53 protein-coding genes and 1 tRNA gene (1 of these 54 running past the window's edge) are annotated in these 56,510 nt (G+C 62.1%); 17 read left to right on the forward strand and 37 right to left on the reverse strand.

Translation table 11 applies throughout. The annotated features are described in order from the left end of the window. The 9 genes from ACHHRT_RS00005 to ACHHRT_RS00045 form a co-directional block, all read right to left on the reverse strand. Window positions 1-281 (reverse strand): hypothetical protein (locus ACHHRT_RS00005; protein WP_395496608.1); only part of this gene is annotated, 281 nt, incomplete at its 3' end. A 354-nt stretch (window positions 282-635) separates the two neighbouring features. Further along, window positions 636-1,007 carry a hypothetical protein gene (locus tag ACHHRT_RS00010; RefSeq protein WP_395496609.1) on the reverse strand — a complete coding sequence of 124 codons (372 nt, stop codon included), beginning with the start codon at window positions 1,005-1,007 and terminating at the stop codon, window positions 636-638. 4 nt (window positions 1,008-1,011) lie between these two features. Then, entirely contained in the window at window positions 1,012-1,353 is a 342-nt protein-coding gene (locus tag ACHHRT_RS00015) for an HNH endonuclease (protein ID WP_395496610.1), read from the reverse strand. Beyond that, a complete protein-coding gene (locus tag ACHHRT_RS00020; RefSeq protein ID WP_395496611.1) occupies window positions 1,350-2,600 on the reverse strand; it encodes an ATP-binding protein in 1,251 nt (416 codons plus the stop codon). The genes ACHHRT_RS00015 and ACHHRT_RS00020 overlap by 4 nt, the downstream gene beginning before the upstream one ends. Window positions 2,601-2,712: 112 nt before the next feature. Continuing rightward, on the reverse strand, window positions 2,713-2,838 hold the full coding sequence (locus ACHHRT_RS00025) for a hypothetical protein (protein WP_395496612.1): 126 nt from the start codon (window positions 2,836-2,838) through the stop codon (window positions 2,713-2,715). Between the two features lie 36 nt (window positions 2,839-2,874). Further along, complete coding sequence (locus ACHHRT_RS00030; protein WP_395496613.1) at window positions 2,875-3,324, reverse strand: type II toxin-antitoxin system YhaV family toxin; 450 nt, start codon at window positions 3,322-3,324, stop codon at window positions 2,875-2,877. Next, the gene (locus tag ACHHRT_RS00035) at window positions 3,324-3,644 is read right to left on the reverse strand and encodes a type II toxin-antitoxin system PrlF family antitoxin (protein ID WP_395496614.1); all 321 of its coding nucleotides are present in this window, start codon (window positions 3,642-3,644) and stop codon (window positions 3,324-3,326) included. The genes ACHHRT_RS00030 and ACHHRT_RS00035 overlap by 1 nt, the downstream gene beginning before the upstream one ends. Before the next feature lie 66 nt (window positions 3,645-3,710). Further along, the gene (locus tag ACHHRT_RS00040; protein ID WP_395496615.1) at window positions 3,711-8,927 is read right to left on the reverse strand and encodes a RecQ family ATP-dependent DNA helicase; all 5,217 of its coding nucleotides are present in this window, start codon (window positions 8,925-8,927) and stop codon (window positions 3,711-3,713) included. A gap of 254 nt (window positions 8,928-9,181) precedes the next feature. Then, entirely contained in the window at window positions 9,182-10,132 is a 951-nt protein-coding gene (locus tag ACHHRT_RS00045) for a radical SAM protein (RefSeq protein ID WP_395496616.1), read from the reverse strand. A 279-nt stretch (window positions 10,133-10,411) separates the two neighbouring features. On the opposite strand from ACHHRT_RS00045, the gene ACHHRT_RS00050 reads away from it, so the two are divergent. Continuing rightward, window positions 10,412-11,122, forward strand: a complete 711-nt coding sequence (locus ACHHRT_RS00050; RefSeq protein ID WP_395496617.1) for a PEP-CTERM sorting domain-containing protein — start codon at window positions 10,412-10,414, stop codon at window positions 11,120-11,122. 62 nt (window positions 11,123-11,184) lie between these two features. Here the strand turns inward: ACHHRT_RS00050 and ACHHRT_RS00055 are convergent. Next, window positions 11,185-11,260 (reverse strand) — tRNA-Thr (locus ACHHRT_RS00055). A gap of 92 nt (window positions 11,261-11,352) precedes the next feature. After that, window positions 11,353-11,763, reverse strand: a complete 411-nt coding sequence (locus ACHHRT_RS00060) for a response regulator (protein ID WP_395496618.1) — start codon at window positions 11,761-11,763, stop codon at window positions 11,353-11,355. Between the two features lie 113 nt (window positions 11,764-11,876). Here ACHHRT_RS00060 and ACHHRT_RS00065 point away from each other — a divergent pair, with 113 nt between their 5' ends. After that, on the forward strand, window positions 11,877-13,241 hold the full coding sequence (locus ACHHRT_RS00065) for a sigma-54-dependent transcriptional regulator (protein ID WP_395496619.1): 1,365 nt from the start codon (window positions 11,877-11,879) through the stop codon (window positions 13,239-13,241). Here the strand turns inward: ACHHRT_RS00065 and ACHHRT_RS00070 are convergent. The 3 genes from ACHHRT_RS00070 to recN are packed head-to-tail and all read right to left on the reverse strand — an operon-like array spanning window position 13,236 to window position 17,817. Then, on the reverse strand, window positions 13,236-15,053 hold the full coding sequence (locus tag ACHHRT_RS00070) for an ABC transporter ATP-binding protein (protein WP_395496620.1): 1,818 nt from the start codon (window positions 15,051-15,053) through the stop codon (window positions 13,236-13,238). The genes ACHHRT_RS00065 and ACHHRT_RS00070 overlap by 6 nt on opposite strands. 17 nt (window positions 15,054-15,070) lie before the next feature. Then, window positions 15,071-16,117, reverse strand: coding sequence for a thiamine biosynthesis protein (locus ACHHRT_RS00075; RefSeq protein WP_395496621.1), 1,047 nt, complete (start codon window positions 16,115-16,117; stop codon window positions 15,071-15,073). Next, a complete protein-coding gene (gene recN, locus ACHHRT_RS00080; RefSeq protein ID WP_395496622.1) occupies window positions 16,114-17,817 on the reverse strand; it encodes a DNA repair protein RecN in 1,704 nt (567 codons plus the stop codon). Before recN ends, ACHHRT_RS00075 begins: the two co-directional genes overlap by 4 nt. A 165-nt stretch (window positions 17,818-17,982) precedes the next feature. On the opposite strand from recN, the gene ACHHRT_RS00085 reads away from it, so the two are divergent. The 5 genes from ACHHRT_RS00085 (at window position 17,983) to ACHHRT_RS00105 (ending at window position 25,946) form a co-directional block, all read left to right on the forward strand. Next, window positions 17,983-19,440: a beta-barrel assembly-enhancing protease gene (locus ACHHRT_RS00085; RefSeq protein ID WP_395496623.1), complete on the forward strand. Its 1,458-nt coding sequence runs from the start codon at window positions 17,983-17,985 to the stop codon at window positions 19,438-19,440. Between the two features lie 9 nt (window positions 19,441-19,449). Then, complete coding sequence (locus ACHHRT_RS00090) at window positions 19,450-21,687, forward strand: hypothetical protein (RefSeq protein ID WP_395496624.1); 2,238 nt, start codon at window positions 19,450-19,452, stop codon at window positions 21,685-21,687. A 3-nt stretch (window positions 21,688-21,690) separates the two neighbouring features. Continuing rightward, window positions 21,691-23,028, forward strand: a complete 1,338-nt coding sequence (locus ACHHRT_RS00095; RefSeq protein ID WP_395496625.1) for a replication-associated recombination protein A — start codon at window positions 21,691-21,693, stop codon at window positions 23,026-23,028. Between the two features lie 191 nt (window positions 23,029-23,219). Continuing rightward, window positions 23,220-25,058 (forward strand): putative bifunctional diguanylate cyclase/phosphodiesterase, encoded by a 1,839-nt coding sequence (locus ACHHRT_RS00100; RefSeq protein WP_395496626.1) that lies wholly within the window; start codon window positions 23,220-23,222, stop codon window positions 25,056-25,058. A gap of 9 nt (window positions 25,059-25,067) precedes the next feature. Continuing rightward, window positions 25,068-25,946, forward strand: coding sequence for an HDOD domain-containing protein (locus ACHHRT_RS00105; protein ID WP_395496627.1), 879 nt, complete (start codon window positions 25,068-25,070; stop codon window positions 25,944-25,946). Window positions 25,947-26,060: 114 nt separating this feature from the next. Here ACHHRT_RS00105 and ACHHRT_RS00110 read toward each other — a convergent pair whose 3' ends face one another. Then, complete coding sequence (locus tag ACHHRT_RS00110) at window positions 26,061-26,984, reverse strand: manganese-dependent inorganic pyrophosphatase (protein ID WP_395496628.1); 924 nt, start codon at window positions 26,982-26,984, stop codon at window positions 26,061-26,063. Between the two features lie 404 nt (window positions 26,985-27,388). On the opposite strand from ACHHRT_RS00110, the gene ACHHRT_RS00115 reads away from it, so the two are divergent. Continuing rightward, window positions 27,389-27,589, forward strand: coding sequence for a cold-shock protein (locus ACHHRT_RS00115; protein WP_395496629.1), 201 nt, complete (start codon window positions 27,389-27,391; stop codon window positions 27,587-27,589). Window positions 27,590-27,726: 137 nt separating this feature from the next. Continuing rightward, window positions 27,727-29,010, forward strand: a complete 1,284-nt coding sequence (locus tag ACHHRT_RS00120; RefSeq protein ID WP_395496630.1) for a class II fructose-bisphosphate aldolase — start codon at window positions 27,727-27,729, stop codon at window positions 29,008-29,010. A 47-nt stretch (window positions 29,011-29,057) separates the two neighbouring features. Here ACHHRT_RS00120 and tatA read toward each other — a convergent pair whose 3' ends face one another. Further along, complete coding sequence (gene tatA, locus ACHHRT_RS00125; RefSeq protein ID WP_395496631.1) at window positions 29,058-29,294, reverse strand: twin-arginine translocase TatA/TatE family subunit; 237 nt, start codon at window positions 29,292-29,294, stop codon at window positions 29,058-29,060. Window positions 29,295-29,522: 228 nt separating this feature from the next. Here tatA and ACHHRT_RS00130 point away from each other — a divergent pair, with 228 nt between their 5' ends. Genes ACHHRT_RS00130 through ACHHRT_RS00140 form a run of 3 tightly spaced genes read left to right on the forward strand, consistent with a single transcriptional unit; the run spans window position 29,523 to window position 32,072 of the window. Next, a complete protein-coding gene (locus ACHHRT_RS00130; protein ID WP_395496632.1) occupies window positions 29,523-30,473 on the forward strand; it encodes a metal ABC transporter solute-binding protein, Zn/Mn family in 951 nt (316 codons plus the stop codon). Continuing rightward, window positions 30,470-31,237, forward strand: a complete 768-nt coding sequence (locus tag ACHHRT_RS00135; protein WP_395496633.1) for a metal ABC transporter ATP-binding protein — start codon at window positions 30,470-30,472, stop codon at window positions 31,235-31,237. The genes ACHHRT_RS00130 and ACHHRT_RS00135 overlap by 4 nt, the downstream gene beginning before the upstream one ends. After that, on the forward strand, window positions 31,230-32,072 hold the full coding sequence (locus tag ACHHRT_RS00140; RefSeq protein ID WP_395496634.1) for a metal ABC transporter permease: 843 nt from the start codon (window positions 31,230-31,232) through the stop codon (window positions 32,070-32,072). The genes ACHHRT_RS00135 and ACHHRT_RS00140 overlap by 8 nt, the downstream gene beginning before the upstream one ends. A 17-nt stretch (window positions 32,073-32,089) precedes the next feature. Here ACHHRT_RS00140 and ACHHRT_RS00145 read toward each other — a convergent pair whose 3' ends face one another. Genes ACHHRT_RS00145 through rsfS form a run of 5 tightly spaced genes read right to left on the reverse strand, consistent with a single transcriptional unit; the run spans window position 32,090 to window position 37,624 of the window. Next, window positions 32,090-33,412, reverse strand: a complete 1,323-nt coding sequence (locus tag ACHHRT_RS00145; RefSeq protein WP_395496635.1) for an amidohydrolase family protein — start codon at window positions 33,410-33,412, stop codon at window positions 32,090-32,092. After that, a complete protein-coding gene (locus ACHHRT_RS00150) occupies window positions 33,405-34,238 on the reverse strand; it encodes a purine-nucleoside phosphorylase (protein ID WP_395496636.1) in 834 nt (277 codons plus the stop codon). Before ACHHRT_RS00150 ends, ACHHRT_RS00145 begins: the two co-directional genes overlap by 8 nt. After that, entirely contained in the window at window positions 34,228-35,616 is a 1,389-nt protein-coding gene (thrC, locus tag ACHHRT_RS00155) for a threonine synthase (RefSeq protein WP_395496637.1), read from the reverse strand. Before thrC ends, ACHHRT_RS00150 begins: the two co-directional genes overlap by 11 nt. Before the next feature lie 33 nt (window positions 35,617-35,649). Next, a complete protein-coding gene (gene gpmI, locus ACHHRT_RS00160) occupies window positions 35,650-37,239 on the reverse strand; it encodes a 2,3-bisphosphoglycerate-independent phosphoglycerate mutase (RefSeq protein WP_395496638.1) in 1,590 nt (529 codons plus the stop codon). Then, a complete protein-coding gene (gene rsfS / locus ACHHRT_RS00165) occupies window positions 37,229-37,624 on the reverse strand; it encodes a ribosome silencing factor (protein WP_395496639.1) in 396 nt (131 codons plus the stop codon). Before rsfS ends, gpmI begins: the two co-directional genes overlap by 11 nt. Window positions 37,625-37,875: 251 nt before the next feature. Between rsfS and secD the strand changes: the two genes are divergently transcribed. The 5 genes from secD to ACHHRT_RS00190 are packed head-to-tail and all read left to right on the forward strand — an operon-like array spanning window position 37,876 to window position 43,163. Next, the gene (gene secD, locus ACHHRT_RS00170) at window positions 37,876-40,485 is read left to right on the forward strand and encodes a protein translocase subunit SecD (RefSeq protein WP_395496640.1); all 2,610 of its coding nucleotides are present in this window, start codon (window positions 37,876-37,878) and stop codon (window positions 40,483-40,485) included. Window positions 40,486-40,515: 30 nt separating this feature from the next. Continuing rightward, entirely contained in the window at window positions 40,516-41,265 is a 750-nt protein-coding gene (locus ACHHRT_RS00175) for a YkgJ family cysteine cluster protein (RefSeq protein ID WP_395496641.1), read from the forward strand. Window positions 41,266-41,299: 34 nt separating this feature from the next. Continuing rightward, entirely contained in the window at window positions 41,300-42,127 is an 828-nt protein-coding gene (locus ACHHRT_RS00180; protein WP_395496642.1) for a phosphoribosylformylglycinamidine synthase subunit PurQ, read from the forward strand. Window positions 42,128-42,136: 9 nt separating this feature from the next. After that, the gene (tatC, locus tag ACHHRT_RS00185; protein WP_395496643.1) at window positions 42,137-42,838 is read left to right on the forward strand and encodes a twin-arginine translocase subunit TatC; all 702 of its coding nucleotides are present in this window, start codon (window positions 42,137-42,139) and stop codon (window positions 42,836-42,838) included. A gap of 28 nt (window positions 42,839-42,866) precedes the next feature. Next, window positions 42,867-43,163, forward strand: coding sequence for an FtsB family cell division protein (locus ACHHRT_RS00190; RefSeq protein WP_395496644.1), 297 nt, complete (start codon window positions 42,867-42,869; stop codon window positions 43,161-43,163). On the opposite strand, the gene ACHHRT_RS00195 is transcribed toward ACHHRT_RS00190, so the two are convergent. The 16 genes from ACHHRT_RS00195 to ACHHRT_RS00275 form a co-directional block, all read right to left on the reverse strand. Further along, window positions 43,153-43,344, reverse strand: coding sequence for a hypothetical protein (locus ACHHRT_RS00195; protein ID WP_395496645.1), 192 nt, complete (start codon window positions 43,342-43,344; stop codon window positions 43,153-43,155). The genes ACHHRT_RS00190 and ACHHRT_RS00195 overlap by 11 nt on opposite strands. Window positions 43,345-43,373: 29 nt before the next feature. Continuing rightward, window positions 43,374-43,856, reverse strand: coding sequence for a SixA phosphatase family protein (locus tag ACHHRT_RS00200; protein WP_395496646.1), 483 nt, complete (start codon window positions 43,854-43,856; stop codon window positions 43,374-43,376). Between the two features lie 31 nt (window positions 43,857-43,887). Next, window positions 43,888-45,261, reverse strand: a complete 1,374-nt coding sequence (locus ACHHRT_RS00205; protein ID WP_395496647.1) for a M48 family metalloprotease — start codon at window positions 45,259-45,261, stop codon at window positions 43,888-43,890. Window positions 45,262-45,352: 91 nt separating this feature from the next. Beyond that, entirely contained in the window at window positions 45,353-46,564 is a 1,212-nt protein-coding gene (gene tyrS, locus ACHHRT_RS00210) for a tyrosine--tRNA ligase (RefSeq protein ID WP_395497025.1), read from the reverse strand. A gap of 25 nt (window positions 46,565-46,589) precedes the next feature. Further along, complete coding sequence (rny, locus tag ACHHRT_RS00215) at window positions 46,590-48,143, reverse strand: ribonuclease Y (protein WP_395496648.1); 1,554 nt, start codon at window positions 48,141-48,143, stop codon at window positions 46,590-46,592. Window positions 48,144-48,869: 726 nt separating this feature from the next. Beyond that, window positions 48,870-49,163, reverse strand: a complete 294-nt coding sequence (locus ACHHRT_RS00225) for a cell division protein ZapA (RefSeq protein WP_395496649.1) — start codon at window positions 49,161-49,163, stop codon at window positions 48,870-48,872. Window positions 49,164-49,225: 62 nt separating this feature from the next. Beyond that, window positions 49,226-49,501 (reverse strand): cell division protein ZapB, encoded by a 276-nt coding sequence (locus ACHHRT_RS00230; RefSeq protein ID WP_395496650.1) that lies wholly within the window; start codon window positions 49,499-49,501, stop codon window positions 49,226-49,228. A gap of 100 nt (window positions 49,502-49,601) precedes the next feature. After that, window positions 49,602-50,618 (reverse strand): sugar phosphate nucleotidyltransferase, encoded by a 1,017-nt coding sequence (locus ACHHRT_RS00235; RefSeq protein WP_395496651.1) that lies wholly within the window; start codon window positions 50,616-50,618, stop codon window positions 49,602-49,604. A gap of 153 nt (window positions 50,619-50,771) precedes the next feature. Beyond that, window positions 50,772-51,785, reverse strand: a complete 1,014-nt coding sequence (locus tag ACHHRT_RS00240) for a hypothetical protein (protein ID WP_395496652.1) — start codon at window positions 51,783-51,785, stop codon at window positions 50,772-50,774. Further along, the gene (locus ACHHRT_RS00245) at window positions 51,776-52,453 is read right to left on the reverse strand and encodes an ABC transporter ATP-binding protein (RefSeq protein WP_395496653.1); all 678 of its coding nucleotides are present in this window, start codon (window positions 52,451-52,453) and stop codon (window positions 51,776-51,778) included. The genes ACHHRT_RS00240 and ACHHRT_RS00245 overlap by 10 nt, the downstream gene beginning before the upstream one ends. Before the next feature lie 8 nt (window positions 52,454-52,461). Further along, window positions 52,462-53,649, reverse strand: coding sequence for an ABC transporter permease (locus tag ACHHRT_RS00250; protein ID WP_395496654.1), 1,188 nt, complete (start codon window positions 53,647-53,649; stop codon window positions 52,462-52,464). Further along, window positions 53,646-53,915: a hypothetical protein gene (locus ACHHRT_RS00255; protein WP_395496655.1), complete on the reverse strand. Its 270-nt coding sequence runs from the start codon at window positions 53,913-53,915 to the stop codon at window positions 53,646-53,648. The genes ACHHRT_RS00250 and ACHHRT_RS00255 overlap by 4 nt, the downstream gene beginning before the upstream one ends. A 47-nt stretch (window positions 53,916-53,962) precedes the next feature. Further along, the gene (locus ACHHRT_RS00260) at window positions 53,963-54,466 is read right to left on the reverse strand and encodes a nitrous oxide reductase accessory protein NosL (protein WP_395496656.1); all 504 of its coding nucleotides are present in this window, start codon (window positions 54,464-54,466) and stop codon (window positions 53,963-53,965) included. Window positions 54,467-54,480: 14 nt separating this feature from the next. Continuing rightward, window positions 54,481-55,011: a peroxiredoxin family protein gene (locus ACHHRT_RS00265; protein WP_395496657.1), complete on the reverse strand. Its 531-nt coding sequence runs from the start codon at window positions 55,009-55,011 to the stop codon at window positions 54,481-54,483. 17 nt (window positions 55,012-55,028) lie between these two features. Then, window positions 55,029-55,406 carry a response regulator gene (locus tag ACHHRT_RS00270; protein ID WP_395496658.1) on the reverse strand — a complete coding sequence of 126 codons (378 nt, stop codon included), beginning with the start codon at window positions 55,404-55,406 and terminating at the stop codon, window positions 55,029-55,031. Continuing rightward, window positions 55,399-56,510, reverse strand: partial view of an ATP-binding protein gene (locus tag ACHHRT_RS00275; RefSeq protein ID WP_395496659.1) — the 3' portion only. It continues 472 nt past the right edge of the window; the window shows 1,112 of its 1,584 coding nt (coding positions 473-1,584); its start codon lies beyond the right edge, outside the window; it ends in the stop codon at window positions 55,399-55,401. The genes ACHHRT_RS00270 and ACHHRT_RS00275 overlap by 8 nt, the downstream gene beginning before the upstream one ends.

A 56,510-nucleotide genomic window follows, 5' to 3' on the forward strand; every position in this document is an offset into this window, starting at 1 on the left:
GGAAAACGAGCCACGATACCGGCCACAATCATGCTCTGGGTTTTGCCGCCACCCATTGACTCCGACAGCTTGTAGATGCCGCTGGCCGAACCAACCCCCGCCAGGCGGGCAAAAGCCTGGGAAAGGAGCATCTCCATGCCCGAAGTAAGGACGTTGGAATCAAGAAATTCCCGCGCTTCGGCTTCGGTGAGCCGTGGCAGATCGGCAAGATTGACGACAAAGTCTGCGGTGCCATCAAGAACGGCTTGCCGTGGGATACAGGCCTGGAAGAGGTTTTTCATGGCAAATCCTGGTTACTATTTGCTGGTCTAAAGCACCAAAGAATAACAGTTAAAATCCGGCCAGCAAGGAAAGGGTTGGCGAGATCAGAGATCGTGCAAAAGTAACACAGTCGCTGGATACCGTCATTACCAATTCGTCTCTGGTGTATACTCTCTACAACGCCATTTAGTCTTGGACAGCACCTTTTAACCGAACACCTACCACCTGTTTTTACTTGGTTTATCCACACGCTGAACGGTCTTCATCCAACCGACAGTTTATTCTTGGCCGGTTCCTTCGCCGGTCACCCTACCACACCTACCCTGTCAGCCAGTGTCAGGGTAACGCTATTTTTCTTCATCCAACTGTTTTTTTCAACGTCGCCCTGGCTCAAGCACGGCCAGTTCATGCGGCTCCAGAATCACCTTCAAGCGATCAAAAGAACATATGCTTCCATCGGCTTCCTGGCGTTCAACGGCCATAATCTGGCTGCTGTTGGAGCCGACGCTAGTCGGGGTGGTATGTTCAAGCAGCAGGTAATCGCCGTCCCGGATGGTTTTTTTGCCGCCTTTCATGGAGTTTCCCTCCGTTTTAGCGATGAAGTGGCGAGTCGGGTTCAGCTTACCTCGGACGGGGCCACGGATGCGGTATTCCTCGGCATCGGCTCGGCTGGCCCTGAAGTAGCCGCAGGCGATCCGCAGCTTGGGAAAATAAGGCAGTGCAGCGTGGCGGCAATCCATCAGCATCGGACTACAACCGCCATTCCTGGCGGTGGGCGGCGAAGTTTTCCAGGGCTGGGCGCAGGTCCGGGTCGGCGGGGGGAATAATGGGGCGGCCACTCAAGGCGGTGAGGAAGCCGGGGGCGTTGGGGGCGGCGGCCACCCGCTCCGGCACGATGATGGCAAAAGCATCGGTAACCCCCATCATGCCATGATCGAACGCCCAATGACAGAGCTTGCACAGGGCCAGGCCGTTGCGGATATCATCGTTGTGGCTTTTTCGCCAGGGGATAATATGGGCGGCGTCCACCACCGTATGCCCCTCGGGGGGTGGTATGTCGGCGGCAAACCAGGGCGGCAAACCAGGTTTCATCCTAACTGAGCGTTCCACGGGATCGCCAGGGTATGGCGGTCGAGTTGATAGGTTTCGTGGCCGGCGTGGACCAGGATGGCCGGAGCCACTTTATCGGTTCCGTAGGTTTCCCGGAAGGCCCGCAGGCCGCGGGTATCGTTCAGGCCGGGGTGGCTTTTGACTTTGAATTCCAGGGGGAACAGCCGGCCGTCCCGTTCCAGGATCAGGTCCACCTCGGCGCCCCCCGCCGTGCGCCAGCGGTAAAGTTGGGGCGGAGTCGGAAGTTGCTGGGCCATGCGATGGATCGTATTGACCTGCCAGGTTTCGAACAGCGGTCCCAGCAGCGGGCTGACGGCCAGGGCCTGGGGGGAGGAGATTCTTTGCAGATAGCAGGCCAGGCCGGTGTCCCGCCAGTAGCCTTTGCGTTTGCCGCTGACCCTTTTGATCGTGTTGCCGTGGTAGGGAAAGATCTCCAGCCATTGAAAAGTGTGAGTCAACAGGTCCAGCCAGCGCCGGGAACTGGCCGGGGTGATTCCCACCTCCCGGCCCAGTTGGGAGGCGTTGATCTCCCGGGCGCTCAGGGCGGCGCTCAGCCCCAGAAAGCGATCAAAGGCGGCCAGTTCCCGGATGTTTTCCAGCAACCGGACATCCCGCTCGACATAGGTCTGAATATAGGATCTAAAATAACCGGGGACCAGGGAATCGGGCAGTTCCAGCAGGCCCGGCAGGGAGCCGCGCCAGAGGGTGGTCATCAGGTCGGGCAATTCGCGGCGGGAAGAAGATTCGGCGGTCAACGCCGCCGCCAGACTTTCCGGATGGCTGAGATAGTGTTCCAGCCAGGCGCTTTCCGGCTTGCCGGCCAGTTCAAAGGGGGTCATCCCTTCAAGATTTATAATCCCCACCCGGCCGGCCAGGCTTTCCGCCACCGACCGCAACATGGCCAGGTTCTGTGAACCGGACAGGAAATAACGGCCCGGTTGCTTCTCCTGGTCCACCCGGCGCTTAAGGGCCGGCAGCAGCTCCGGAGCGAACTGCACTTCATCGAGAATCAGGGGGGGCGGGTTGCTGTCCAGGAAGAGATCGGGGTCCCGGCGAGCGCCGTACAAATCCTGAACCGGGTCGAAAACAAAGGAGCGGATCTCGGGTAAAAGATGCCGGAGCATGGTGCTTTTGCCGACCTGGCGGGCGCCGGTGACGAGCACCACCTTGAAATAGCGACGGTAATCGCTGAAAACCGTCTCCAGGTGGCGAGCAAGGTATTGGGGCATGATAGCGGCACTCCAGACGAATATTGTTGGTTTTGCCTGGAATTATATCAATGCTATTATCAAATTGCAAGGGAAACGCCCTGGCACGTGGTGCAGGCCGGAATCGGCGACATCACAACTCTTCGTACACCAGCTCCGGCAGCACCAGCTCCCAGCTTTCGCAACGGATACGGTCAAGGTACTTGGGTTCGCTCTCCTTGCGCTGCCGGACCATGATCGCCGCCACCCGGGCCGCCACCAGGCGCCCGGCGCAGTCGTATCAATTCGGCGGCCCCTACTTCCAATCGCTCTTGCTTGCCGTCATCAAGGCTTCCCAGTCATCCGGAGGATTGCCGCGTTGCAGCATTTTCTGGAAGACGGCGTAAGGATCGGTTTTGCTGCCCGAAGAACGGAGGGTGTGCTGGTCGTTGACCCAGGCAAAAATGATGATCCTGGCGATGGAATCAAAGCGGAAAAACAAGCGGAAGCGTCGGCCGATTTTGGCCCGGCGCCAATGCCGGAAGGACGGTCCCAAAGTGTTGCCCTGACGATATTTCTCGTGGCCGGGATCACCGGGGATTGCGTCCATGATCAAGTGAGCCAGGGTGTTGAACAGCCGCACGTTGGCGTTGGAAGTAAACCCGGCGGGGTCATTATCCTTGGCGCGGACGACAGCGGCCTCAAGTTTCCGCAACTGCTCAACCAGGCAGGTGTGAAATAGCAGGTTCCAGCCGTGGCGCTGCATCACAGGTTCACATCGCCCGTGATCTCTTCCTCCAAGTCGACGGGACGCCCGGTGGCTGCGAGCAGGGAGCGGGCCAGATCGTCAGGCAGCGCGGCAAGGTTTTTGCCGGCCCGGATCTCCTTCTCCAGCAAGGAGAGAAAGCCGGCGATGGCCGGATCCTCATGGGGATCGGCTTCAGCCCGGCTGACCACCACCCGGGAACCGACCAGATCAAAGGCGACTTTGCCGCCGAAATCCACCCCCAGCGCCTGTCGGATCGGTTTAGGTAAGGTAATCTGCCCCTTGGCGGTAATGGTGGCGACTTGGTGAATGGCTGGCATGGCGTTACTCCTTCGTTTGTTTTGCAAAAAAAGTAAGGGATATTCCTTTCGTTGTCAAGTTAAACATCACAACTCTTCGTACACCAGCTCCGGCAGCACCAGTTCCCAGCTTTCGCAACGGATACGGTCAAGGTACTTGGGTTCGCTCTCCTTGCGCTGCCGGACCATGATCGCCGCCACCCGGGCTGTTACCAGGCGCATGTTGGGTGGCGGGGTAAAGGCCCGGGAAAGTCGGCCGACCGGGTTGTTCCGGCGGTCGAAGAGCTGCCGGCAATCCTTTTCCTCCCGGAGCTGAATGGGGTCGCCGGGAACCAGGGCGGCGATACTCTTATGGACCGGATGGCGGGCGGGATAGCTGCCGGCGAAGCCGAGGTCAACCTCCCGCAGGGTGAGCCGCCGATATTGCCGGTTCAGTTCCGGACCGGCCGACGGCAGCTCCGGCGGGGTCCGGCGGATTATGCTGAAAGAATCGGGGAGGTTGTCCAGCAGGTGATTGCCGCTGTCGCAGCGGGCCAGAACCAGATTTCTTTGCGCCCTGGTCATCGCCACATAATAGAGGCGACGGGGGGCATCGCGATCTTCGTTGCGGCCCGCCCTCTCCCAGCCGCCGTCCAGCACCGCCACGTTGGCGAACTCCAGCCCCTTGGCCCGGTGGGCCGTCAGCAGCAGCAAACCGTGCTGGCGGCGGCGAAGATCCCGCCCCCATTCGACCAGCCATTCCACAAAATGATCAGTTGGCAGCTCGGAACCGTGGGTTTCCAGATCATATTCCTCCACCGCTTCCCGCAGTAGTTCCCACCAGGGTCCACAGTGATTGGTCGCCAGCCACTCTCCCATCTCGCCGGCGGTTACCAGCTTGCTTTTCCGGCCGCGCAACCAGGCGATCAGGGCTTGGGTTTCCCGCAGGCGCCAGAGGTGACAGCTCTCCTCGGCGGCCATCTGAACGGGGATATCATGCAGTTCGCAGAAACAGCGCACCGGCTCCAGGAACTTCCACTCCCGGGCGATCACCGCGGTTTGGGCCCAATTCCAGTCTGGGTCGAGGGCGGCCAGGCGTTGCAGTTCGGTCATCACCGCCAGGGCCTGCTCGGCCGGATTGCGGCCGGCCGGCAGCACCTGGACCCGACCGCCGCCGACCGGGTCCAGGTGCTGCCAAATCCCGCCGGCCGGCTGGGTACGCCTGGCCCGATTAATGGTGATGGGGTGCTTTTCCTTCATCCGCCGGGCGGCGGCCTGGATGAGCAGATTGGCGGCAGTGATGATATGGGAGGTGGAGCGATAATTTTCGGTAAGATAGACCGGTTTGGCCGCATAATCCTCGCTAAAGCGGCGGATAAACTCCACCGAGGCACCGTCGAAGGCGTAGATGTTCTGGTCGTCGTCGCCCACCGCAAAGAGGCTGAGCCGACGATCCTCATCCTGGATAGTGCGGCCGGCCAGGGCGGAGATCAGCTCATACTGCTCCGGCCCGATATCCTGATATTCATCCACCAGGATCCAGCGAAAGCCGGCCAGCAGCCGGTCCCGCTGCTCCCCGGCCTCTTCCGGGGGCAGGTTCGCGCCCTGGAGCAGGGCCACCGCCTGCTGCAGGATGGCCTTGAATTCCTCGGCGGCGATGGTTCCCCCCCGGTCGGCAAAACTGGCGCCGGTAAGCCGCATGGCCAGGGCGTGGCAGGTGAGCACGGTCACCCCCCTGGCGTCGTTGCCGATCAGCTCGCCAAGTCGACGGCGGATCTCCACCGCGGCATGGCGGTTGTAGGCCAGCGCCAGGATTCCGCGGGGGTTTTCCCGTTTGACCCGGACCAGGTAGGCGATGCGATGGACCAGCACCCGGGTTTTGCCCGAACCGGGGCCGGCCAGCACCAGAACATTGGTCTGTTCCCGGTCATCGGCGACGATGCGCTGCTGAACCGGGTTATGGAGCTGTTCAACAATGGCCTGCCAGGATTCCGGGGTGGTCTGCCGCAACAGTTCCTGTTCCCGGTCGGGCAGCCAGCGCTGCAGGAACTCCTCGCGGCGCAGACTGAAGTAGTCCATGGCCAGCCGCAGAGCATCAAGCATGGCCTTGAGGCCGAGCTGGGCGTACTCCACCATGACATGGATCTGCACCACCTTCTCATCATAATGCAGCTTCAGGGGCATGAAATCAGCTTTAGCGAATCCGCGCCGGACCGGCTCGAGGCGGATGGTCATCGCCGGGCGGAACACCGCCATCCCTTTATTGAGCCTGATCACCTCCTGCTCGTGCAGCCAGAGGAGCGCCCGGTCCAGCAGGCGGGGAGGATCCTTGGCCTCGGCCCTGATCACGATGTTGCCGGTAAGTGAGGCCAGGAGCTTGCCCAGGGTGGTTTCCGCCAAAAGATCGGTGCCCCGGGCGCCCGGCGGCAAACCGGCAAGCAGATGCTCCAGCAGCAGGCTGGCCGCCTGTTGCCGCAGCCGGGCGGTTTTTTCCAGGTCCGGCCATTCTCGCTGCAGGGTGACCTGGATCGCTTCCATATCCAGCCGCTGCACCCGGAGACTGCCGATGCCGCCGCCTTCATGGCGACCATCGGTTGCCAGACCGCGGAGCAGGCGCCAGAGTTTTTCCGGCAGAGCGTACTTATGGCCGGCATCTTTCAGGCGCTGGGTGGCATGGCGAAGATGGAGAACCGAGGAGTCGCCCTTGCCCATTTCCGCTGCCGCCAGTTGCATCTCCTCGATCAGGGCAAGCTCCAGAGCCACCGCTTCAGCCAGTCGGTTTTTTGAGGATTGCGCCACTCCGGCATGGACAAAGGCGGTCAGAACCGTCTCATTGCCGGCGATCCCCAGTTGCTCCAGATCGTGGAGGGCATGGCGCACCCCCTCGGAGCTCAGGCCGGAGACTCCCATTAGTTCGTCGGTGGAAATCCCCTCGTCCGGGTCCGCATCCACCAGAACTTCCACCAGGGCCAGCAATTTTTTCCGGTACTCGTCATTAAGCGGCTTTTTAGCCAGCTTTTGCGCCGCCTCCCCCACCGAGCCGACCCGCAGCGAAGAGGGGAAAATCTGGACGAAATTCTCCTCGCGGGAAAGCAATACTGCTTCCTCAAGCCAGGCCACGGCGGTGCGGACCCGGGTGTCGTCGGTGGCGGAATCCCGCCCGAAAAGGCCCTCTTCATCCTCGGCCAGGATCTCCCCGGCGGTGGCCACCACCTCTTCGCCGGACCTTTTTTTGCTGTCCAGCCGCCGCAGTGAACGTAAAATCGCGTGAATCTCCTGGCGGGTAAGCCGCGAACGGGCGGACATCCCGAACTGTTTTTCAACATCCTCCTGCGAGTAGAGCAGGACGCAGCGGGCCTGCCGGCGGTCGCGGCCGGCCCGGCCCGCTTCCTGGAGATAATTTTCCAGGGAACCGGGAATGTCGGCATGGATCACCAGCCTGACATCCGGCTTATCGATCCCCATGCCGAAGGCGTTGGTGGCACAAATAACCTGCAGTTCTCCGCGGATAAAACGCTCCTGGACATTTTTCCTGGATTCAGGGGGCAGGCCGGCATGGAAATGTTCCGCCGCCACCTCTTTTTCGCGGAGAAAGGAGGCCACATCCTCACTTTGCCGGCGGGTGGCACAATAGACAATGGCCCCGCCGGGGGTGTCGGGGGGTAGATCGGCCAGCAGAATCTGGTGGATATGGGCGAGTTTTTCCCCCGGCGTGGTGGGCACCACCGCAAAGTCGAGGTTGGTGCGATTGGCGCCCCCGTCATAAAGGGCAAGCTCGATCCCTACTTTGTCGCGGAAGTGGCCCAGGATGTCCCTCACCACATCGGGCTTGGCCGTGGCGGTAAGACAGAGCACCGGAGGAATCGGCCGGCCTTTGGCCTGTTCCCGGCCCCTGGCCTGCTCTTTGATAAACCGCCCCACATAACGATAATCGGGGCGGAAATCCTGTCCCCATTTAGAGAGGCAGTGGGCCTCATCCAACACCCAGCCGCCGATCTCGCGCTGGTCGAAAATTTTGCGAAACGCCCGGTTGCGCAGCTGTTCCGGCGAAACGATCAGGATTCCCACATCGCCCAATCGCACCCGGCCCAGCACCTCGGCCCGCTCCGGCATGGAGAGCAGACCGTTTAAGGCGGCACAGGAGGTAATACCCCGCGCCTCGAGACCGGCAACCTGGTCGGCCATCAGGGCCACCAAGGGTGAAATCACCAGGGTCAGGGAACCGGATTTGTCATAACGCGAGAGGGCGGGGATCTGGTAGCACAGCGATTTTCCGGCCCCGGTGGGCAAAATACCCAGCTGGTGCTCGCCCCGCATGGCCGCCTCAACGATCACCTGCTGTAAGGGGAAGCCATCGGCATTCTTGGGTTCCGGACGGAAGTCCGAAAAACCAAACCAGCGGGCCAGCTCTTTTTTGGCATCATGGCGCTCGCGGCACCAGGAGCAATGTAAGCGATCAAGGGGGCCACAAGGCAAGCGACCACGGGGTGCCGCAGGTTGCGGTAAGCGGGGCGGCGATGCGTACGCCAGTACGTGAGCCGACCCGATCGCCGCAAGATGCGGTGCCCCGTGGTCGCTTACGGGGCAATCGGGATCATCGCAGGCGGTGTCCCGCAACTGACGCACCAGGGCGCCGGTTTCCGGAAACTGATGCCGGACCCAGGGCGGCAGCACCGAATTGCCGCCCGCCACCGACAACCAGGCCAGGGTGTAGGCCAGGGGCCAGCCCGGCTTGTCGGGTGCGGTCAGAATTTTTCGGCTGGCGGGGAGGCAGGCCTTGTCGGACAGATAATCGGCAATCAGCGCCCTGGCCTCGGAATCGGCCGGCCGGGGATTCTGCCGCAGGGTCGCAAACAGGGCATTGAATCCGGCTGCAAACTCGCCGGTGCCCGTCAACCAGTGCCAGGCCGCCAGGAGCTCCGGAGCCGATTTGCGGAGAGTCTGAAATGTTCTCCACTGATCCCGGAACAGGTCAATGGTCAGTCGCGCGTCCAACTCCGGATCATTAAGCCTTCCCCGCCGCAACTGTCCATCCTGATAATGTTTTACCAGGTGATGGTAGGGATTGCGGGGAAAGGCCAGGGGGTTGAGGCGCAGGGTATCCACCACCGGCAGCTTAAGGAGCTTGAGATTGGGGGCGGCGGCGAGGAGACAAGGAAGATCGAAAGCGATCAGGTTGTGGCCCAACAGAAAGGTGGCGCCGGCGGCGAACCCGTCGAGATCGGCCAGAGCCCGGGGCAAATTATCTCCGCGAAAAACAAAGGCTTCGGCCGTATCACCCCGTACCGCGGCAAAACTATTAATCCGCCCGCTCTTTTTCCCCACTTCAAGATCAATGGATAAGCAGCGCGGGGCAAAACTCCGACCTCTATCAACATCATCAAGCGGGGGGTATTTATGCCCCTCTGGATACGCTGCCGTGTGAGGTTTTGCCCGCCCATGATCCATGCGAGATTGGTGATCCCCGTGAAAATGGCTGGATTAACCCCGGGTTCGGGGCAGCCTGTGATTTATGTGATGTAATTACTCATAACAAAAGATAATTACAAGTAAAGTCGGCCCCATATTTTCCCTTGTGTTTACTCCTGCAACAACCGACGCAGCAGGCGGGTGGCGGCGCGCTCGTCGAAGCGGTGGAGGCCGGCGGCGCGGGCCAGCTCCAGGGCTTCTGCATATTCAGCTTGGTCCAGGGGGCGATCGATGGGGGGGAATTTGAAGGCCTGGCCGCAGGGGCGGTACTGCTCCATGATATTCACGTAGGTATCGGGCGAGATCTCCCGAGCCAGGAAGTTGAAAATTTCGGCGCTGTCGGCCAGGCCCTCGGGCATCACCAGGTGGCGCAACAACAGGCCCCGGCGAGCCAGGCCCTGGTCGTCAAGTTGCAGATCACCCACCTGACGGTGCATCTCCTTGAGCGCCGCCCGGGCGCATGGGGGATAATTCCGGGCCTGGAGCAACCGCTGGGCGCTTGGCGGATTCCAGTATTTGAAATCGGCCAGATAGATATCCACCACCCCATCCAGCAGCTTCAGGGTGGCCAGGCCATCATAGGAGCTGGTGTTGTAAACCAGGGGCAGACTCAGGCCCCACCGGCAGGCCATCACCAGGGCCGCCAGCATCTGGGGCACCACATGGCTGGGGGTCACCAGGTTGATGTTGACGCAGCCCTGCTCCTGGAGGGCCAGCATCATCCCCGCCAGTTGGGTGTCATCCACCTCCCGGCCCTCGCCCAGGTGGCTGATCTCGTAATTCTGGCAGAAGACGCAGCCCAGGTTGCAGTTGGCGAAAAAGATGGTGCCGGACCCGCCCCGCCCCACCAGGGGCTCCTCCTCCCCGAAGTGGGGGGCGTAACTGGCCACCACCGCCCGGTCGCCGGTGCGGCAGAAGCCTCGCTCACCGGCCAGGCGATTGACTCCGCAGCGGCGGGGACAAAGATCGCAGGCCCGCAACCGCTCCCGGGCAGCGGCGGCTCGCCGAGCCCGTTCCCCGGCGGCCAGGCGGCGGGCGGCAGGTTCAATTTTCCCGACCATCACCTCTCTCCATCAGTTTATCCTGATGATTCCCGATTTCAGAACTCACGAAAAATCAAAGATATCTTATCATAACGATAAATTAGATTAAACCAAGCCCCGATTTCCGGAAAACACCTATATTTTTCAGCTTGAGCTGATCTTGTTTAACTCAATAATTTCAAGCAATTATTGTCGAGCAAAGATGGGTATGAATATTGCTTTTAGGTTTGTAACGAGCACGGTATCCGCTTTCGAACATTTTTTTACTTGCCACTTAAACTTAGGGGAGGAGAAAGGATGAAAAGATTAGGACCGATCGCCATCACCGCTTTATTCCCAATCATTGGAGTCGCCAGCTTAGCCAACTCCGCAATCATCACCTTCACCGGCGGCACCGCCTACCTCAACAACGGCACCTCAGTGGTCACAACCGACACCGGGCTCTGGAACGGCATCGTGGACTACTACATCGAAGGTGACATGCGGGTCGATTTCCTCGGCGGCTACGGCACCATCGGCGACTACTACAACAACTCGCCGGCCGGGGGCACCGGCGGCTGGAACGACAGCGTAATCCATGCCCACGATTTCTCCGACATCACCATCAAGTTCTCCCGGGTTGACGGCGAACTCTTCGACCTTACCTATGTGGACATGACCTCCAACACCATCATCGGCGGCAGTCTGGCAAGCGGCACCGAAAGATCCTTCATCAGCAACGACCAGGGATATGATCTCCTGCTGGCGCCATCGGACTGGGGGGTTAATTACACCTACTATGGGGCCTTGGGGGATGGGGTTGTCAGAAACTGGATGGATGCCAACTTTACCGGCATTTCCTACTTCACCATCTGGAGCGAAAATGCCTATTGCTTCGGAATGGACAACTTTTACATCGACGTGGAAGCCCCCAATCCCATTCCGGAACCAACCACCATGCTTCTTTTCGGCTCGGGTCTCTTTGGGCTGGCGGGTTTGAGGAGGCGTTTCAAGAACAGGGCTGATTGAACGGGGCCAAAAAACCAAAGGCGGGCCGCGATGGCGGCCCGCCGGTTAACCCCTTGTTTTTCTGGAGCCAACGAGCGGAATCGAACCGCTGACCTACTGATTACGAATCAGTTGCTCTACCGACTGAGCTACGTTGGCTTTTTGTCGTGCAAAGACTCCCACCCCTTTACCCTAAATCGCCCGATTTCGCCAGTGGCAATTTCCCGGCGAGCCGCGAAATCACGACCCTCCTACTGCGCCATCTCCGGGGGCACAAGCCCCACCTTGACCATCTCTTCCAAAATTCGGGCCTTGGTTATCGGTTTGATCAGATAGGCATCGCAGCCGGAGCGAGCGGCTTCCAGCACCTTGCCCTTTTCCGACAGGCCGGTGGTCATGAAGATCCGGGAGCGATCATCCCCGCTCAGGCCAAGTTTCTCCTCCAGTTGACGAATCGCCCGCAGGGCCCTGATTCCATCGAGATCGGGCATCATCACATCCAGGCAGATCAGGTCGTAATGGGCGCCCTCGTTCAGGGCCAGGTGGGCCGCCGTCACCGCCTCCTTACCGTTCACCGCCACATCCACCTCGGCTATGGTGGAAAGTTGCCGCACCAGCAGTTTGCGGGCGATAAAATCATCCTCGGTAATCAAAATTTTCATCCACTACTCCCACTATTCGCTAATCTTGACAATTTATACAGTGTTTAAGGTTTACCCTAATCAGCCCAAATGCTCCAGTGGCAATTTCCCTTGAGAGATGATAATAAAACGGGATGCAGAGCAAAAAAGAACCGGTAAAGATCCTGGTGGTGGATGACGATGCCCCCCATCGCTACATGCTGCGGGCCATGCTGGCCCAATGGGGCTGGCAGACCGAGGAGGCCGCCGACGGGCTGGCCGCCGTGGAGGCGGTACGACAGCAACCCTTCGATGCCATCCTGATGGATGTCCGGATGGCCCGGATGGACGGCATGGAGGCCCTGGGCCGCATCCAGACCCACAACCCGGCAATCCCGGTGGTGATCATGACCGCCTACTCCTCCATCGATTCGGCGGTGGCGGCGATCAAGGCCGGAGCCCGGGACTACCTGACCAAGCCCCTGGATTTCGAACGGTTGCGCCTGACCCTGGCCAAGGCCCTGGATCACCGCCAGGTGGAGGAATCCCGCCTGCAACACAATGGCGAGACCATGGCCGACCTGGACACCGCCGGTATCATCGGCCAGTCGGCGCCCATGCGGGAGCTGCTGGAGATGATCTTCTATGTGGCCCCCACCGAGGCCACGGTCCTGATCAGCGGCGAATCGGGCACCGGCAAGGAGCTGGTGGCCACCGCCCTGCACCGCAACAGCGCCCGCAAGGATGGCCCCTTTATCAAGGTCAACTGCGCCGCCCTGGTGGAAAGCCTGCTGGAATCGGAACTTTTCGGCCATGAAAAAGGGGCCTTCACCGGGGCCGACCGCCGCCGGGAGGGCAAATTCCGCCAGGCCGACGGCGGCACCATCTTTCTGGATGAGATCAGCGAAACCTCGCCGGCCATGCAGGCCAAGCTGCTGCGGGTGTTGCAGGAGCACGAGATCCAGCGGGTGGGGGGCCAGGAGACCATCAAGGTGGATGTCAGGGTGATCGCGGCCAGCAACCGGGTTCTGGAGGAAGCGGTGGAGGAGGGCAAGTTCCGCGAAGACCTTTTCTACCGGCTCAACGTGGTCACCATGCCGGTGCCGCCCCTGCGGGAGCGGCCCGAGGATATCCCCCCGCTGGCCGCCCATTTCGTGGAAAAGTTCGCCGCCCGCAACCGCCGCCGGGTGGAGGGGATCACCCCGGGGGCCATGGCCATGCTGCGCGATCATCCCTGGCCGGGCAATGTCCGGGAGTTGGAAAACGCCATTGAACGAGGGGTAATCCTGATGCGCGGCGATTACCTGGATGAACAGAGCCTGCCGCTGAGCCTGCGCCGCCCCGGCAACCGGGAGAGCGATACCCCCACCGCCCCCACCCCGGCTTCCCTGGAGGAGGCGGAAAAGATGGTCCTGCAAAAAACCCTGGAGGAGACCGGGGGCAACCGCAGTGAGACCTCCCGCCGCCTCAACATCACCCGCAAAACCCTGCTCAGCAAGATCAACAAGTACGGCTTATAGTTCCCCGTTCTCCCCGCTCTGGACCCGCCAGAGGCCGGCGTAAACCCCGCTCCGGGCCAACAGGGCCTCGTGGGTGCCCCGTTCGGCGATGGTTCCGTCCACCAGCACCAGGATCTCATCGCAATGGCGGATGGTGGAGAGGCGGTGGGCCACGGCCACGGTCATCCGACCCCGGCGGAAGCGGAGCAGGTTTGCCTGGATCAGCTCCTCGGTCCGGGTATCCACGGCGGAGGTGGCCTCATCCAGCACGATCAGGGCCGGATCGCGCAGGACCGCCCGGGCCAGGGAGATCCGCTGGCGCTGGCCCCCGGAAAGTTTGAGACCCCGTTCTCCGATCATGGTGTCATACTGCTCCGGCAACTGATCGATGAATTCAGCGGCTCCGGCGATCCTGGCCGCCTCCCGCACCGCTTCCAGCCCGGCTCCGGGTGAACCAAGACGGATATTTTCCGCGACGCTGCCGAAAAAGAGAAAGGCCTCCTGGGAAACGTAGCCCACATGACGGCGGTAACTCTCCAGCTTGAGCCGGGTCAGAGGCCGGCCATTGACCAGAATCTCCCCCGTTGCCGGATCATAGTAGCGCAGCAGCAGTTTCACCAGGGTACTCTTACCCGCCCCGGTGGGCCCGACAATCCCCAATACCCGCCCCCGCTCCAGTTCAAAACCGACCTTGCGCAGCACCAGCCGGCCCGGGCGGTACTCAAAGCCGACATTACGCAAAGAGATCCTGGCCGGAGCACCGGCCAGCTCTTCGGCCTGGGAATGGTCCCGCACCACGGGGGCGGTGGTCAGCAGGCGGGAGATGCGGCGGGCCGAGGCCTCCGAGCGCTGAATCTGGTTGATCAGCATCCCGAAAATAAAGAGGGGGAAAACCAGGCGAACGGCAAAAAGAACGAAGGTGGTGAAGTTGCCCAATGAGGGGCCGTGCTCGGTGGCGGTCAACCAGGCCCCCACCGAGATCAGCAGGGCAAAGGCCACCCCCGCCACCAGATAGATCAGGGGAATGAACTTGGCCCGCTCCCGGGCGGCGCTGATGGCGGCAGCGACATACTCCCGGGAACGGCGGGAGAGCCGCCGCAACTGCTCCTCCTCGGCGGTGAAGGCCTGGATCACCCCAATGCCCCGGATATTGTTTTCCAGGATACTGTTGATCTCCCCCACCGTGCGGCGGGCCTTGCGATACTGGGGTTGAACCCGGGTGGCGAAAAAACGGACGGCGACCACCGCCACCGGCAACGGGGCGATCAACAGCAGGGCCAGGCGCCAGTCCAGCCAGAAGAGAAAGCCGTACACCCCGACAAAGGTGATCACCAGCCGAACAATATTGGTGGTGATGTCGGAGAAGAAATGCTCCAGATTGTCCACGTCGTTGGAGGCCACCGCCAGCAGATCCCCGGTTTGCCGCTCCTCGAAGAAACCGGCATCCAGGGTCTGCATCCGGGCATAGACCGCCATCCGCAGGTCGTGGCGCACCTCCTGGGCCATGGAATCCAGGCAGTAGTCGCTGATACTCTGGAAAACCGCCAGGGCCAGAAAGGTGCCCAATACCGCCAGACCGAACCAGACAAAGATGGTCGAAGAGGTTTCGCCGGCCCCCCGGGCGGCGATGGCATCCACCACCCAGCCGATCAGGACCAGGGGCAGCAGATCGAAAAGACGGGCCAGGGCATTGAGGACCAGGCCGATGCCGATCCGCACCTTGTAGGGGGCGACAAAGGGGAAAATCTTCCAGAGATAATGACCCAGGGGGGCGGAATAACCCTGGTCATCCTGCTCCGGGTCAGGCTCGTGGGGAGTTGGCTTGGCGGTCACAATCGATCCGGTTAACCCTAGTGGCGCCAGTCGGCGAAAATTTCGTCGGCCATGGGGGCAGTGGTCAACTCCCGCTCCCGTCCCGCTGTTTCGGCCGTTACCACGGCCCGGCCCTTGGCGCGGCAGCTCTTGCCGGCATAGCGCAAGACCAGGGCGGCGGCGGCGGCCAGGTCCCGTTCCTCCTGTCCCCGGGAGTCGGCCGGGGCCGCCGGGGTGCTGGGGCGGCGCAAAACGGCGGTGGGCCCGGGATCATCCCGCAGGTTGAGGAGCCAGTCGGAGGGCAGGGCCAGGGTTTGCAAACGGTCGTTTTCCGGCTCATCACGCCCCAGCACCAGCCAGGCCCCGCCGGGTAGCCGCAGCACCCGCCCGGCCAGCAGCAGGCGGATGTCGGCGGCGGCCGGAATCTTGCCGGCCAGGGCGGCCTCCCCGTAAAGCCCCCGGATCCGCTTGGCCAGATTGGGATCGGTTAAAACGCAGCCGCCGCCGGGGCTTTCATAATCCTCAATCCCGAAACGGGCCGCCAGTTCAATCTGGGGCGTGCGATTGCGGCCCCGGAAAGCCAGCAGCCGCTCCCGGTCCACCAACCCTTCCCGTTCCGGCCGGGTGGGGGGCAAATGGCGGGCGCTCAGGGGGCGGAGCAGCAGATCATCACAGCCGCTGTCCCGTTCAATTACCCGCAGGGTATCACGGCGCTGGGACATGGGCCGCTGGCCCAGAACCTCACCGGAGATCAGGAAGGAGGCGTCAAGTTCCGCCAACATCCGCCGGGCCTCGCCCATCAGCAGGACCTTGCAGTCAACACAGGGGTTGAAGTTCTTGCCGTAGCCGTGGGCTGGGGCCGCCAGCATCCGCAGATAGGGTTCGGTGAGATCCCGCAGCATCACCTCGATTCCGTAGCGCCGCCGAACCTCGGCCCGATAGGCTTCAGGATCGGCCAGCAGGGCCGCGCCGAAAAAGGGGGTGACGAACTTGACCGCCACCACCCGGACCCCCTGCTCCATGATCAGGCGGCAGGCCAGGGTGCTATCCAGGCCGCCGGAGTATAGGGCCAGGGCGGTGGTCATCGGGATCTATTCCTCTTGCTGGCCAGCAGTTCGCTGGCGTACTCCATGGTTTTGGCGGTAACCTCGTCACCGGCCAGCATCCGGGCCAATTCGGCGGGTCGTTCCTCTTCGGCCAGACCCACCACCTCGGTGACGGTGCGCTCGCCGCTGCTTTTTTTCCGTACCACGTAATGATCATCGGCCCCGGCGGCAATCTGGGGCAGGTGGGTGATGCAAAGGACCTGATGATGGCCGGCCAGTTCCCGGATTTTGCGGGCCACCGACTCGGCGGTTTTGCCGCTGATCCCGGCGTCCACCTCGTCGAAAATCACGCTCTCCACCTTGTCCTGCCGGGCCAGAATCGATTTGAGGGCCAGCATCAGGCGGGAAAGCTCCCCTCCCGAAGCCACCTTGGCCACCGCTTTCAGGGGTTCGCCGGGATTGGCGGAAAAAACAAATTCGGGCCGGTCCCAACCCAGACGGGTCAGACGTTCAAGATCGCCGACCACCGGCATCTCCACCGCGAAGCGGGCCTGTTCCAGGGCCAGGGAGGCCAGCTCCCGTCCCACCCGTTGGCTGAAATCATCGGCCACCTGCCGGCGGGCGGCGGAGAGCTGGCCGGCCAGCAAGACCAGTTCCGTCTCCAGCTCCGCCTGCTCCCGTTCCAGCTCGTTTAAGGCAACCTCCAGATTTTCCAGGTTCTCCAGCTCCCGGCCGGCCTCCTCGGCAAAACGCAGCACCTCGTCAATGGTGGGGCCATACTTGCGCTTCAGCCGCTGCAGCTGGTCGATGCGGGCGGTGACCTGGTCGAGCCGGGCCTGGTCGCTGGGCAGTTCCTGCAAATAGCGGGAGATCTCAAGCTGGGCCTCTTCCAGGATAAAAGAGGCCCCCGCCACCTCCTCGGCCAACTTGGCCACCCCCTCATCCAGGGTCGCCATCTGCTCCAGGTTTTTGCGCACCAGGGCCAGGGGGCCGTTGATCTTGCCGGCCAGGTCGGAGTAACAGTGCTGGCCCAGGGCGATCAGGCTGTCGGAGGCCTTCAGCCGGTCCCGCTCATCGAGCAGCCGCTGATCTTCGCCCACTGCCGGGGCGATCTCGGCAATCTCCTGGCACTGAAAACTTAAAAAATCGCGCCGCTGCTCCTTGTCCTGCTCCCGGCTCCGCAGCTCATGCAACCGGGCCTTAACCTCCTGCCACTGCTCGAAACGGGCGCTGAAGGTCCGGCGCTGCTCCAGCAAATCGCCGGCGGCATCGATGCAGTCCAGGTGATAGCGGGCCTGGAGCAACTGCTGATGGTCGTGCTGGCTGGCCACGCTGAGCAGATGCTCGACAATGCCGCCGACGGTGGCGGCGGTGGCCATGGAGCCGTTGAGGTAAAAACGGCTCTTGCCCTTGGCGCCGATCACCCGCTTGACGATCAGTTCGCCGGCCTCCCCGGAGGCGGGCTGGTCTTCGGCGGCCAGCACCCCCGCCACCGCCAACACCTTGAGCAGTTCGTCATGATCGGGATCAAATTCAAAAAAGGCCTCCACCGTGGCCTGGTCGGCCCCGCTCCGCACCCAGTCCCCCGAGGCCCGGCCCCCGGCCAGCAGGTGGATGGCCTGCAAAATGATCGATTTACCCGCCCCGGTTTCCCCGGTCAGGACGATCAGCCCCGGCCCCAGGCTGAGCCGCAGCTCCTCGATCAGGGCAAGATTGTTGATCCATAGTTCTTTGAGCATCGGCCAAAGATACCGTATCCTTCCGGAATTGCAATAAAGGCCAACAAGTTATGGCATTTTGGCCGCTTCATCGGTATCATACGGAGCAGCGCAACTTTTAGGGCCAAACGGTGTCTCTTGATTGAACCAAAAACCGCTTTCTCCGCAAACCGGCAACTATTTTCCATGACCGACTTTTTTCATGCCACCATGCAGAACCTGCTTGGGCGTATCAAACGCGCCCCCGCCCTGCTCTGCCTGTTGATCCTGGCCGTTATCCAGCCCATGCCGGCCCAGGCCGTGAGCATCCAGGACGAGCGGGAGCTGGGTGAACGGCTGCTCGTCCTGATCCGCAAGGAGTTCAAGCTGCTCGACGAACCGGATATCAGCACCTATATCCGGGCCCTGGGCAAGGAGGTGCTGGACGTGGCCGGCCCCCAACCCTTCAATTACCACTTCTTTGTCATCAACAACCGGGAGTTCAACGCCTTTGCCGCCCCCTCTGGGCTGATCTTTATCCATTCCGGCCTCATCGAGGCCAGCGACAGCGAAGGGGAACTGCTCAGCGTCATGGCCCATGAGGTGGGGCATGCCGCCAGCCGTCACTACGCCGACCGGACCGACAAGATGCAACGGATCAACCTGGGGGCCACCGCCCTGGCCCTGGCCGGTATGATCCTGGGTGGGGGCAGCGCCCTGGGTGAGGCGGTGGTGGCCGGCTCCCTGGCCGGGGGCGCCACCGCGGCCCTCCAGTTCAGCCGCCAGGATGAAGAGGAGGCCGACCGGCTGGCCTGGAAGTGGATGCATGAGATGGGCCGCGACCCGGCAGAAATGCTGGGAATGCTGCGCAAAATGCGCAACATCAGCCGCTTTCGCCGGGCCCAGTTGCCCCCCTACCTATTGACCCACCCCGAGCCGGAACAGCGGCTCTCCTATATCGAGGATCGCCTCCACATGGAAGGGCTGCCCACCCGGCCCCAGCCGCGGCTGAGCGATGCCGATTTCGAGTTCCAGTTCCATCGAGTCCGCCAGCGGATCTTTGCCCTGACCCGTTCCCCCCAGGAGCTGCTGCCGGCCCTGCAGCACCGCCTGCGCGGCGGCGACGATGCCCCGGAAGTCTTCATGGCCCGTTTCGGGCTCTCCCAGGTTTATCTGGCGGAGCGTCAGTACGACAAGGCGATCGCCGAGCTCAATAAAGTAATCGACCGCTTCCCCCAACAGGCCATCCTGCTGGCCGACCTGGCGATCATCCAATTTGAAGCCGGCCGCCATGAAACAGCCCTGGGCAACATGGCCCAAGCGATCAAGCGGGAACCGGACAACCCCTATATCCTTTTCCACCGGGCCCGGATCTATCAGCAACTGGGCCAGCTCGCCGCCGCCCTGCCCATCTACGAGCGTCTGCTGACCATGACCCCGGACCACTCCCGCCTCCATTTCCGTTACGGCCAGGCCCGTTCCGACCTGGGCGACCGGGCCGCCGGCCACTACCATCTCGGTCTTTACCACTGGTACGAAGGGGATGCCCGCATGGCCAGCCACCACCTGAACGAGGCGATCCGCCTTGACCCGGCCAATGAGGAAGGCACCATCGGCCGGCTGGCCCGGGCCCAGCTGGCCAGCATTGCCCGCCTGGAAAAATAGGCTCCGGCAATGTGGCGCCCCGATGATATCGTGCTGGAGCATTACCGGGTGGAATCGGCAGCACCCGATCCCGCCGGCGATGGTGGGATGCTTTTTAACTGCCGCCACCTCTCCCGCCCCTTCCGGGCCCAGTTGGAAACCCCTTCCCCCCGACTGCTGACCGGCCCAGCCGGTTTACGCCAGATCATCAACCGAGCCGAACAGCGGATCCGGCTGGGAATGCACCCCAATCTGGCCGCCGCCTTCAATCTCCGCTTCAGCCGGCGGCTGCCGGTGCTGATCGGCGAAGCAGTGGCCGGGGAAAGCCTGGCCCAGCGGCTGGCCGCCGGCAGATGCGGCCACAACCCCAGGATCGAGCTCTCCCTGGCGATCCAGTTTTGCCACGGCCTGGAGCATTGCCACAAGCTGGGAATCATCCACGGCCGACTCAGTCCAGCCACCATCACGATCACCCCCCACTCCCTGCTCAAGGTGACCGGCTTCGGCCTGACCGCCCCTGACGAGCAGTTGGAACCCAACCGGTTAACAACCCTGATCAGCGAAGATATCCGGGCCTTCGGCATCTGCATGTGGCGCATCTTCTGTTCCACCCCACCCTATCTCGACCGCAAACGGCCCGGCAAACCGCAACCGGTCAACCCCCAACTCACCTTTCCGGTCCCGCTCCAGGTGGCCCTGCTCAGAAGTACCGCCAACGATTCGGCCCGGCGTTACCGCACCTTCGCCGAGCTGCGCCACGATCTCAACCTGGCCTACCGTAAGCTCTACAATATTCCCTGCCCCTATTTTGAGCCGCCCCACGCCGATTATCGAGCGGAAATTCTCAATAATCAGGCGGTGATGCTGCTGGAGGAGGGGAAAAAGCGGGCCGCGGCCCAAAAGCTGGCCCGCAGCCTGGAAAGCAACGATACCCTGCCGGAGGCGGTTTACAACGACCTGCTCCTCCGCTGGCTGGAGGGAAGCGACCCGGCTCGGATTCTCGGCCGGATTGCCGCTTTGCGCCGAGCTGACCATAAACAACCCGAACTGCCGACCCTGGAACGGGCGATAAAATTGCAATCGGTCCAATCCGGGGCCGCCGTCCAGGAAACCCGGGAGGCAAAACCACAATTCCGCATGGTCGCGCCCGCCTCCCGGCTCGCCATCTACCGCCGCAACCCGGCCCGGAAAAAACTGGAGCAAAATCTTCTCGACCATCTTCGCCAGAGACGCTACCAGGCCTGCCACGATCTCCTGCTGACCGCCTGGGCCCGGGAGGGTTTCCGCAAAGACAAATTTTTCAACGGGATTTACAACGAGTTATTACTGGTTCGAGAAAAGAGGCAGCCGCTCCAGGCCCAACGTTTCCTGAAACTTGGCGGCCACCAGAGCCCGGTGATCGCCCTGGCCGCCATCCCCCGCAGCCGCCGGATCGTCTCCCTGGGGGCCGACGGTGGGCTGCTCATCCACGATCTGGGCAGCATCGGCAAACCGGCCAGCCGTAAAAAGCGGGAACTGCAGGCCACCTGTCTGGCGGTCTCCCCCGATGGCGAGCATCTGGCGGTGGGGAACCGGGACGGCGGGGTCAGGCTCTTGTCCCCCCGCGACGGCCAGGCCACGGGGGCGGCCCAGAGCCACCAGGCACCGATAAGCGCCCTGGCCTTTAATCACGACGGCAAACTGCTGGCTTCCGGCGACGAAGATGGCTCCATCATGGTTCGCCGGCTGGCCACCGCCGCCGAACATCAGGCTGCCCCGGCGGGGAGCGGCCCCATCCGCGCCCTGCTCTATCCCGGCGACGACCTGGGGCTGATCTCCGCCGGCGAGGACGGGGTGTTGCGGGACTGGAAAAGCCGGCTGCGGGAATGTACCGCCGCCATCCCCGCCCATGAGGGCCCCATCCTCGCCCTGGCCGCCAGCGGCCAGGGCGAGGAGATCCGGTTGATCTCCGCCGGAGCTGACCGCCTGGTCAAGATTCAGCGGCGGACCGAGGAGCAGTGCCGGCAAACCCTCACCGGCCATGGGGGAAAGATCACCGCCCTCCTCACCCTGGCCGACGGCCGGACCCTGGTCTCCGCCGGCGATGACGACCTGATAATGGTCTGGAATCTGGCCGGGGCCGGCAACCTTTTCACCTTGGATGGGCGGGGCGACGGGATCTGCAGCCTGGCCCGCGGTCACCGCCCCCACACCTTCCTGGCCGGGCGCCACGATGGCACCATCAATATCTGGATGCTGATCTATCAACTCAATTTCGATCTTCTCTAAACCATGACCACCCCGGACCCCAATGTTCCCCTGGCCGAAAGGATGCGGCCCGACAGCCTGGCCGAGTTTGTCGGCCAGCGCCACCTGCTTGATGACGACAAACTGCTGGGGGGACTGCTGCGCACCGGCCACCTGCCCTCCCTGCTGCTCTGGGGGCCGCCGGGCTCGGGCAAAACCACCCTGGCCCGCCTGCTGGCCCGGAGCAGCGGGGCGGATTTCATCTTCTTTTCGGCGGTTCTCTCCGGGGTCAAGGAGATCCGGGAGATCGTCGAACGGAGCCGCCGACTCAAGGAGGAATCGGGGCGGGGCTGCCTTCTTTTCGTCGATGAAATCCATCGTTTCAACAAAAGCCAGCAGGACGCCTTTCTGCCCCACGTGGAGGCGGGACTGATCACCCTGATCGGCGCCACCACCGAAAACCCCTCCTTCCAGGTGATCGCCCCCCTGCTCTCCCGCTGCCGGGTGCTGGTCCTCAACCCCTTGGAGCCGGAAGATCTGGAGCGGATTCTGCGGGCCGCCCTGGCCGATGGTCGGCGGGGCCTGGGCGAACTTCAGTTGCGCATCAGCGATGAAGCGGTCGCCCACCTGGTGGGGATCGCCGACGGTGACGCCCGCAACCTGCTCAACAGCCTGGAGATCGCCGCTGCCCTGGCCGCCGACCGGCACCAAGAGCAAAAAGAGGAAGGAGCCGGCGGGATAATCGAGCTGGCCACGGTGGAGGAAGCCCTGCAGCGCAAAAGCCTGCGCTACGACGCCGACGGCGAGGAGCACTACAACCTGATCTCCGCCCTCCACAAGAGCCTGCGGGACAGCGACCCGGACGGCGCCCTCTACTGGCTGGTCCGGATGCTGATGGCCGGCGAGGAACCGCTCTATATCGCCCGCCGCCTGATCCGGTTCGCCTCGGAAGATGTGGGTCTGGCCGACCCCCAGGCCCTGGCTCTGACCCTCCAGGCCCGGGAGGCCTACCACCTGCTGGGCAGCCCGGAAGGCGAACTGGCCCTGGCCCAGGCCACCGCCTACCTGGCCACCGCGCCTAAAAGCAACGCGGTTTACGTTGCCTATAACCAGATCCGGGAATGTGTCCGCCGCACCGGCACCCTGGCGGTGCCCCTGAACCTGCGCAACGCCCCCACCCGGCTGATGCGGGAGCTGGGCTACGGCAAGGATTATCAGTACGCCCACGATGACCGCCTGGGCCTGGTGGAACAGCAGCACCTGCCCGACCAGCTCCAGGGAACCAGCTTCTACCAGCCCACCAACCGGGGCTATGAAGCGGTGGTCAAGGACCGCCTGGAGAAGTGGCGCAAGATTCTGGCCCAGAGGAAGGGCGGCAGTTAACTTCTTGTTATAAAAAGAAAAGCAACTTAATAACCATCATAAAGCACGAGAAAATAATAATCTTTGGTTAGCCCTGAAAAAAAACTTTTGTTTTTTAGCCTCTTGCCTTATAGTAGAACCTTGAAAGATTTTTTTATTGCTTTTGTGGAATTTACCACCCTGTACCACATCGCCCCCTAAAAAGGAATCCGATGAAGACAGTGGAACAGCTTCGCGCCATGTCGATCTGTGTTGTGGATGAAGATCCGGCCAGGGCGGACCTACTATGCGACACCTTGGCCATTGAAGGACGTTTCGGTTCAGTCAGCAGGTTGGATTCAGCCGAGGCCCTGCGGCAACGCGTTCATCCCCCCAACCCTTTCGAATCTCCCCAACCCCTGGATCTGGTCTTGCTGAGCGAATCCCTGCCCCAGGGAGACTCGCTGGAGACCTGCGCCCTTCTTGATCAATCCGGCATCGCCCCGGTGGTGATGATGGACGCCGTTGAACAGTGGCATGACGACCAGGTCGCCCGGGCCTTTGACGCCGGGGCGGTGGACATCCTCTTTCGCCCCTGGTCAAATCCGGAAACTGTCTCCCGGGTATATCTCGCCTTGCGCCTCCAGCAGGAGCGGCTGGCCCGCCGCCAGCGCGAGGAGCGACTGGAACTGGAACTGGCGGAAAGAAGAATCATGGAGGCCCGTCTCCAGTACCGGGCGACCAACGATGAGCTCACCGGCCTGGCCAATCGCGGCCAGCTTGAGCGGGCCCTGGAGCTGGCCCTGATCCGGGCCAAGAATTTTCAGCGGCCCGGAGCCCTGCTCTATATCGATCTGGACCAATTCAAACTGGTCAATGATACCGAGGGCCACGACTCGGGTGATCGCCTGCTGGGCCAGATGGCCGCCCTCCTGCGCCGCAAGGTCCAGCCCAGCCACCTGGCCGCCCGGATCGGCTCCGATGAGTTCGCCGTCCTCCTGGAGCAAACTCCCCGCTCCACGGTATTCAGCCTGGCCGAAGAGCTGCGGGAGCTGTTCCACAGCCACTGCTTCGAGGGGCGACTGGGTCGCTATCATTTAGGGGCAAGCATCGGCATTGCCCTGCTGGCCCCCAACGAACGGCTGGAAGGCGGGGAGCTGCTGGCCAGGGCCGACCAGGCCTGCCATGTCGCCAAAATCAGGGGCCGAAACCGGGTGCACTGCTACGACTCCACCGATCCCGAAGTGCTGGGCCTGCAACGGGATGCCAGTTGGATCCCCATTTTGCGGGAGGCCCTTAAGGCGAGTAATTTCAGCCTGGTATTCCAACCCATCGTCCAGGCCCGGGGCGGCATCTGCCGTCACTATGAGGCCCTGGTCCGGCTGTCGCAGAACGGCAGACTCCATGGCCCGGGGGAGTTTATCCCGGCGGCGGAACGGGTGGGCCTGATCCACCAGATCGACCTCTGGGTGGTGGAAGCGGCCATCGACCGCCTGGCGGCCCTGCCCCCCACCGACCAGCCCATCACCCTGAGCATCAATCTCTCGGCCTACGCCTTCCGTAACCCCGACCTGATGCCCCTGCTGGAACGCAAGCTGGAGATGACCGGCCTGGCCCCCAGCCGCTTGATGTTTGAAGTTACCGAAACATCGGCGGTAACCCAACTGGCCCAAACCCGCAAACTGGTGGAAAGGATGCGGGCCCTGGGCTGCCGTTTCGCCCTGGATGATTTTGGTTCCGGTTTCTCCACCTTCAGCTACCTGAAACATTTCCCAGTGGATTTGCTGAAAATTGATGGCGGCTTCGTGGTCAACATGCTCAACAATAAAACCGATGAGTTGCTGGTCCGCTCCATGGTGGGGTTGGCCCATAGCCTGGGCAAACCGGTGGCCGCCGAGTTCGTGGAAAATGAAGCCACGGCCCAGCGTTTGCGCGAGATCGGGGTCGACTACCTGCAGGGCTACCATTTGGGTCGCCCCCAAGCCCGCTTCGAACCGGAGCCGGCGGTCGAGTTTTCCTCCCCGGAGGCGGCGCCGCTCCCGGTGGCGCCCTTCGCGGCCCTGGCGGCCTGAGACTTAGAGATGCCCAGCTCCCCATGGCCGGCAGATAGCGGATCCTTTTCTCACCCCGCCCCCTTCTCCCCCCATGATCTGCTGCGCGGCGACGTAACCCTCTCCTCCCCCCCCACCCTCTACCATGAACTCAACCGGGTGCTGGAAACTCCCGGCGGTACCGCCAAGGACGCCGCCGCGGTAATTGAACAGGATCCGGCCCTCACCGCCCGCCTGCTGGCCCTGGTGAACAGCTCATTCTTCGGACTTTGCCGCCGGGTATCCACCGTTGCCCACGCCATCACCATGGTGGGGCTGCGCGAACTGCGCCATCTGGTTCTGGCCACGGTGGTGCTGGAACGGTTCCGCGGTATTGGCAGCGATCTGGAGGATATGGGCTCATTCTGGCGGCAAAGTCTGGCCTGCGCCCTGCTCTGCCGGCGACTGGAGGATGGGACGGTGGCCAGGGAAGAGACCGGGCTCCTTTTCACCGTGGGCTTGCTCCACCGGATCGGCGATCTGATTATCTTTCGCCGGGCTCCGGAACTGGCCCGACAGGCCCTGTTGCGCCACCGCGACTACGGCCTGCCCCTGTGGGAGGCGGAACGGACGGTGCTGGGTTTCGATCACGGTGATGTCGGGGCCAAACTGGCGGAGTTATGGCAATTTCCGCCGGTGATGGTCGAACTCCTCCGCTTTCAGCAGCGGCCGAAGCTGGCGCCCACCCACCCACGGCTCTGCGCCATTCTCTACCTGGCGGTCAACACGGCCCAGGAAGAGATGTTGCCGCCGGCCTCCGCTCCCTGCTGGACCATTGCCGGAACCACCCCGGAAACCCTGGGCGGGCTAAAAACCGAGATCCTGAACCAGGCCGCCGAGATTGCCAAAATTTACGGCCTGCCTTCCTGAACTGGCCTGCCCCCACCTTGCCCCTGAACACAAAAAGCCCGCTCCGGCCAAAATTCCGGAGCGGGCTTAACACTTCGTGACGGGGCCGACAAGCCCCGCCGAATCGGCCTGAACTTAGGCGCCGAAAGCCTTCTGCAGGGGCGGCACGGTCTGCTTTTTCCGGCTCATCATCCCATCAACCCACATGGTATTGTTGCTGAGCTTGCCGTTGAAGGCCTTCTCGATGACCCCCGGCTCGTCGGACAGCACCAGCAGCTCGGAGCCTTCCTTGACCACGTCGGTCAGCATCATGATAATCGAATGCCGGCCCTCGGCCTTGACCGCTTCCAGGCCCTTCACCAGATCGGCCCGCATGGGAGCGACCTGATCCAGGGTGGCCAGCTCCAGCTGACAGATACCAACCTTCTTGCCACCCATGTCGAAGTCCTTGTAGTCACGGAAGATCAGGTCCTTGATCGGCACCCCGTCCACGGCGGACTTGGCCTTGAGCATCTCCATGAAGAGACCGTCGGTGTCGGAAACCCCGGCGATTCCGGTCAGGGCCTTAACGGCGGCCTTGTCCTCGTCGGTGCAGGTGGGGGACTTGAAGTTGACGGTGTCGCTCAAAATGGCGCAGAGCATGGCGCCGGCGATGTTCTTGGGCAGCTCGACGTTGTTGTTCTTGTACATCTCATGGAGCACGGTGCAGGTGCAACCAACCGGCTTGGCATAGAAGAAGATGGGGCCGCCGGTGGTGATGTCACCGATCTTGTGGTGATCAACAATGGCCACCACGTTGGCGTCCTTGATGTTGGCCGGAGCCTGGGCGATGTCACTGAAATCCACCAGGGCAACATCCTTGCCGCCGGCATCGGTGAACTCGGCCGGCTGGGGCAGACCGAATTTATCCAGCACCAGCTTGCTCTCGGGATTGAGCTCCGCGGACTGCACCACCGGTACCGCGTCGGTACCGGTGGCCTTCAGGTAATGGGCAAACGCAATGGCGCCGGCTACGGAATCGGTATCGGGGCTGGAATGACCTACGACATACACTGACATGGTTACTTCCTCCTTGGGCTTGGGTGAAATATGGTTAACAGACAGCAACAGTGCAGCAAAATTGCCGCAGAATAGTGGGATTGCCGGGCCCAGTCAAGGGAAAATATCAGCCGGGCACCACCACGGACCGGCAAAAATAAAACTCGGTTTTCAGCTTTTTATTCTCTTTTCCCCTTGCCATCAACAGGTGGTCATGATATAAGTTGAGAGTGTTTTTATAACGCCGTAGGAGTGCAGATATTATTTGTGATTGAACAGATTACGAATAAAGCAAGCCGCACGGGTCTTTTCTGTGCGGTTTTTTTGTATCAGCGTTCATACGGCAAGCCGGGTTCTCCAATGGAGCTCGGTGAACTTATCAAGTGGTCCCGGATGGGGCCGCGTCCAGCAAGGAGTAGCAGATCATGGCAGAAGGTACAGTAAAGTGGTTCAACGACGCAAAGGGTTATGGCTTCATCGCTCAGGATGGCGGCAGTGATGTGTTTGTGCATCATTCCGCGATTGAGGGCCAGGGTTTCAAGTCCCTGCAAGAGGGAGCACGGGTCGAGTTCGAAATCGTGGACGGACCCAAGGGCCCGGCGGCCGGCAACGTTCGTCAGCTCTAAAAGACAACTTTGAATCACCCAAAGCCCCGCGCCGTCATGGCGCGGGGCTTTTTTTTTGCTTGTATAATCCCCAACCGTGCTATATTTTTGGCTGTTAACCAACTTTAGAATCTTCTTACCGGAGGAGGTTTCGCAAGATGACCATCAATCAGAGGGACTTCGCCCAAGCCCTGGCGGTGGGTCGCCCCCCCAATATCAGCAAACTCTTTCCCCACTCCCAAGCCCTGATCGTCAGCGGCAAGGTTATCGACCGGGCCATGCTGCTCAAAGGTCGCTGCATGACCATTGCCGCCAACGCCCGCAACAGCTTCATCATTCGCGGGGCCCTCCTGGCCGCCCAGCGGGCCGACGCGGCCCTGATCATTGAGATCGCCCGGTCCGAAGGGGGGGCCAAGGCCTACTGTCCGATCAATTACTGGAACATGGCCACCATGGTGGACGCGGCCATGAACGAACTGGGGATTACCGTGCCGGTGGCGATCCACGCCGACCATTACGGACTCAAAAAGGAGAGCGATCTCGATTTCGCCAAGATAGAGATCCCCACCCTGTTTGAGGCTGGAATTACCTCGATTGCCATCGACGCCTCCCACCTGCCGGACGAGAAAAATCTGCTGACCAACCTCTCGCTAAGTCAACTGATTCCGACCTGGGCCGGTTATGAGACCGAAGTCGGCGAAATCAAGGGGACCAGCGGCCTATCCACCCCCGACGAGGCTCTCTTTCTGATCCAGGGCCTCAACGCCCACGGCGTTTTCCCCGACTGGATCGCCCTGAACAATGGAACCACCCATGGAATAGAGGCCAGCGACGCCGGGATCGACGTGGAGTTGACCCGCGTCATCCATGACCAGCTCTCCCCCTACCGGATATCGGGGGCCCAGCACGGCACCTCCGGCAACAGTTCCGAACGGCTGCGAGCCATCGCCGAACAGACCCGCACCACCAAGGCCAACGTGGCCACCGCCCTGCAGATGGTTTCCTGGGGGGTGGAGGTCAACGACTACGGCAATGCCAGACTTGACGAGAATGGACGCTTTATCAAGCTGAAAGGCCAGGGGGTCAGCGAGGCGCTGTGGAATGAGATGGTGGCTTATGCCACCGAAAAAGGCTGGAAGGCGGGCAACTACAAAAACCTGAACCTGCCCTTTGAAAACCGGCTGCTGGGCCAGCCCCGGGCCATCCGGGAACGGATGATCAAGCGGGTGGAGGATTTTGTTTACCGGCTGCTGACCGAAGTTTTCAACGCCGAGGGTACCGCCACCCTGGCGGTGGAGGCCATTTTAAATCAGGGGAGTTACAACTTGGGGCCCAAGGCGGAACGGCTGGAAGATCCGGCCCAGTGGAGCGGGGAGAAGATTGCCGCCCGGGCCGCCAACCTGGACAGCGACAAGGGGCCGGCGGGAGACTACGACGACTGAAAGTAACCGGGAGGGCCGACTTTCCGCGGCTCTCCTGAAGACAACCCCTATTTCTTTTCAGTCTTACCCAGATCCTTGACCTTGTCGACCTCCTCCTTGAGTTCCTCTTTCAGCGACTTGACATCGCTGATTCCGCTCTCCTGCTCCACCTCACGGACCCCTTTCTTAAAGGAGCTGATGGCCTTACCCAGCCCCGAACCGATCTCCGGCAGCTTCTTGCCGCCGAAAACCAGAAAAGCGATGACCAGGATCACGATCAACTCGGGCATTCCCAAACCAAACATGGCATTTCTCCTTAACTTGTAGCTCCATGGACCGGCCCGAACCTACCTGCGGCCCCCAGCCGGAAACAGTTCCCACCTTTTTACCTTATATCGTGCCGAAATAAAACCTTCTTTCGCAACCCCAGCCAAACACCGGCAAACCATCCTGCTTTTCCCTTGCCTGACCGGGCCACCATGGTTAGAATCTCGAAGCTCAACTCAACCAGCGAAAAAGGATAAGGAATCAAGATGATTAAAGCCACCATTGGCACCAGAATTGCCATCTTGCTGCTGCTTTGCGCCACCCTCTGGGTTGGCGCCCCCCCGCGGCAGGCAGCCGCCGATCAATTGGCGGTCCAGGAGGTTACGGTGGGGATCCCCCCCCTGGCCTACCTGGTGAAACGGATCGGCGGGGATTTGGTCAAGGTAACCACTCTGATCCCGGCGGGCCAGGACCCCCACAGCTTTGAGCCCAGCCCCGGCCAGGTGGCCGGGCTGAGTCGCTCCACCCTCTACTTTTCTCTGGATATGCCTTTTGAACGAACCCTGCTGGCCAGAATCGCCACCGACAGCAGGCCAAGGGTGATTGAGGCCGGTCGGGGGATCGTCAAACTGCCCATGCCCGAGCACCATCACGACCACGACCATGTGGAGGACCCGTCCCACGGACAGGGCGAACTCGACCCCCATATCTGGCTGGACCCCCAGCAACTGCTGGTCATCGCCCAACGGATCACCGACGCTCTCGGCGAGCAGGATCCCGCCCGGGCCTCCTATTATCTGGCCAACCAGCGGCAGCTGCAACATGAGATCGAGGCCCTGCACGCCCGGCTCGGCCAACTGCTGGCCCCCCTGGCCGGACGGACCTTCTACGTTTACCACCCCGCCTTCGGCTACTTCGCCAACGCCTACGACCTGCGACAGCGGGCGGTGGAGATCGGCGGCAAAACCCCCGCCCCCCGGCAGTTGATCAACCTGATCGACCAAGCCCACCAGGACGGCGTGCGGGTGATCTTCGTCCAGCCCCAGTTTGACCGCAAGAGTGCCGCCGCCGTGGCCCGGGCCATCAACGGGGTGGTGGTGCCTCTGGACCCCTTGACCGAAGATGTTCTCGCCAACCTGGCCGAAATGGCTGCCCGGATCCACCAGGCCCTGGGTGGCCTGACGGAGCAACAGGACCTCGGCGATCAACGACCATGAGCGCCGCCAACCAGCCAGCCGTCCTGATTCGCGACCTCCACTTCGCCTATGACCGGGTGCCGATCCTGGAGGCGGTCAATCTCCGAATCGATGAGCTGGATTCCCTCTGCATTGTCGGACCCAACGGCGGCGGCAAGACCACCTTACTAAAGCTGATCCTGGGCCTGCTGGAACCGGATCGGGGTCAGGTGCTGGTGCGGGGACGGCAGCCGGCGGCGATGCGCCTGCACCTGGGCTACGTCCCCCAGTACTCCCACTACGACCCCCTCTTTCCGGTGACGGTCCTGGACGTGATCCTGATGGGCCGCCTGGGCCGCCGCTGGGGGGGCTTCTACCGGGCCGCCGACCGCCGGGTGGCCCGGGAATCCCTGGCGCTGGTGGGGCTAAACCACTTGGAAAATCGACTTTTTTCGGCAATATCCGGCGGTCAGCGCCAACGGGTGCTGATCGCCCGGGCCCTGGCCTGCGAGGCCGAGATCCTGCTGCTGGACGAACCCACCGCCAATATCGACATGGAAACGGAGAATCAACTCTTCAACCTGTTGCGGGAGTTGAACCGGACCCGCACCATCGTGGTGGTTACCCATGACGTGGGTTTTGCCTCCAGCTTCTTCCAACGGATCGCCTGCGTCAACCGGCGGGTGGCCACCCACCCGGTGGCCGAACTGGATGGCCGAATGATCCATGAGCTCTACGGCGGCGACGTGGCCCTGATCCGCCACGATCACCACTGCGGGAAAGAGGGGGGGGATTGCGGTGTTTGAGTTTATCGAGGCCCTGCGCCACCCCGACATCACCTTCTTCCGCTACGCCTTCCTGGTGGGCGCCCTGGCCTCGATCTCCTTCGGGGTGGTGGGAACCTATGTGGTGGCCCGCCGGATCAGCTACCTGGCCGGGGCCATCGCCCACTGCGTGCTGGGGGGGATCGGGGCCGGGCTCTACCTGCGGCATAAGGTGGGAATCGCCTGGTTCGATCCGATCTACGGCGCGATCATCGCGGCCCTGCTGGCCGCCCTGATCATCGGCCTGGTCAGTCTCCACGCCAAACAGCGGGAGGACACGGTGATCGGCGCCCTCTGGGCCACCGGCATGGCCATCGGCCTGCTCTTCATCGCCAAAACACCCGGTTATGTTGAGCCGATGAGCTATCTTTTCGGCAACATCCTGCTAATCTCCCAAACCGATCTCTGGCTGGTGATCGGGCTGGATCTGGTGGTGGTGGGGATTGTCCTGCTCTGCTACAACCAGCTGCTGGCGGTGAGTTTCGATCAGGAGTTCGCCCGGCTGCGGGGCTTGAACAGCGAGCTCTACACCCTGCTGCTGCTGCTGCTCACCGCCCTGACCGTGGTCCTGCTGGTGCGGGTGGTGGGAATCGTGATGGTGATCGCCCTCCTGACCCTGCCGGCGGCGGTGGCCGGCACCTTCGCCCGCACTCTCTGGCAGATGATGCTGGGGGCAACCCTCTGCTGTCTGCTCTTCGTCACCCTGGGTCTGGCCCTGAGCTTCAACCACGATCTTCCCAGCGGCCCGGTCATCATCCTGGTGGCCGCCCTCTCCTATCTGCTGGCCCTGGCCGGCAAAAAAATCGCCACCCGCTGACCGGCTCCGCCACCGACTCAGCTGAAGGGGTTGAACCGGGCCGCGATATCACCGAACTCGGCCAGCAGCTTGGCCTCGTCGATGGTCAGCAGTTGCCGGTCACGCATCACCAGCCGACCGTCGATTATCGAGTGCTTCACATCCGCCCCCCGGGCCGCGTAGACCAGCTGAGAGACCGGGTGATAGAGCGGGGTCAGATGGGGCTGATGCAGGTCAAGCACGATGCAATCCGCCTTTTTACCCACCTCCAGAGTGCCGATCCGCTCTTCGGCCCCCAGCAGTTTTGCCCCGCCGCGGGTGGCCAGCCCCAAAACCGCCGGCGCGCTCACCGCCGTGGGGTCCAGCTTGTTGACTTTATGAATCTTGGCGGCCATATCCATCTCTCCGAACAGATCGACGTCGTTGTTGCTGGCCGCCCCGTCGGTACCCAGACCCACCGTGACTCCCGCCGCCAGCAGTTCCCCCAGCGGGGCCACCCCGGATGCCAGCTTCATGTTGCTCTCCGGGCAATGGGCGATCTTCACTCCCCGCCGGGCCAGCAGTTCGATCTCCCCCTCGCCCAGCCAAACCCCATGGGCCGCCACCGTCCGCTCATCGAGTACCCCCAGGGCTTCCAGATGGGCCACCGGATGCCGGCCATACTCTTTGCGGCAGTTGGCCACCTCGTCACGGGTTTCGGCCAGGTGGATCTGATAGATCAGATCATGCTTGCGAGCCACCCCATGCAGCTTCCGCAGCAACTCGGGAGAGCAGGTATAGACCGCGTGGGGAATCACGGTGATTTCAATTCTTTGATGGCCCCGGTAGCGGGCCACCAGATCCTCCAGGTAGGCAAAGCCGTTGGCCAGTTGGCCATAGCAGGGAGAGGGAAAATCGAAAAAACCCTCGCCCAGCCAGGCCCGCATCCCGCTCTCCTCGGCGGCCTTGGCCACTTCGGCGGAAAACAGATACATATCGCAAAAACTGGTGGTGCCGGAGCGGATCATCTCCGCCATGGAGAGCAGGGTTGAGCGGTAGACAATCTCGGGGGTCAACCTGGCCTCGGCGGGAAAGATATGCTCGGTGAGCCAGGTCATCAGGGGCAGATCGTCGGCCAGCCCCCGGAAGCAGCTCATGGCCGCGTGGGTGTGGGTATTGATCAGGCCCGGCATGATCAGGCCATGGGGGGTGTCCAGGCGGGGAGCGGTGGGGAAGCGGGCGGTCAGTTGGGCGGCCGGGCCCACCGCCGCGATCCGGTCCCCTTGGATCGCCACCGCGCCATCTCGCCACTGGCGCTCCTGATCATCCATGGTCAGCACCAGGGCCCCGGTCAGCAACAGGTCGATATCTTTTTCATTCATCGCGCAGAAACTCCAGCAGCAGTCGCTCCAGCCGGGCGGCGCAGGCCTCGCTTTCGCGAATGATCTCATCAAGGAGAATGGGCTTAAAATTATCGGGGTCGTTGACGTTGGAAACCACCGCGACTCCCAGCACCCGCATCCCGGCATGGCGGGCCACGATCACCTCGGGCACGGTGGACATCCCCACCGCGTCGGCCCCGCAATGGCGCAGGTAACGGGTTTCCGCCGGCGTTTCCAGGCTGGGACCGGGGATGGCCACATAGACTCCCTCGGCCAGGCGATCCAGCTCCAGCCGCCGGGCGCAGGCCCGGGCCCGGGCCAGCAGCCCCCGATCATAAGCGGTGGAGAGGTCGGGGAACCGGGGCCCCCAGGCGTCAATGTTGGGCCCCCGCAGGGGGTTGTCGGGGATAAAGTTGAGATGATCGTTGATCAGCATCAGGGTCCCGGGTTCAAAGGCGGGATTCAATCCGCCGGCGGCGTTGGAAACCACCAGCTCCCGGGCCCCCAGCAGGGAGAGAACCCGAATCGGCATGGTCAGGGTTTGGGCCGAATAGCCCTCGTAATAGTGGAAACGGCCCTGCATGATCGCCACCTGCCGCCCCCGCAGCCGACCAAAGAGCAGATTGCCGTGATGACCGGTCACCGTGGTCCGGGGAAAATGGGGAATGGCATCGTAGGGCACCAGCAGGGGGTCCTCGATCATCCCGGCCAGATGCCCCAGGCCGGTGCCCAAAACCAGGAGCACCTCCGGCTCGGCATGGAGCCGCTCCAGCAGATAGACCCGGGCCTCCTCCACCCGTTGGGGAAAGGTCGGTTCAGATGGCATGGCGTTCGATGAAATCTCGGATTACCCCGGGATCGGCGGCCAGCACCCGGCAACGGCTCTCCTTGTCGGCCAGTTGGGCCAGGGCCGGCGGCAACACCGGCGGCTGGCCGGTGGCGGCCTCCACCGCGGCGGCAAATTTGGCGGGGTGGGCGGTGGCCAGGCAAACCAGGGGCACCCCTTCCCGGCGACAGGCCAGGCCGGCGTATACCCCCACGGCGGTGTGGGGATCGAGGAGATAGCCATGCCGAGCCTTAAAGTCACGAATGGTGGCCAGGGTGGCGGCCTCATCGGCGCTGTGCGAAGCGAAATCGGCCTGGATCCGGGTGAGCCGCTCCCCGGCGAAGGAGAGTTTGCCGGTGGCGGCGAACCCCTCCATCTCCCGGCGGGTCGCTGCCGGGTCTTCCCCGTTGAGATAGTAAAGATAACGCTCGAAATTGCTGGCCAACTGGATATCCATGCTGGGGCTGCTGGTGGGGCGCACCTGGCTCACCGAATAATCGCCGGCCAGCACGAAACGGGTGAGCAGATTGTTCTCGTTGGTGGCCAGAATTAGCTGCCCGATCCGCTCCCCCAGCAGCCGGCGCGCCACAAAGCCGGCGAAGATATCACCAAAGTTGCCGGTGGGGACCGCAAAATCCACCGGGGTACCCCGCTCGTCGCCCAACCGCAGGGCCGCGTAAACATAGTAAACCACCTGGGCGACGATCCGGGCCCAGTTGATCGAGTTGATCGCCCCCAGCTGATGTTTCTCCTTGAATGGGATATCGTTGAACAGTCGCTTGACGATGGCCTGGCCGTCGTCGAAGGTGCCCTTGATCGCGATATTGAAAACATTGGCATCCAGCACCGTGGTCATCTGCCGCTCCTGGATCGGGCTGACCCGCTGGTGGGGATGGAGGATGAAGATATTGATCCGCTCCTTGCCCCGCACCCCGTAGATGGCGGCACTGCCGGTATCTCCCGAGGTGGCCCCCACAATGTTCATCCGCCCGCCGGAAGCCGCCAGCAGGTACTCAAAAAGATTGCCCAGCAGTTGCAGGGCCACATCCTTGAAGGCCAGGGTCGGCCCGTGGAACAGTTCCAGGATATGGCACTCTCCCTGCCGCGCCAAAGGGGTAACCTCGGGATGGTCGAATCCGGCGCAGGAGCGCTTGACCAGCCGCTCCAGGTCGGCGGCGGGGATATCATCAATGAAGAGGCCAAGGACCGCGCAGGCCAGATCGGGATAGGCCAGACCGCGCCACTGCTCGATGGTGGCGGCATCGACGGTGGGCAGCCGCTCCGGCAGCAACAGGCCACCATCGGTGGCCAGACCCATCATCACCGCCTCGGTGAAGGGAATGGGGGCGATCCCGCCCCGGGTGGAGAGATAGCGCATAGTCGTTATCCTTGAGCTGTTTAAGTAAATGGTTCAGTCGAGCAGCAAGCAGGCGCCATCCATCTCCGCCGGCACCGGCAACCCCATCAATTTAAGAATGGTCGGGGCCAGCCCGGTCAGGGTCCCATCGGCCCGCAAACGATAAGCGCCGGGGGCGGCCTCTTGGTCGATCAACAGCAGGGGCACCGGGTTGCAGGTATGGGCGGTCATGGGGCCGCCGGACTCCCGGCTGATCATCTCCTCGGCGTTACCATGGTCGGCGGTGATCAGCACCACCCCGCCGGCGGCGGTGAACGCCTCCACCACCCGGCCGATGCAATGGTCCACCGCCTCGCAAGCCTTGATCGCCGCCGGCAGAATCCCGCTATGCCCCACCATATCGCCGTTGGCGAAATTGAGCACCACCAGCGCGTATGGCATCTCCGGGTCGGAGCCCTCCCCGCCCTCGCCGGCCAGCCTCCTCAACAGCTCCTCGGTAACCTCGGGGGCGCTCATCTCCGGCTTAAGATCGTAGGTGGCAACCTGGCGGGCCGAGGGGATCAAGGCCCGCTCCTCACCGGGAAAAGGCTCCTCGCGCCCGCCGTTGAAGAAGTAGGTCACATGGGCATACTTCTCGGTTTCGGCAATCCGCAACTGCTTCAGGCCATGGCGGCTGACCTCCTCCCCCAGAATCCGTTCCAGGGTCTGGGGCGGAAAGGCCACCGGCAGAGCGAAATCATTTTCATAGTTGGTCATGGTAACCACCCCCCCCAAGCGGGGGCGACGGGGGCGATCAAAACCACTGAAATCATCTTTAATCAGGGCGCTGACCAGTTGGCGAGCCCGATCGGCGCGGAAGTTGAAAAAGATCACCCCATCACCGTCCCCCAAAGATGCCGGCGGGGTGCCATCGGGGGGGCTAATCACGGTGGGCTTGATAAATTCATCACTTTCACCCCGGCCGTAGGCATCCCGAACCGCCGCCAGGGGGTCGCGGGCGGTCCGCTCCGCCCTCCCGTCCACCACCGCCTCCCAGGCCAGAGCCACCCGGTCCCAGCGTTTGTCCCGGTCCATGGCATAGAACCGGCCGCAAACCGTGGCGACCCGACCGATCTTAAGGCGATCCAGGGCCGCGACCAGGGCTTCCATATAGCCCAGGCCGCTCTGGGGCGGGGTATCACGGCCATCCATGAAGGGGTGAACAAAAACCCGCTCGACCCCCCGGCGGGCCGCCATTTCCAGCAGGGCCACCAGATGATCGATATGGCTGTGGACACCGCCGTCGGAGAGCAGGCCCAGCAGGTGGAGGGCCGATCCCCGTTCCCCCATCTGGGTCATCAGCGCCGTCAGGGCGGGATTAGTGAAAAAACTCCCCTCCCTCACCGCCAGGCTGATCCGGGTGAAATCCTGATAGACGGTGCGCCCGGCCCCGATATTGAGATGACCGACCTCGGAGTTGCCCATCTGCCCCTCGGGCAGACCCACCGCCCCGTTGTGGGCGACCAGGGTGGTGAAGGGGTATTGCCGGCGCCAGCGATCCATGTTGGGGGTGGCGGCCAGATAAACCGCGTTGCTGGGGCCCGGCGGCGCCTCGCCCCAGCCATCGAGGATGGCCAGCAGCACCGGCCGTACTTTATTTTGCATCCTGACCTCCAGCGGGAGTGACCTTGGCCGCGTCGTGCCAGAGCCCGTCAAGATCGTAAAATCCCCGCAGATCACGATAAAAAATATGAACCACCAGGTCGCTGAAATCGAGCAGCACCCAGTGGCCTTCGGCCAAACCTTCGGTATCGCCGGTTTTCAAGCGTTTGGGGGAGAGGGCCTCATCCACCGCCTTGGCCAGACTCTGGACATGACGGGTGGAGCGACCACTCATGATCAGCAGGTAATCGGTGTAGGAGGAAAGCCCCCGAACATCGAGAATCACCAGCTCCTCCGCCTTTTTATCCAGGGCCGCTTCGGCGGCGATCCGAGCCAGCTCCACCCCGGAAAGATCTTTTAACGCTCCGGCAACTGCTTTTATGTGCATTTTTCTGATCCTGATTAGGTGAAAATCACAAGGTTTGGCTAAATTGCGCTCAAAGACCCGTATCATATATTGCCGGCGCCCTGGGTGCAACCGGGAATCCCCTCGGCCGGGCCAGATTTTGCCATCCGGCCCCCAATTAAAGTGCGCTTTGACTTCCGGGGGCTGTGGGGTTATAATCACCGGTCTTCTTCAATACCCTTCCGTGGCCCCATGGCGAAGAGGGGAAAAAATCCCGTTAAACAGGAGTATCCATGCAAAGCTCGTTGAAATGGAAGATCGGCCTGCTCTTTGTGATGATCTTTTTCTCCATCGCCACCGTGTTACCTTCGCTGTCGGTGGCGGTGCCCGACTGGTGGAAAAAATATCTGGCCCCGGAAGGGCTGCGGCTGGGGCTGGATCTCCAGGGCGGCATGCACTTGGTGCTGCAGGTGGATATCGACCGGGCCATCGCCAACTCCCTGGACCTGGCCGCCGAAGAGCTGCGGGAGGTGATGCGGGAACAGCAGGTCACCCTGGTGCGGGCCCGCACCACCGATCCCCAAACCGCCGTTTTCACCCTGCCCAACATCGGGGCCCTCAATGCGGTGCAGCGCACGGTCAGCGAGGATTTCCCCAATCTTACCATCCGGGTCGAGAGCGAGGAGGGCACCTTTCCCCGGGTCTTCCTCAAGCTGGATGAGGAGCAGGTTGATTTCATCGAAAAAAATGCGGTCCGCCAGTCCCTGGAGATTATCCGTAACCGGATCGACCAGTTCGGGGTGGCGGAACCGGTGATTGTCCGGCAGGGGATCAACGAGATCGTGGTCCAGCTGCCCGGGGTGCGTGATCCGGAACGGGCCATCGATCTGATCGGCCAGACCGCCCAGCTGGAGTTCAAGCTGGTGGACGATTCCCAGGCGGTCAACCTCCAGCAGTTGATCACCCAGGCGGTGGAGGCCAGCCAGTGGCAATGGGGCGAGGATCGCCGCAAGCTGAACCTGGCCCTGCGGGGGATGCTCCCCGACGACCGCGAAATCTATTTCCATCGCAGCGTTGACCGCCAGACCGGCCAGGAACGAATTGAGCCGATTCTGCTCTACTCCACCTCCCTGATGACCGGCGAGATGGTCCGCGACGCCCGGGTCCGGGTGGGCGGTACCTTTAACGAACCCTACGTCAGCCTGGATCTGACCAACCGGGGCGGCCGGGTTTTCGGCCAGATCACCGAACGCAACGTGGGCCGCCAACTGGCCATCGTCCTCGATGAGGTGGTCCGTTCAGCGCCGGTGATCCGGGAGCGGATCTTAGGCGGCAGCGCCCAGATCTCCGGCGGCTTCCGCCATGAAGAGGCCGCCGACTTGGCCATCGTGCTGCGGGTGGGGGCCTTGCCCGCCCCGGTGGAGATCATCCAGAACCTGACGGTGGGGGCCTCCCTGGGGCGGGATTCGATCCAGCGGGGGCTGATCTCCGGCCTCTTCGGGGCCCTGCTGGTTTCGATGTTCATGGTGATCTACTACCGCCTCTCGGGGGTGATCGCCAACGCCGCCATGGCCCTGAACATCCTCTTCATCTTCACCGGCCTGGCCATGATGCAGGCCACCCTGACCCTGCCCGGGATTGCCGGCATCATCCTGGCCATCGGAATGGCGGTGGATGCCAATGTGCTGATCTTCGAGCGGATGCGGGAAGAGTTCGCCCTGGGCAAAACCACCAAATCCGGTATCGAAGGGGGTTATGGCAACGCCCTCTCCACCATCGTCGACTCCCAGGTCACCACCCTGATCACCGCCCTGGCCCTCTTCCTCTTCGGCACCGGCCCGATCAAGGGTTTTGCCGTCACCCTCTCCCTGGGGGTAACCTTCAACCTGTTCACCACCCTCTTCGGCACCAAACTGGTCTACGACTTTCTCCACTCCCGGCGCCGGCTGGGCGAGCTGCGCTTCCTCAGCCTGCTGAGCAACCCCGGCCTCGACTTCATGCGCCTGCGCCGGATCGCCTTCGGCTTCTCCGCCGTGCTGCTGCTGCTGGGCACCGTGGCCCTGGTGGAGATCGGCCGGGGCACCGCCAACCTGGGGGTCGATTTCGCCGGCGGCACCATGGCCCAATACCGAGCCGAACGGCCCTTCACCCTGGCCGAGGTACGCGGCGCCCTCAACCAGGCCGGTCTGGAAAGCGCCCAACCCCAGCACGTGGAGGGGGAAAACCGGCTGATTGTGCGCATTAAGGAGGAGCGAGCGGTGGTGGGAGATATCACCGCCACCGTAACCGCCGCCTTGAACGAATCTCTGGCCGACAAAGGGTTTGCCCTGGAAACCCAATCGGAGATCGGCTCCGCCATCAGCGATACCCTGCGCAACAAGGCTCTGCAGGCGATCTTCATCGCCCTGCTGGGGGTAATCATCTATCTGGCCCTGCGCTTCGACCTGCGCTTCGGGATGGCGGCGGCCGTTACCACTTTCCACGACGTGCTGGTGGTTCTGGGTCTCTGCTGGCTGCTTAACATCGAGATCACCCTGCTGATCGTGACCGCCCTGCTGACCCTGGCCGGCTACTCCCTCAACGACTCGGTGGTGGTCTTCGACCGCATCCGCGAAAATCTCAAGAAAAGGCCCCTGGAGTCGATGAAGGATGTGATCAACCGCAGCATTAACGACATCATGGGCCGAACCATCATCACCTCCATGACCACCGCCCTGGTGCTGGCCGCCCTGCTGATCTTCGGCGGCTCGGTGATCAACGACTTCTCCCTGACCCTGCTGATGGGCATTATTATCGGCACCTTCTCCTCCATCTTCGTGGCCAGTCCACTGCTGATGCTGCTGCCCGGGGGAGATCAACGTCCCAATGAAACCGAACTCCAAGGGGATGGAGCCCAGGTCTGAAGACAACCCGAGGCTTAAAGGAGCAAACCCATGAGCATCAAACCGCCGGAGGAGCAGCTCCAGCCCCTGCAGGGCAAGGAGCAGTTCGCCTTCGACTGTGGCCCGGATTTGAGTTGCTTTACCGAGTGCTGCCGGGCCCTGGATCTGGTCCTGACCCCCTACGATGTCCTGCGCCTGCGCCGGAACCTGGGGATATCTTCAGACGAGTTTCTCGAACGCTACGCGGTGGTGGAGGCCAGCGAGGATGAGGCCTTTCCCCTGGTCTTCCTGGCCATGGTGGATGACGGGCGGGCCAGCTGCCCTTTTGTCGCCGCCTCCGGCTGCACGGTGTACCAGGACCGTCCCGCCGCCTGCCGAGCCTACCCGCTGGGCCGGGGTCTGCGCCTGACCGGCTGCGGCGGTCGCAAGATCCAGGAGCTGTTCGTGCTGGTGCGGGAACCCCACTGCCGCGGTTTTGAGCTGGACCGGAAGAAAGACGCGGCCAGCTGGATGGACGGCCAGGGGCTCACCGCCTACAACCGGGTCAGCGACGCCTTGCTGCCGTTGCTGCGCCATCCCAGAATTCTACAGGGCTGGCGACCGACCCCGGCCCAGAAGGCCCAGTACCTGGAAGCCCTTTACCAGCTGGAACAGTTGCAAGCGCAACTACTGGCCGGGGAAGCGGCCCGATTGGTCGCCGCCGACCCCCAGGGGCGCTCGGCAACCGAACTGGCCACTCTCGATGAGATGGAACTGCTGCTGGTCGCCATCGACTGGCTGCGAAATGAATTCAAGCTTTAGGGCCGGGCAAGGCCTTTTGTAAGGAGACGCCGACATGAAGAAAGCGGTCAAGGCCATGGTGATCACCGGCTACGGGACCAACTGCGAGGTGGAGATGGCCCAGGCCTGCAGGTTGGGTGGGGCCGAGCAGGTGGATATCGTCCATATGAGCGAACTGCTCCACGGTGAATTCACCTTGGATGAGTATCACCTGCTCAACCTGCCCGGCGGCTTCCTGGACGGAGACGACCTCGGGGCCGGCCAGGCCGGCGCCCACCGCCTGCGCCACGCCACGGTAAAGCCGGGGGGTGAGCCGATCCGCGATCAGCTCTACCGTTTCATCGAGGCGGGCAAGCTGATCATCGGGGTCTGCAACGGCTTCCAACTGATGGTCAAGATGGGCCTGCTCCCCGGCTTCGACCATCGCTACGATCGCCGCCTGGTCAGCCTGACCCACAACGACTCCAGCCGCTTTGAAGATCGCTGGGTCAACCTGCGGATCGATCCCGAAAGCCCCTGCGTTTTCACCCGGGGACTGGAACAGCTCTACCTGCCGGTGCGCCACGGGGAAGGCAAGTTCGTTCCCGCCAGCGAGACGGTCCTGGGCATGCTGGAGGAGAACCACCTGATCGCCATGCGCTACGCCGATCCGGAGACCGGCGAGGCCACCATGCGCTATCCCTGGAACCCCAACGGCTCTCCCGGCGGAATCGCCGGCATCTGCGACCCCAGCGGTCGTCTCTTCGGCCTGATGCCCCACCCGGAGGCATTTCTCCACCGGGTCAACCATCCGCGCTGGACCCGGGAACAACTGCCCGAGGAGGGCCAAGGGGTGGCGCTCTTCCGCAACGGCATCGAATTCATCCGGGCCAACGTGCTGTAAGCGGACGGGATGACGGCATCCAAAGGTCATCGTCTGGCCAGGCTGATCCTGGACTTGCGGACACCGATGCTCTATCTGGGGATCCTGCTGGTGGCGGCCACCGCCGCCTTTACCGTGATTTCACCGCAAACTCTCCGCTTCCTGCAGGCCCACCTCAACCAGGAGCTGGCCTATTTCACCGTCACCGATCCCTTCCTGGCCCACGTCAGGCTGGGGTTGGGGCTGGCCATCTTCACCACCGTGCCGCTCTTTTCCTGGTGGTTCTGGAAGGCCATGGCCGGCCCCTTCAACCTTACCCGCCCCACCCGCGTCTGGTTCGTGCTCTTCAGCTGCCTGCTCTTTTATGGCGGCACCATCTTCTGTTTTATGGTAACCCTGCCCCTGGGGGTTAATTTTCTGCTGGGCTATCAATCCGAGCAGTTACAGGCGGTGATCGCGGTGGGCAAATTCGTCACCTTCGTCACCGTCTTTGTCCTGGCCTTCGGCTTTATTGCCATGCTGCCGATCTTCATGGTCTTTGGAGCCAAGAGCCGCTTGCTGACCAGAAAAAGTTTCGAGCGCAACCGGGGCTACGCGGTGCTGATCATCACCATCATCGCCGCCCTGATCACCCCCACGCCGGACATGGTCAACCTCTCCTTCATGGCAGTGCCGATGTATCTGCTTTACGAATCGGGTATTATGATCATCAAGCTGCTTAAAATCGAGTGACGACTCGAGAGAGGAATAGACAGAAAAGATGCCCCGCCCATATCAGTCAAAAGAGAAAAATCCGGCCAAGGCCGTCACCCTGCTCTTAATGGCCCTGGTGGTTCTCTGGATGCTGCTGAGCCCCTATGGTCTCTGGCAATACTCGAAAATTTCCCGGGAACTGGCGGGCCTGCAAGCGGAAAACAGCCGGCTGGAACAGGAAAATCAGGAACTGCTCATCGAAATTGCGAAGTTAAGCAACGACCCGAAGTATATTGAAGAGGTGGCCCGCCGCCAGCACGGGCTACTGAAAAAAAATGAGATGATCTTCAATTTCAGCCGCTGAGCCGCCTCTTCCCCCTCCGGCCAGACCACCCGGCCTCCAGCTCGGCCACCTTTTTTTCCAACTCCTCACTGAGCTTGACCCGTCCTTCCAGCACGCAGCCCCGGCGCCCGGGGATGCAGTCGGACTTCAACTTTTGGCAGTTGTTCAAATTAAAATCGTAGTTACGGCAGGAAAAAGTCATGAGTCACGGCTCCTGTTCCGGTGCTGAACTTAAGGATAATCGCTGAAGAGGAGAGTACCGCTGCCCCGGCCGATCTCCCGCCAGGAAGCCACCGGGAAGGAGAAGGCCACCAGGCCGCAAGGGGGAATGGTGCCGAACTTTTCCCCACTGAACCACTCCGCCAGCAGAGAGAGGTAGGGGTTGTGGCCCACCAGCATCACCCGGGCCAGCTGGTCGTCAAAGCTCTGGGTCAGGCCCAGCAAGAGATCCAGAGCCTCATAATAGATCTTCTCGTCATAAGCGATCCGGTCGGCCGGATAACCCAGGGATTCGGCAAAAATAGCCGCGGTCTGGCGGGTTCTCCGGGCGGGACTGGCCACAATCAGTTCCGGAAAAAATGCGTGGGCCCGCAAGCGCTGGGCCATCACCGGGGCATCGGCCAGGCCGCGTTGATCAAGCTCCCGTTCAAAATCACCGGCCTGGGCATTCTGCCAGCCCGATTTGGCGTGCCGCAATAAACAGAGGGTCTTCATGACCATCTCTCCCCCAAGGTTCGGAAAAAAGTTAGCGGGTCGGGGGCTGGGCGGGCGGCGGGCTCAACACCCCCCACTCCACCAGGCGCTGGTGGGCATAAGCCGACTGGCCACCGTCACGGACCTGCCGCAGATAGAGGAGGTATTCCCGGGAGGCCGCCTCGTTCTGGCCCATGTTTTCCAGGGCCACCCCCTTCAGGAAGGTGATATTGGGATTGCCGGGCAGCAGCCGCTCATAAGCCTCGAAATAACGGTGGGCGGTGGGGCTGTCGCCCAGGCCCAAACGGGCGATGCCGGCCACCTGCAGGGCCTGGGGCTCCTCGGGGTAAACCGCTCGGGCGGCTTCGGCAAAACGGGCCGCCTCCTCTTTTTGGCCCAAGCCGTACTGACAGCGGGACATCAGCAGCAGGCCCGGGTAATCATCGGGGGCCAGGGTCAGAGCCCTTTGCAAGTGGGGCTCGGCCTGGCCAAAATTTTCCCGCGCCATCTCCCTCTCTCCGGCCTGCTGGGCCTCGATGGCCGGCCGCAAACGGCGCAGGGCCGCCAGGTTGTCCTGATAACGCTCCCGGTGGCGCGCCCGCCCCTGCTCTTCCCGGTAGCGGCTAACCACCAGATCTTCGGCGGTGGCCAAACGCTCGCTGCTCATGGGGTGGGTGGAGAACATCAGTTGGAGGGCGTTGGGTTTGTGCCGGGACTGCTCCACCAGCATCCGGTGCAGGCCCACCATCCCGGCGGGATTATGACCGGCCCTGGCCGCGTATTCCATTCCCAAGTCATCGGCTTCCCGCTCATTTTCCCGGCTGTAATGGGCCAGCAGGGCGCCGGCGGTCAACCCGCCCAAAGTCTGGACCAGGGGAGCCAGCCCCTGGCGATCCTCGGAGGTTGCCACCGCCACCCCGGCTCCCACCACCGCCAGTTGGGCGAAGATCCCCTTGCTCATCCGCTGGGCGGCGTGACGGGCGTTGACATGGCCGATCTCATGCCCCAACAGAGCCACCAGTTCAGCCTCATCCTCCAGCTCCAGCAGGATGCCGCGGGTCACCCCGACGGTGCCGCCGGGAAAGGCGTAGGCGTTGATATAGTTGGCGTTGACCACCTGGAAAGAGTAAGGCATCCCGGGTCGATGGGAGTGGAGGGCAAGACCGGCCCCCAGGGAACCCACATAGCTATTGAGGGCGCCGTCCCGGGAAATGCCGAAATCGGCGGAAAACTGGTGGGGAGAGTGTTCACGATCGATGGCGATCTCCCGCTCCTCGGAGAGCAGCATCAACTGCTGCCGGCCGGTGACCGGATTGACCGCGCAACCATTGAGGACCAGACCGGCGGCGGAGGCCGACATCAAAGCCAGAAAATCTCGACGGGAGAGCCGCGGGGTGGAGTGGCGACGATAAACAGGTTGGTTCATGGCGAGCCTCATTGGCAAAAAAACCGGATTTGCCCCCCAATATAAAATATTTCTGCGGCCGGTGGCCTATTTTCCGGCGGGAGTTCCCAAATTAACGGAAGATAACCCGGCAGAAGCGGCGCTTACCCACCTTCAACAAAACCTCGCCGGTGGCCGGAATGGTGGTTTCCACCGCCGTGATTTTGTCGCCGTTGACGCTCACCGCCTGCTGCTGGATCATCCGCCGGGCCTCCCCGGTGCTCTTGACCAGACCGGCATCACAGAGCAGCCGCGGCAGCCACAGGGGCTCAGGCTCGGCTGCCAGGGTTATCTCCGGCAAATCCGCGGGCAGTTCATGCTGCTTAAAGACCCGTTCAAAGTTCTCCTCGGCCCGGCCGGCCGCCTCGGGGCCATGGAAGCGGGCCACCAATTCTCGGGCCAGACGCTGCTTGATCGCCTTGGGGTGGGCCTGGCCCGCCTCCATCCGGCGACGCAACTCAGTGACCTCCCCCAGGGAGAGGTCGCTGAGCAGTTCGTAGTAGCGAAACATCAACTGATCGGGCATGGAGAGGGTCTTGCCGTAGATATCATCGGCACTTTCGGTGATCCCGATATAGTTGCCCAAAGACTTGCTCATCTTGTTGGCCCCGTCCAACCCCTCCAGCAGGGGCATGGTCAGAACCACCTGGGGCGACTGCCCCCAGGCCCGCTGCAGATCGCGCCCCATCAGCAGATTGAAAAGCTGATCGGTGCCACCCAGTTCCACATCGGCCTTAAGGGCCACCGAGTCGTAACCCTGGATCAGGGGATACATGAACTCGTGGATCCCAATGGGTTTCTCCCCGGCGAAGCGTTGCTTGAAATCCTCCCGCTCCAGCATCCTGGCCACCGTAAGCTGGCCGGCCAGTTCGATCATCTCTTTGGAGGTGAGTTTGTTCAACCAGTGGCTGTTGAAAACCACCCGGGTTTTTTCCGGGTCGAGAATTTTGAAGACCTGCTCCTTGTAGGTCTCGGCGTTGGTCGCCACATCTTGGGCGCTCAGGGGTTTTCTGGTCTCCGATTTACCGGTGGGATCACCGATCATCCCGGTGAAATCGCCGATCAGGAAACAGATCTCATGGCCCAGATCCTGGAAATGCTTCATCTTCTGAATCAACACCGTATGGCCCAGGTGGAGATCGGGGGCGGTGGGATCAAACCCCGCCTTGACCCGGAGCGGCAACCCGCTCGCCTGGGATTTACGCAGCTTCTTCTCCAGATCCTCCGGGGAGATCACCTGCACCGCCCCCCGGGTCAGGTACTCCATCTGCTCACTGATACTCATCTTCTTGCTCATCGCCGTTTTGCCCCTACTTGGCATACTCCACCGTTCTGCTCTCCCGGATCACCGTTACCCTGATCTGGCCGGGGTAGGTCAACTCCTCCTCGATCTTTTTGACGATATCCTTGGTGACCAAAGCCGCTTCGGCATCGCTGAGCTTGCCGCTGTCCACGATCACCCGGATCTCCCGCCCGGCCTGGATGGCGTAAGACTTGTCCACTCCCTTGAAGCCGTTGGCGATCTTTTCCAGATCCTCCAGGCGCTTGACATAGGACTCCAGCATCTCCTTGCGGGCTCCGGGCCGGGCCCCGGAGAGGGCGTCGGCCGACTGGACCAGAATATCGAGCAGGCTTTCGGGGGCCACATCCTCATGATGGGCGGCAATGGCATGGACCACCTCGGGGGACTCGCCATACTTCTTGGCCAGATCGGCCCCGATGCTGGCATGGGACCCCTCCACCTCGTGATCCACCGCTTTACCGATATCGTGGAGCAGGCCGGCCCGCTTGGCCTGTTTGACATTGATCCCCAGCTCGGAGGCCATTATGCCGCAAAGAAAAGCCACCTCCAGGGAGTGCTGCAGGCAGTTCTGACTGTAACTGGTCCGGTACTTGAGCCGGCCCAGCAGCTTGATCAGTTCGGGGTTGACCCCGTGGGCGCCCACGTCGAAGGTGGCCTGTTCCCCAGCCTCCCGCATCCCCACTTCCAGCTCCTCGGCCACTTTATTGACCACCTCTTCAATCCGGGCCGGGTGGATTCGGCCGTCGGCGATCAGCCGCTCCAAAGCCAGTCTGGCCACCTCCCGGCGCACCGGATTAAAACCGGAGAGGATCACCGCCTCGGGGGTGTCGTCAATGATCACATCGATGCCGGTGGCCGCCTCGATGGCCCGAATATTACGTCCTTCCCGACCAATGATCCGGCCCTTCATCTCATCGCCGGGCAACGGCACCACCGAAACAGTTCTTTCGGCGACATAATCACCGGCATAGCGGGAGATTGCCAGGGCCAGGATATTTTTGGCCTTACGATCGGCCTTGAGCTTCATCTCGTTTTCGATCTTGACCACCGCCTTGGCCGCCTCCATCCGGGCCTCGCTTTCGATGGCCTCAATCAGCATCGCCTTGGCCTCCTCCCGGGAGATACCGGCGATCTTCTCCAACCGTCCCCGCTGCTCTTCCACCAAGGTGTCGATCTCGCGGTGGCGGCTTTTTAATTTCTCCTCCTCCCGGCCCAGGTTCTGCTCCTTCTTGATCAGCTCCATCTCCCGCTGGTCCAGCAGGTCGATCTTGCGTTCCATCTGGTCCAGCTTCTGGATCAGCCTTTTCTCCTCCTCGGCCACCTCCCGCTTGCGCTCGCGGATCTCCTTCTCCACTTCCTGCTTGAGCTGCAGCGCCTCGTCCCGGCTCTGGAGAGCGGCCTCCTTACGGATCCGGTCGGCCTCGGCCAAAGCATTCTCCACCAGCTTCCGCCCTTGGGCCTCGGCATCCTTGCGGCGGCCCTCGGCGATAAATCTGCGCAGCATAAACCCGACCGCCAGCCCGGCAACCAGGCCCAGCAGGCCCACCAAAATAATCAACATAATATTTGACACGGACTCCCCCCCTTGCAGATTAGATTATGAACAGCATCCAAGAGAGGAAAGGCAGGAAGAGAACGGGGAAGAAAGAGGGTATTTGCGCAAACCGGCACCCCAACCCTGAGCAGGGAAAGAGGCAGGATCGCCCAAATCGGGCGGACCGCACTGGTCATCGGTTTCAACAACTGCCCGGCCGTCGATCGTCAGCCGAAAGAGCGGCGACTAAAGCCAGAAATGTTTAAGCCTCCGTCGGCAACGGAATAGAGAACCCACCGCCAAAAGATCCTGTTGTCTCAACCAATGCCGTTAAACCCGCAACCGGATCAGACAGCCCCCTCGGGAGTGCCCTGAGCGCTTGCTAAAAACCCTCGAATATCACCGGGCGCCACGCCCGCCGGCTTCCGGCAGGGGTGCGACGCTTAAAAAAGACTGCTTCCTCTCTCGTACAGGACCATATATAAAAACCCCTTCACCGGGGTTGCCACCCAGACAGCAGGGGGCGCTCCAGCACCAGATGGAAGAGCGCCCCAAAGAAAAAATTCCCCCGCCATTGCCGTGCCCGGACAGTGACATCGAACCTAACAGTGTTAGGTGGGCGATACCTGCGTTTCCATCTTAAGGAATTCGCCCGAAAACGAGTTCCTTGCAGAAAACAGCTAGCGGTCACCCTCAATGTCAATGTTGGCTCGAAATTTTTCTGCCCGACCACAAACAAGGCAGGGGAAACTGTTAAGTATCCTCGCGGGCGACCCGCTCGACCCGTTCGCCCAGCCGGCCCAGGTGCTGCTCCACCTGTTGCCGGTACTCCTTAAACTCTCGCTTCAGCCGAACATACTGACCGGCCATGTTCAAACTGGTGAGGATGGCGGCCTTATTGGCCGGCAACCCCCGACTACTTCCCCGGCTGACCTCCTCCAGGTGGGTCTTGACCAGCTGCAGGATCTCCTGCACATCCTCCTCGGGAGCATCGGTGAAGAGGGGGTACTCCTGGCCCAGGACCTCAAATTTAACCAGCCGTTCCAAGCCCGTCTCCTTAACAAGGGTTACCAAAAACAGCGGCGCTTAGCAACAGGTTTTGCAGCGGGCTAATCCTGCCCCGCTTCGTCGGTCACAGCGGGTTGCTGGGAGGTAAAGTTGCGTTCCCATTTTTCAATGGTATCAATAATGCCGCCAACCCGGTGGCGAACCTGGTCCTTCTCCTCCCGCAGGCGGGCAAGCTCCTGCTTCAGCTCACGATTTTCCTCGCCAAGCAGCTGCAGCTGTTCGCCAAGCTCTCTTTTTTCGGCGGCCACGGTATCCAGACTGCCCAGCAAATTATTGACTATCGCTTCCAGGCGACTAAGACTCTCCACATGATCCATGATAATTATACTCCCAAAAAAATAACAAAAATCAAGTCAGTTAGAAGATACTATTCAGAATAAACAGCAAACGGCAATCTACCTTGAGCGTCCCTGGTGGTCAAGCCATTTTACGGCCCTCTTCCCCCCTCTGCCGGCCCGGAGCCACCCTGGCTCCATGCAAGTTACTAAACGAGGGGATTTCGGCACCCGCTTCCAGGATACAGTCATGCAGCTTGACAAAGGAGTCGATCCGGCAGCCGGGACCGATCCGGGTTTGACCGCTGATCTCAACCCCGGGAGCGATGATGGTATCCGGACCGATCTCCACTCCCTGGGCAATCAGGGCGGTTTCCGGTTGCAGCAGGGTAACCCCGCTCTCCATCAACTGCCTATTCCGGCGCTGCTGCAACAGGGCGTGGGCCCGGGCCAGTTCCACCCGGGAGTTGACCCCCAGCATCTCATCGGCATCCGGACAGCACCAGTGCCGCACCGTGCGACCGGCGGCCACCGCTATTTCAACAATATCGGTCAGGTACATCTCGTTCTGGCGATTATCGCTGCCCACCTCTCCTAATACCTGAAAAAGAAAATCGTTGGCCACGCAATAGACCCCGGCATTGACCTCAGTGATCTCTTTTTCCGCCTCGGAGGCATCCTTCTCTTCGACAATCCGCAACAGGCACCCCTGGGGATCACAAACCATCCGGCCATAGCCGAAGGGATTTCGCGGTCGGGCGCTGAGGACGCTCAAGCTGGCGGCGCTGCGGCCATGGATCGCCAGCAGATTTTCCAGGGTTTGAGGGCGGATCAGGGGGGTATCGCCACAGAGGATCAGGGTGGTGCCCGGCCGGCCGGCCAGCAGATCGGCGGCGGCCAGGACCGCGTGGGCGGTGCCGTTTTGCTCCTCCTGCACCGCGATTTTCACCTCCCTGGTGGCCAGAACCCGCTGGACCTCCCGGCGCTGATGACCGACCACCACCACGGTTTCCGCCGGTCGCAAAGGGGCCACCGCATCCAACACATGATCGATCATCGGGGCGAAAAACAGCTCGTGCAGCACCTTGGCCCGGGTTGAACGCATCCGGGTGCCCTTGCCCGCGGCCAGCACCAGGAGATAAAGTGGTAAGTTTTCCATACTCAGACAATTTTCCTGCGATTTCCCGGTTTGTTAAAACCAGGCCCCTTATCGGGGAGATTGATCGGTTCCCAGCCCCATCGGTCCCGCCCACTATATAGCCTGTGGCCCCCGGCGACAAGCGGCTAATAGAGCGGAGCCTGGCCGGCCGGCTCACACCTCGCCGCCCAGCAGCAGGTAGCGCAGGTAGTGAAAAGAGGCGAAGAGGGTAAAGAGCAGCAGCAGGGTGAGCGAGGCGACCAGGGCGAACCGCCGCAGGTCGGCCACCGGAGCCGCCAGGCCGGGACGGGCGCGAAAAAGTCCGACCAGGGGCGCGACCAGGCCGAAGAAAGCGGCGGGCAGCAGGGTGCCGTAGATGGCAAAACCGATATAGCCATACTCAGACTGCAGAATGCAGAAGGGGCAGTTGTGAAAGGGCATGGCGTAAATGTAGGAGGAGACGGCCACTGTCACCGCCAGCAGGGCCAAGGGCAGAAAGAGCAGCCAGGTTATCCCGTAAATGGGGTAGAGCCAGGCCCCCGCCCGCTCCTGCCGCCACCCCAGGAGGACGCCGACCAGCAGCAGACCGGCGATGGTGGCGTAAAAAGGCCAGAAAATCAGCTCCCCGTCCAACTCGGCCAACAGCTGCGAACCGGCGGTCGCGGAACTGAAGACCACGGCGCAACAGGAAGTGATCACCTCGGGATCCAACCGGAGCAGATAGAGGGTCTGGAGGGTGAGATCAAGCCCGAGCCAGGGCAGAATCAGCAGCAAATACCAACTCTTGACCCGGACCAGCGGATAGTGCTGGGAACGGATATCCAGATGATGGATCACCAGCCAGAACCCGTAGAGAAAAACCCCGACCAGCTTGACCAGCAGGGCCGGCATCCCGAATTGGTTGGCCAGCAGCGCCCCAGTGGCGCACATCGCTCCACTGAGCACCTGGGCAAAACTGTCGGCAGCCATGACAAAGAGGACCAGACTGGTGATCTGGATGGCCAGGGCATAGGCAACCAGGGTGGATGAGAGCCAGATTTCACTCTCCAGACCAATCTGGAGGCTATCATCACTGGCCGGATTCCAGTGGCGGATCACCCGCAGCGCGCTGCGGGCGGCCACCGCCAGCAGGAAAATCACCAGCAGGCCGCTGAGGCTCAGGGCCAGACTCCAGCTGTTCAGCAGCATCGGACCCGCCCGTCGGCCACCTCCACCACCCGGTCGATGACGCTATCTTCCGCCACCAGGGGGTCATGGGAGGTGATGACAATGGTTTTACCCTCGGCCTTCAGCTCGGCCATGATGGCCATGAATTCGTGACTGAGCCTGGTGTCGAGATGGGCGGTGGGCTCATCGGCCAAAATGATCGGCTGGTTGTTGATCAGGGCCCGGGCAATGGCGGTCCGTTGCAGTTCGCCACCGGAGATCTGGCCGGCGGGGAAATTTTCCCGATGGGCGATTCCCAGGCGCTCCAGGAGTCGGCGGGCCCGCTGCCGCCGCTCCCGGGGCCCAATCCCCAGGGGCAGCAGGGGCAGGGTTACGTTTTCCAGCACGGTCAGGGTCGGCAGCAGATTAAAGCGTTGAAAAATAAAACCGATGCTCTCCCGGCGATGGATGGTGAGAAAACGGTCGGGTAGGCGGGCCAGCTGCTTGCCGGCAATGGCCGCCCGGCCACTGGTGGGCGGGATCACACAGCCGATGATGGCCAACAGGGTGCTTTTCCCCGAACCGCTGGGGCCTCTGAGACAAACCACCTCACCGGCGACCACCAGCAGATCAACTTCGGTCAGGGCCCGAACCTGGTTGGCCCGCCCCCGGTTGTAAATCTTCTCCACCTTTTCCAGTTCAATCAGCATCGCGTAAACTATCCATTAAGGGCATCTTCGGCGGGCACTGCGGCCCCCCGCCAGGTGGGAATGACGGTGGCGACCAGGTAGGGCAGCACGGTGACGGCGAAGAGCAGCAGTAGATCCTGGGCCGCGATGGTCGGCACCAGGGTGAGGGCGGGATGGATCACCGACCAGCCCACCAGCACCGGACGAAAGAGGGCCGCCTGGAAGTAAAGCACGTGGAGGTAGGCCAGAAATATCCCCAGCAGAAAGGCCCCTCCGGCCACCAGCAGGGCCTCCCAGCAGCGCAGGGTGAGAATATCGGAGGTTTCCCAGCCGATGATTTTAAGAATCGCCACCTCCCGGCGCTCCTCGGGCGAAAGGCCCGAAGCCTTATCCCAGGCCAGGATGGCAAAAGCCGCCAGGGCCGCCAGCAGGCAAACGGAGGCCATCCCGCTGCGCCAGCCGAAGACCCCCTGATAGGTCCGCTGGATCTGGGCCCGGGTCAACACCCTGGTATCGGGCAGGCGTTGAGCGATACGGCGGGCCAGGTTTTCGATCTCGGCCGGGTTGTACACATAGACACAAAGGTCGGTCACCAATTCGGGGGGGAGCTGAAAGAGATCCCGGGCCTCGGCCAGGTTCAGGGCAATCAGGTCGGCGGTGAGCAGATCGGTTTCATCCCGGAAGATGCCGCTGACCGGCAAGGTCTTCAAGGTCAGATCCGGGCGGAAAAGGGAAAAAAAATCGCCGGGAGCCAGTTCCAGGGTGGCGGCAACCAAGCCGCCCAGGACCGCCCCTGGCCCGTTGACGGGGAACTCGCCAATGGCCAGGGTTTGCCCCAGATGTTCCCCCAGGGGCATCTGAGCGGAATCTACCCCCAGGACGGTGAAGTTGGCCTGGCGAATCTCATCGAAATAGTAGCCCCAGATCCGGGGAGTTATCTGACGAATCCCAAACAGTCCCTCCAGACGCCGGCTATACTCCAGGGGAATCGATTCCTGGCGACCGGCCACCATCTTCTGGATCACGATATCCGGGGCGCGCTCCAGGACCTGACCGGCGCGATCGCCGAGGGCGGTGGCGACCAGATGAAAGGAGGCCAGCAGAAAGATCACGGCGGCGAAAACCAGCAGCAGGGCCCCGTTTTTCAACCGCCGCCGCCAAAGGGAGGTCAGGGCGAAATCCACCAGGTTGAGCTGCTTGGCGAAAATTGCGTTCATGGCTGCCGCCGATAGGCCGGCGGCGGAGCCCAGAAGGAGCCGGTGGGAAAGTGTTCAATGGCGCCGGGATGGCTCATAAAGGGGGCCAGGGGATCGCTGACCGCCGGATGACGGGTGTAGCGGGCCTCGGTGGCCACCGCCAGGTCGGTAAGCCCCAGCCCGGCCACCGCGATATGCAGCAGCGGCAAGGCCGCCTCCTGGCGCAAGCGCCACTCCCGGCCCTGGGCCAGCACCAGGGCGCTAATAATGGCAAAAATCAGCAGCAAAAGAGCTGTTAAGCCGGAGGGACGCATGATCGCAAACAAACCTCCGGTCAGCGGCCACGGCCCATGGTATGGACGCCGCGCATCGACCCCACCAGCTCGGGGGTAATCTCCTCAAAACGCAAAATCTCCCGCCCCTGGTGATCGCGCAGGAAGGCCCGGGCCTTCTCCTCGCTGGCCAAGGGGATGAACTCATGACCCATGGGGCCGTGGACCCCGCTGCCGATCACATAGTAGGCACTCCGCCCGTCCAGCCACTGCAAGGTATAGTAATCCTTGGCCCAGATCGCCGTCACCTTCGCCCCTTTCCGGCCGCCAAAGGCGGCGGGATCGAAATAGTAGGCCAGCAGATCCTTCATGCCGTCGAAAAAGTGGACCTTGCCGTCACCCAGATGGAGCTGGGTGATCCAGGGCGGGTAACGGGCCACGAACATGCCGCAGACCGGGCATTTTTCCCGGGCTCCAACCTGCTCCACCGGGGGCGGGGCCTGGGCGGAGCCGGCTCCGGTGGCCGCCGACCAGCTAAGCAGCAACAGCAAAACCCAGAATGGCATCGGTTTTCCACCCCTCATCGCAGATATCCTCCCAGCAATCTTTGCAACTCCTCCTCACCCACCCCCCCCAGGACCGCGGCGGCCAGGCGGTGCTGGGGATCAATGACGACCGCCAGGGGATCAAGTTTGACCCGGTACTGTTGGGCGATCCGGTCGCCCCGGTCGATGATCACCGGAAATTCGATCTCCAAATCCTTAATGAAACGGCGTACCATCTCCTGGTCATCATTGCGGCTGATATAGATGATCACCAACCCCTGCTCCCGGTACTGACGATAATAACGGTTGAAAATCGGGGTGTCGGCCCGGCAGAACTTACAATCCACCGACCAGAAGCGCAGCACCACCGGCCGGCCTTGATAATCGGCCAGCGTGAAGGGCTCGCCGTGTTGATCGAGGGAGCTAAAATCAGGGGCCGGATCACCCAGCTGCAAGCGCTGGCGTTCGCCGCAGGCGGCCAGCAACAACAGGGACAGGGCGATAAGCCCCAGACCGGCGACGGCCATGGCCACGCCCCCCGCCCCCAATCGCCATCTTTTTTGCACCGCCATACCTCCTTCGCTCAGGGGGAACCGGCCAGCAAACCGGCGATGGTTGCCCGCAACTCCTCCAGGTCCAACGGCTTTCGCAGGACCGCGTGGGCGCCGGAATGCTCCAGCATCTCCTCCATCCGGGGCCGATCGATGGCGGTGATCACCACGATGGACATGGTGGGGGCAATATGCTTGGCCTTGCTCAACGCCTCATAGCCGTTGAGCCCGGGCATCCTGATATCCAGGGTCATCAGATCGTAGGCGGAATCCCTGATCAAGTCCAGGGCATGCTCGCCATTGGTGGCGATTTCAGCCTCATAACCGATCTTTTCCAAAAACTGCTTCAACGATTTACAAAAAACATATTCATCGTCAACGATCAAAATTCTGCGCCGATCCTCAGCCATTTTTCACTCCCTCCCGATCTGTCGTTTTTGGCCGGTTAGGGGGCAGAACAATGAAAAACTCGGCCCCCTCCCCCGGACGTGACGAAACCTCGATAAATCCCCCCTGGTTTTCCACGATGGAGTGGACTATGGCCAACCCCATGCCGGTGCCGCTACCCGGGTCCTTGGTGGTGAAAAACGGATCGAATATCTTCGATAACTCGCTTGCGGCAATCCCGCAACCGGTATCCCGCACCGCCAGGCCCACTCCCTGCTCCACCAGACTGGTGGCCAGGGTCAACCGCCGCGGTTGGCTCTGCTTCATGGCGTCCCGGGCATTACTGATCAAATTGAGAAAAACCTGGGCCAACTGGTCGGGGTCGGCGGCCACTGCGGGCAGATCGGGGGTGAACTCCCGGGCCACCTGGATATTGTCAGACTCCAGCTCGTGCCGGACCAGGGCCAGGGTGTTATCCAACAGGGCATGGATATCCACCTCCTTGATCTCCGGCTGGTGGCGGCGGGAAAAGATCCGCAGGCTGTTGGTGATCTTGGTGGCCCGGCGGATCTGCTCCATCACCTCGGCAAACCGGGGTTTGAATCTCGCCGGCATCTCCTCTTCCATCTGCAAAAGCTGGATAATGGTGCCAATGATGTTGAGGGGATTGAGAATTTCATGGGCCACTCCAGCGGCCATGGTCCCGATGGAGGCCAGCTTTTCCTGGCGAATCATCACATCCTGGGCGCTTTTGAGCTCGGCCAGGGACTGGCGCAGATTGTCGGAGGTGCGGCGCAGGGCGCTTTCCACCGCCCGGGCCTCGGTGATGTCATGGAAAAGGAGGACAAAAGAGCGGCGGGAGCCTTCCCGGACGGGATAAAACCCCACCTGGGTCTGCCGGTCGGTCAAAAACCAGGGGTCGGCCAGATTTAAGGGCCTGACGGCCGGATCGGCCACCAGTGCTCTCAAGATCCGGGCCGGCTCCGGCTCCAGATGGGCATAGATCTCAGCCCCCAACAGCTCCTCTTCCCGACAGGCAAACATGGCCAGTCCCGAACTGTTGACATAGATGATCCGGCCCCGGCAATCCAGTTCAACCAGGCCGTCGCTCATATTCTGCAGCACCA

The organism is Desulfurivibrio modestus (assembly GCF_044068625.1).
Classification (GTDB): Bacteria; Desulfobacterota; Desulfobulbia; order Desulfobulbales; family Desulfurivibrionaceae; genus Desulfurivibrio.

Coding starts and splice junctions, on each gene's coding strand:
- ACHHRT_RS00010 (WP_395496609.1), bottom strand. CDS start 1,007: ATGCTGATGGATTGCCGCCACGCTGCACTGCCTTATTTTCCCAAGCTG.
- ACHHRT_RS00015 (WP_395496610.1), bottom strand. CDS start 1,353: ATGAAACCTGGTTTGCCGCCCTGGTTTGCCGCCGACATACCACCCCCC.
- ACHHRT_RS00020 (WP_395496611.1), bottom strand. CDS start 2,600: ATGCCCCAATACCTTGCTCGCCACCTGGAGACGGTTTTCAGCGATTAC.
- ACHHRT_RS00030 (WP_395496613.1), bottom strand. CDS start 3,324: ATGCAGCGCCACGGCTGGAACCTGCTATTTCACACCTGCCTGGTTGAG.
- ACHHRT_RS00035 (WP_395496614.1), bottom strand. CDS start 3,644: ATGCCAGCCATTCACCAAGTCGCCACCATTACCGCCAAGGGGCAGATT.
- ACHHRT_RS00045 (WP_395496616.1), bottom strand. CDS start 10,132: ATGGTCGGGAAAATTGAACCTGCCGCCCGCCGCCTGGCCGCCGGGGAA.
- ACHHRT_RS00050 (WP_395496617.1), top strand. CDS start 10,412: ATGAAAAGATTAGGACCGATCGCCATCACCGCTTTATTCCCAATCATT.
- ACHHRT_RS00060 (WP_395496618.1), bottom strand. CDS start 11,763: ATGAAAATTTTGATTACCGAGGATGATTTTATCGCCCGCAAACTGCTG.
- ACHHRT_RS00065 (WP_395496619.1), top strand. CDS start 11,877: ATGCAGAGCAAAAAAGAACCGGTAAAGATCCTGGTGGTGGATGACGAT.
- ACHHRT_RS00075 (WP_395496621.1), bottom strand. CDS start 16,117: ATGACCACCGCCCTGGCCCTATACTCCGGCGGCCTGGATAGCACCCTG.
- recN (WP_395496622.1), bottom strand. CDS start 17,817: ATGCTCAAAGAACTATGGATCAACAATCTTGCCCTGATCGAGGAGCTG.
- ACHHRT_RS00085 (WP_395496623.1), top strand. CDS start 17,983: ATGACCGACTTTTTTCATGCCACCATGCAGAACCTGCTTGGGCGTATC.
- ACHHRT_RS00090 (WP_395496624.1), top strand. CDS start 19,450: ATGTGGCGCCCCGATGATATCGTGCTGGAGCATTACCGGGTGGAATCG.
- ACHHRT_RS00095 (WP_395496625.1), top strand. CDS start 21,691: ATGACCACCCCGGACCCCAATGTTCCCCTGGCCGAAAGGATGCGGCCC.
- ACHHRT_RS00100 (WP_395496626.1), top strand. CDS start 23,220: ATGAAGACAGTGGAACAGCTTCGCGCCATGTCGATCTGTGTTGTGGAT.
- ACHHRT_RS00105 (WP_395496627.1), top strand. CDS start 25,068: ATGCCCAGCTCCCCATGGCCGGCAGATAGCGGATCCTTTTCTCACCCC.
- ACHHRT_RS00110 (WP_395496628.1), bottom strand. CDS start 26,984: ATGTCAGTGTATGTCGTAGGTCATTCCAGCCCCGATACCGATTCCGTA.
- ACHHRT_RS00115 (WP_395496629.1), top strand. CDS start 27,389: ATGGCAGAAGGTACAGTAAAGTGGTTCAACGACGCAAAGGGTTATGGC.
- ACHHRT_RS00120 (WP_395496630.1), top strand. CDS start 27,727: ATGACCATCAATCAGAGGGACTTCGCCCAAGCCCTGGCGGTGGGTCGC.
- tatA (WP_395496631.1), bottom strand. CDS start 29,294: ATGTTTGGTTTGGGAATGCCCGAGTTGATCGTGATCCTGGTCATCGCT.
- ACHHRT_RS00130 (WP_395496632.1), top strand. CDS start 29,523: ATGATTAAAGCCACCATTGGCACCAGAATTGCCATCTTGCTGCTGCTT.
- ACHHRT_RS00135 (WP_395496633.1), top strand. CDS start 30,470: ATGAGCGCCGCCAACCAGCCAGCCGTCCTGATTCGCGACCTCCACTTC.
- ACHHRT_RS00145 (WP_395496635.1), bottom strand. CDS start 33,412: ATGAATGAAAAAGATATCGACCTGTTGCTGACCGGGGCCCTGGTGCTG.
- ACHHRT_RS00150 (WP_395496636.1), bottom strand. CDS start 34,238: ATGCCATCTGAACCGACCTTTCCCCAACGGGTGGAGGAGGCCCGGGTC.
- thrC (WP_395496637.1), bottom strand. CDS start 35,616: ATGCGCTATCTCTCCACCCGGGGCGGGATCGCCCCCATTCCCTTCACC.
- gpmI (WP_395496638.1), bottom strand. CDS start 37,239: ATGCAAAATAAAGTACGGCCGGTGCTGCTGGCCATCCTCGATGGCTGG.
- rsfS (WP_395496639.1), bottom strand. CDS start 37,624: ATGCACATAAAAGCAGTTGCCGGAGCGTTAAAAGATCTTTCCGGGGTG.
- secD (WP_395496640.1), top strand. CDS start 37,876: ATGCAAAGCTCGTTGAAATGGAAGATCGGCCTGCTCTTTGTGATGATC.
- ACHHRT_RS00175 (WP_395496641.1), top strand. CDS start 40,516: ATGAGCATCAAACCGCCGGAGGAGCAGCTCCAGCCCCTGCAGGGCAAG.
- ACHHRT_RS00180 (WP_395496642.1), top strand. CDS start 41,300: ATGAAGAAAGCGGTCAAGGCCATGGTGATCACCGGCTACGGGACCAAC.
- tatC (WP_395496643.1), top strand. CDS start 42,137: ATGACGGCATCCAAAGGTCATCGTCTGGCCAGGCTGATCCTGGACTTG.
- ACHHRT_RS00190 (WP_395496644.1), top strand. CDS start 42,867: ATGCCCCGCCCATATCAGTCAAAAGAGAAAAATCCGGCCAAGGCCGTC.
- ACHHRT_RS00195 (WP_395496645.1), bottom strand. CDS start 43,344: ATGACTTTTTCCTGCCGTAACTACGATTTTAATTTGAACAACTGCCAA.
- ACHHRT_RS00200 (WP_395496646.1), bottom strand. CDS start 43,856: ATGAAGACCCTCTGTTTATTGCGGCACGCCAAATCGGGCTGGCAGAAT.
- ACHHRT_RS00205 (WP_395496647.1), bottom strand. CDS start 45,261: ATGAACCAACCTGTTTATCGTCGCCACTCCACCCCGCGGCTCTCCCGT.
- tyrS (WP_395497025.1), bottom strand. CDS start 46,564: ATGAGTATCAGTGAGCAGATGGAGTACCTGACCCGGGGGGCGGTGCAG.
- rny (WP_395496648.1), bottom strand. CDS start 48,143: ATGTTGATTATTTTGGTGGGCCTGCTGGGCCTGGTTGCCGGGCTGGCG.
- ACHHRT_RS00230 (WP_395496650.1), bottom strand. CDS start 49,501: ATGGATCATGTGGAGAGTCTTAGTCGCCTGGAAGCGATAGTCAATAAT.
- ACHHRT_RS00235 (WP_395496651.1), bottom strand. CDS start 50,618: ATGGAAAACTTACCACTTTATCTCCTGGTGCTGGCCGCGGGCAAGGGC.
- ACHHRT_RS00240 (WP_395496652.1), bottom strand. CDS start 51,785: ATGCTGCTGAACAGCTGGAGTCTGGCCCTGAGCCTCAGCGGCCTGCTG.
- ACHHRT_RS00245 (WP_395496653.1), bottom strand. CDS start 52,453: ATGCTGATTGAACTGGAAAAGGTGGAGAAGATTTACAACCGGGGGCGG.
- ACHHRT_RS00250 (WP_395496654.1), bottom strand. CDS start 53,649: ATGAACGCAATTTTCGCCAAGCAGCTCAACCTGGTGGATTTCGCCCTG.
- ACHHRT_RS00260 (WP_395496656.1), bottom strand. CDS start 54,466: ATGCCATTCTGGGTTTTGCTGTTGCTGCTTAGCTGGTCGGCGGCCACC.
- ACHHRT_RS00270 (WP_395496658.1), bottom strand. CDS start 55,406: ATGGCTGAGGATCGGCGCAGAATTTTGATCGTTGACGATGAATATGTT.